54 protein-coding genes and 1 tRNA gene (2 of these 55 only partly in view) are annotated in these 55,349 nt (G+C 64.9%); 27 read left to right on the forward strand and 28 right to left on the reverse strand.

Going from position 1 to position 55,349, the window contains the following annotated elements:
• Positions 1-87, reverse strand: partial view of a nucleoside hydrolase gene (locus C8N43_RS15240; RefSeq protein ID WP_107846620.1) — the 5' portion only. It extends 846 nt beyond the left edge of the window; only the first 87 of its 933 coding nucleotides appear in the window; it begins with the start codon at positions 85-87; its stop codon lies beyond the left edge, outside the window.
• Positions 84-1,391 (reverse strand): HlyC/CorC family transporter, encoded by a 1,308-nt coding sequence (locus C8N43_RS15245; RefSeq protein ID WP_107846621.1) that lies wholly within the window; start codon positions 1,389-1,391, stop codon positions 84-86. The genes C8N43_RS15240 and C8N43_RS15245 overlap by 4 nt, the downstream gene beginning before the upstream one ends.
• A gap of 80 nt (positions 1,392-1,471) precedes the next feature.
• Between C8N43_RS15245 and C8N43_RS15250 the strand changes: the two genes are divergently transcribed.
• On the forward strand, positions 1,472-2,269 hold the full coding sequence (locus C8N43_RS15250) for a metallophosphoesterase family protein (protein WP_107846622.1): 798 nt from the start codon (positions 1,472-1,474) through the stop codon (positions 2,267-2,269).
• Positions 2,270-2,591: 322 nt separating this feature from the next.
• On the opposite strand, the gene C8N43_RS15255 is transcribed toward C8N43_RS15250, so the two are convergent.
• A complete protein-coding gene (locus C8N43_RS15255; protein WP_107847280.1) occupies positions 2,592-3,518 on the reverse strand; it encodes a site-specific tyrosine recombinase XerD in 927 nt (308 codons plus the stop codon).
• Between the two features lie 23 nt (positions 3,519-3,541).
• Positions 3,542-5,101 (reverse strand): hypothetical protein, encoded by a 1,560-nt coding sequence (locus tag C8N43_RS15260; RefSeq protein WP_146174235.1) that lies wholly within the window; start codon positions 5,099-5,101, stop codon positions 3,542-3,544.
• A gap of 262 nt (positions 5,102-5,363) precedes the next feature.
• Here C8N43_RS15260 and C8N43_RS15265 point away from each other — a divergent pair, with 262 nt between their 5' ends.
• Positions 5,364-5,921: a shikimate kinase gene (locus tag C8N43_RS15265; RefSeq protein WP_107846624.1), complete on the forward strand. Its 558-nt coding sequence runs from the start codon at positions 5,364-5,366 to the stop codon at positions 5,919-5,921.
• A complete protein-coding gene (gene aroB / locus C8N43_RS15270) occupies positions 5,918-7,027 on the forward strand; it encodes a 3-dehydroquinate synthase (RefSeq protein ID WP_107846625.1) in 1,110 nt (369 codons plus the stop codon). The genes C8N43_RS15265 and aroB overlap by 4 nt, the downstream gene beginning before the upstream one ends.
• A gap of 110 nt (positions 7,028-7,137) precedes the next feature.
• Here aroB and C8N43_RS15275 read toward each other — a convergent pair whose 3' ends face one another.
• The gene (locus C8N43_RS15275; RefSeq protein ID WP_107846626.1) at positions 7,138-7,752 is read right to left on the reverse strand and encodes a lytic transglycosylase domain-containing protein; all 615 of its coding nucleotides are present in this window, start codon (positions 7,750-7,752) and stop codon (positions 7,138-7,140) included.
• Between the two features lie 181 nt (positions 7,753-7,933).
• Between C8N43_RS15275 and ssb the strand changes: the two genes are divergently transcribed.
• Both ssb and C8N43_RS15285 read left to right on the forward strand, forming a co-directional pair.
• Positions 7,934-8,443: a single-stranded DNA-binding protein gene (gene ssb, locus C8N43_RS15280; protein WP_107846627.1), complete on the forward strand. Its 510-nt coding sequence runs from the start codon at positions 7,934-7,936 to the stop codon at positions 8,441-8,443.
• Positions 8,444-8,501: 58 nt separating this feature from the next.
• Complete coding sequence (locus tag C8N43_RS15285; protein WP_107846628.1) at positions 8,502-9,191, forward strand: TraB/GumN family protein; 690 nt, start codon at positions 8,502-8,504, stop codon at positions 9,189-9,191.
• 41 nt (positions 9,192-9,232) lie between these two features.
• On the opposite strand, the gene C8N43_RS15290 is transcribed toward C8N43_RS15285, so the two are convergent.
• A complete protein-coding gene (locus C8N43_RS15290) occupies positions 9,233-9,523 on the reverse strand; it encodes a PilZ domain-containing protein (RefSeq protein WP_107846629.1) in 291 nt (96 codons plus the stop codon).
• Between the two features lie 87 nt (positions 9,524-9,610).
• Complete coding sequence (locus C8N43_RS15295) at positions 9,611-10,975, reverse strand: DEAD/DEAH box helicase (RefSeq protein WP_107846630.1); 1,365 nt, start codon at positions 10,973-10,975, stop codon at positions 9,611-9,613.
• Between the two features lie 253 nt (positions 10,976-11,228).
• Between C8N43_RS15295 and C8N43_RS15300 the strand changes: the two genes are divergently transcribed.
• From C8N43_RS15300 to C8N43_RS19655, 3 genes are all read left to right on the forward strand, one after another.
• Positions 11,229-11,636 carry a Fur family transcriptional regulator gene (locus C8N43_RS15300; protein ID WP_107846631.1) on the forward strand — a complete coding sequence of 136 codons (408 nt, stop codon included), beginning with the start codon at positions 11,229-11,231 and terminating at the stop codon, positions 11,634-11,636.
• Positions 11,633-12,172, forward strand: a complete 540-nt coding sequence (locus tag C8N43_RS15305) for a tetratricopeptide repeat protein (protein ID WP_107846632.1) — start codon at positions 11,633-11,635, stop codon at positions 12,170-12,172. Before C8N43_RS15300 ends, C8N43_RS15305 begins: the two co-directional genes overlap by 4 nt.
• A 275-nt stretch (positions 12,173-12,447) precedes the next feature.
• A complete protein-coding gene (locus C8N43_RS19655) occupies positions 12,448-14,202 on the forward strand; it encodes a hypothetical protein (protein WP_158269993.1) in 1,755 nt (584 codons plus the stop codon).
• 88 nt (positions 14,203-14,290) lie between these two features.
• On the opposite strand, the gene C8N43_RS15315 is transcribed toward C8N43_RS19655, so the two are convergent.
• Positions 14,291-15,598, reverse strand: a complete 1,308-nt coding sequence (locus tag C8N43_RS15315) for a short-chain fatty acid transporter (protein WP_107846633.1) — start codon at positions 15,596-15,598, stop codon at positions 14,291-14,293.
• Positions 15,599-15,822: 224 nt separating this feature from the next.
• Between C8N43_RS15315 and eno the strand changes: the two genes are divergently transcribed.
• Together eno and C8N43_RS15325 are read left to right on the forward strand one after the other, a co-directional pair.
• Complete coding sequence (gene eno, locus C8N43_RS15320; protein ID WP_107846634.1) at positions 15,823-17,100, forward strand: phosphopyruvate hydratase; 1,278 nt, start codon at positions 15,823-15,825, stop codon at positions 17,098-17,100.
• 7 nt (positions 17,101-17,107) lie between these two features.
• On the forward strand, positions 17,108-18,118 hold the full coding sequence (locus C8N43_RS15325; RefSeq protein WP_107846635.1) for a hypothetical protein: 1,011 nt from the start codon (positions 17,108-17,110) through the stop codon (positions 18,116-18,118).
• On the opposite strand, the gene C8N43_RS15330 is transcribed toward C8N43_RS15325, so the two are convergent.
• Together C8N43_RS15330 and C8N43_RS15335 are read right to left on the reverse strand one after the other, a co-directional pair.
• Positions 18,115-19,068 carry a DNA topoisomerase IB gene (locus C8N43_RS15330; RefSeq protein ID WP_107846636.1) on the reverse strand — a complete coding sequence of 318 codons (954 nt, stop codon included), beginning with the start codon at positions 19,066-19,068 and terminating at the stop codon, positions 18,115-18,117. The two genes, C8N43_RS15325 and C8N43_RS15330, sit on opposite strands and share 4 nt — an antisense overlap.
• Positions 19,065-19,280, reverse strand: a complete 216-nt coding sequence (locus C8N43_RS15335) for a hypervirulence associated TUDOR domain-containing protein (RefSeq protein ID WP_107846637.1) — start codon at positions 19,278-19,280, stop codon at positions 19,065-19,067. The genes C8N43_RS15330 and C8N43_RS15335 overlap by 4 nt, the downstream gene beginning before the upstream one ends.
• Before the next feature lie 66 nt (positions 19,281-19,346).
• Here C8N43_RS15335 and C8N43_RS15340 point away from each other — a divergent pair, with 66 nt between their 5' ends.
• Positions 19,347-19,769 carry a cupin domain-containing protein gene (locus C8N43_RS15340; protein ID WP_107846638.1) on the forward strand — a complete coding sequence of 141 codons (423 nt, stop codon included), beginning with the start codon at positions 19,347-19,349 and terminating at the stop codon, positions 19,767-19,769.
• Here the strand turns inward: C8N43_RS15340 and C8N43_RS15345 are convergent.
• Positions 19,766-20,839, reverse strand: coding sequence for an anhydro-N-acetylmuramic acid kinase (locus tag C8N43_RS15345; protein ID WP_425437098.1), 1,074 nt, complete (start codon positions 20,837-20,839; stop codon positions 19,766-19,768). The genes C8N43_RS15340 and C8N43_RS15345 overlap by 4 nt on opposite strands.
• Before the next feature lie 104 nt (positions 20,840-20,943).
• Here C8N43_RS15345 and tyrS point away from each other — a divergent pair, with 104 nt between their 5' ends.
• Entirely contained in the window at positions 20,944-22,194 is a 1,251-nt protein-coding gene (gene tyrS, locus C8N43_RS15350; protein ID WP_107846640.1) for a tyrosine--tRNA ligase, read from the forward strand.
• A 149-nt stretch (positions 22,195-22,343) separates the two neighbouring features.
• Here the strand turns inward: tyrS and C8N43_RS15355 are convergent, their stop codons facing one another.
• Both C8N43_RS15355 and C8N43_RS15360 read right to left on the reverse strand, forming a co-directional pair.
• A complete protein-coding gene (locus C8N43_RS15355; protein WP_107846641.1) occupies positions 22,344-24,644 on the reverse strand; it encodes an NADP-dependent malic enzyme in 2,301 nt (766 codons plus the stop codon).
• A 77-nt stretch (positions 24,645-24,721) separates the two neighbouring features.
• Positions 24,722-25,489, reverse strand: coding sequence for an NAD kinase (locus tag C8N43_RS15360; RefSeq protein WP_107846642.1), 768 nt, complete (start codon positions 25,487-25,489; stop codon positions 24,722-24,724).
• Positions 25,490-25,669: 180 nt separating this feature from the next.
• Between C8N43_RS15360 and glyA the strand changes: the two genes are divergently transcribed.
• From glyA to C8N43_RS15375, 3 genes are all read left to right on the forward strand, one after another.
• Entirely contained in the window at positions 25,670-26,965 is a 1,296-nt protein-coding gene (gene glyA / locus C8N43_RS15365) for a serine hydroxymethyltransferase (protein WP_107846643.1), read from the forward strand.
• Between the two features lie 12 nt (positions 26,966-26,977).
• On the forward strand, positions 26,978-27,718 hold the full coding sequence (locus tag C8N43_RS15370) for a helix-turn-helix domain-containing protein (protein ID WP_107846644.1): 741 nt from the start codon (positions 26,978-26,980) through the stop codon (positions 27,716-27,718).
• Between the two features lie 67 nt (positions 27,719-27,785).
• Entirely contained in the window at positions 27,786-28,166 is a 381-nt protein-coding gene (locus C8N43_RS15375; protein WP_107846645.1) for a VOC family protein, read from the forward strand.
• 35 nt (positions 28,167-28,201) lie between these two features.
• On the opposite strand, the gene C8N43_RS15380 is transcribed toward C8N43_RS15375, so the two are convergent.
• A complete protein-coding gene (locus C8N43_RS15380) occupies positions 28,202-28,843 on the reverse strand; it encodes a TetR/AcrR family transcriptional regulator (protein ID WP_107846646.1) in 642 nt (213 codons plus the stop codon).
• A gap of 110 nt (positions 28,844-28,953) precedes the next feature.
• On the opposite strand from C8N43_RS15380, the gene C8N43_RS15385 reads away from it, so the two are divergent.
• The 6 genes from C8N43_RS15385 to C8N43_RS15410 all read left to right on the forward strand — a co-directional run bounded on the left by C8N43_RS15385 (position 28,954) and on the right by C8N43_RS15410 (position 34,242).
• A complete protein-coding gene (locus tag C8N43_RS15385) occupies positions 28,954-29,256 on the forward strand; it encodes a hypothetical protein (RefSeq protein WP_107846647.1) in 303 nt (100 codons plus the stop codon).
• 72 nt (positions 29,257-29,328) lie between these two features.
• Positions 29,329-30,612 (forward strand): homoserine dehydrogenase, encoded by a 1,284-nt coding sequence (locus tag C8N43_RS15390; protein WP_107846648.1) that lies wholly within the window; start codon positions 29,329-29,331, stop codon positions 30,610-30,612.
• Between the two features lie 5 nt (positions 30,613-30,617).
• Positions 30,618-31,331 (forward strand): ceramidase domain-containing protein, encoded by a 714-nt coding sequence (locus C8N43_RS15395; protein WP_107846649.1) that lies wholly within the window; start codon positions 30,618-30,620, stop codon positions 31,329-31,331.
• An 11-nt stretch (positions 31,332-31,342) separates the two neighbouring features.
• Positions 31,343-32,314, forward strand: a complete 972-nt coding sequence (glpX, locus tag C8N43_RS15400; protein ID WP_107846650.1) for a class II fructose-bisphosphatase — start codon at positions 31,343-31,345, stop codon at positions 32,312-32,314.
• Positions 32,311-34,059 (forward strand): single-stranded-DNA-specific exonuclease RecJ, encoded by a 1,749-nt coding sequence (recJ, locus tag C8N43_RS15405; protein WP_107846651.1) that lies wholly within the window; start codon positions 32,311-32,313, stop codon positions 34,057-34,059. The genes glpX and recJ overlap by 4 nt, the downstream gene beginning before the upstream one ends.
• A 108-nt stretch (positions 34,060-34,167) precedes the next feature.
• Positions 34,168-34,242, forward strand: a tRNA-Glu gene (locus C8N43_RS15410).
• Positions 34,243-34,285: 43 nt separating this feature from the next.
• Here C8N43_RS15410 and C8N43_RS15415 read toward each other — a convergent pair.
• The 6 genes from C8N43_RS15415 to C8N43_RS15440 form a co-directional block, all read right to left on the reverse strand.
• The gene (locus tag C8N43_RS15415; RefSeq protein WP_107846652.1) at positions 34,286-35,314 is read right to left on the reverse strand and encodes a GGDEF domain-containing protein; all 1,029 of its coding nucleotides are present in this window, start codon (positions 35,312-35,314) and stop codon (positions 34,286-34,288) included.
• The gene (locus tag C8N43_RS15420; RefSeq protein WP_107846653.1) at positions 35,311-35,913 is read right to left on the reverse strand and encodes a heme NO-binding domain-containing protein; all 603 of its coding nucleotides are present in this window, start codon (positions 35,911-35,913) and stop codon (positions 35,311-35,313) included. Before C8N43_RS15420 ends, C8N43_RS15415 begins: the two co-directional genes overlap by 4 nt.
• A gap of 105 nt (positions 35,914-36,018) precedes the next feature.
• Positions 36,019-37,575, reverse strand: coding sequence for a trimethylamine methyltransferase family protein (locus C8N43_RS15425; RefSeq protein ID WP_107846654.1), 1,557 nt, complete (start codon positions 37,573-37,575; stop codon positions 36,019-36,021).
• A gap of 122 nt (positions 37,576-37,697) precedes the next feature.
• Complete coding sequence (locus C8N43_RS15430; protein WP_107846655.1) at positions 37,698-38,099, reverse strand: response regulator; 402 nt, start codon at positions 38,097-38,099, stop codon at positions 37,698-37,700.
• Positions 38,080-39,285 carry a sensor histidine kinase gene (locus tag C8N43_RS15435; protein WP_107846656.1) on the reverse strand — a complete coding sequence of 402 codons (1,206 nt, stop codon included), beginning with the start codon at positions 39,283-39,285 and terminating at the stop codon, positions 38,080-38,082. Before C8N43_RS15435 ends, C8N43_RS15430 begins: the two co-directional genes overlap by 20 nt.
• 77 nt (positions 39,286-39,362) lie before the next feature.
• Positions 39,363-40,061, reverse strand: coding sequence for an HAD family hydrolase (locus C8N43_RS15440; protein WP_107846657.1), 699 nt, complete (start codon positions 40,059-40,061; stop codon positions 39,363-39,365).
• 51 nt (positions 40,062-40,112) lie between these two features.
• On the opposite strand from C8N43_RS15440, the gene C8N43_RS15445 reads away from it, so the two are divergent.
• From C8N43_RS15445 to C8N43_RS15455, 3 genes are read left to right on the forward strand one after another with little or no spacing between them, the layout of a single operon-like run.
• Positions 40,113-40,571 carry a MarR family winged helix-turn-helix transcriptional regulator gene (locus tag C8N43_RS15445; protein WP_107846658.1) on the forward strand — a complete coding sequence of 153 codons (459 nt, stop codon included), beginning with the start codon at positions 40,113-40,115 and terminating at the stop codon, positions 40,569-40,571.
• On the forward strand, positions 40,572-43,754 hold the full coding sequence (locus tag C8N43_RS15450) for a 2Fe-2S iron-sulfur cluster-binding protein (protein ID WP_107846659.1): 3,183 nt from the start codon (positions 40,572-40,574) through the stop codon (positions 43,752-43,754).
• Complete coding sequence (locus C8N43_RS15455) at positions 43,751-44,284, forward strand: SRPBCC family protein (RefSeq protein WP_107846660.1); 534 nt, start codon at positions 43,751-43,753, stop codon at positions 44,282-44,284. The genes C8N43_RS15450 and C8N43_RS15455 overlap by 4 nt, the downstream gene beginning before the upstream one ends.
• Here the strand turns inward: C8N43_RS15455 and C8N43_RS15460 are convergent.
• The 3 genes from C8N43_RS15460 to C8N43_RS15470 are packed head-to-tail and all read right to left on the reverse strand — an operon-like array spanning position 44,281 to position 46,315.
• Positions 44,281-45,075: a metal ABC transporter permease gene (locus tag C8N43_RS15460; RefSeq protein WP_107846661.1), complete on the reverse strand. Its 795-nt coding sequence runs from the start codon at positions 45,073-45,075 to the stop codon at positions 44,281-44,283. The two genes, C8N43_RS15455 and C8N43_RS15460, sit on opposite strands and share 4 nt — an antisense overlap.
• Positions 45,072-45,839: a metal ABC transporter ATP-binding protein gene (locus tag C8N43_RS15465; RefSeq protein ID WP_107846662.1), complete on the reverse strand. Its 768-nt coding sequence runs from the start codon at positions 45,837-45,839 to the stop codon at positions 45,072-45,074. The genes C8N43_RS15460 and C8N43_RS15465 overlap by 4 nt, the downstream gene beginning before the upstream one ends.
• A complete protein-coding gene (locus C8N43_RS15470; RefSeq protein WP_107846663.1) occupies positions 45,836-46,315 on the reverse strand; it encodes a Fur family transcriptional regulator in 480 nt (159 codons plus the stop codon). The genes C8N43_RS15465 and C8N43_RS15470 overlap by 4 nt, the downstream gene beginning before the upstream one ends.
• Positions 46,316-46,382: 67 nt before the next feature.
• On the opposite strand from C8N43_RS15470, the gene C8N43_RS15475 reads away from it, so the two are divergent.
• On the forward strand, positions 46,383-47,384 hold the full coding sequence (locus C8N43_RS15475; protein ID WP_107846664.1) for a zinc ABC transporter substrate-binding protein: 1,002 nt from the start codon (positions 46,383-46,385) through the stop codon (positions 47,382-47,384).
• A gap of 68 nt (positions 47,385-47,452) precedes the next feature.
• On the opposite strand, the gene C8N43_RS15480 is transcribed toward C8N43_RS15475, so the two are convergent.
• On the reverse strand, positions 47,453-49,717 hold the full coding sequence (locus tag C8N43_RS15480) for an adenosylcobalamin-dependent ribonucleoside-diphosphate reductase (RefSeq protein WP_107846665.1): 2,265 nt from the start codon (positions 49,715-49,717) through the stop codon (positions 47,453-47,455).
• 81 nt (positions 49,718-49,798) lie between these two features.
• On the opposite strand from C8N43_RS15480, the gene C8N43_RS15485 reads away from it, so the two are divergent.
• On the forward strand, positions 49,799-50,227 hold the full coding sequence (locus C8N43_RS15485) for a DUF1489 family protein (RefSeq protein ID WP_107846666.1): 429 nt from the start codon (positions 49,799-49,801) through the stop codon (positions 50,225-50,227).
• Here C8N43_RS15485 and hisG read toward each other — a convergent pair.
• From hisG to hisS, 3 genes are read right to left on the reverse strand one after another with little or no spacing between them, the layout of a single operon-like run.
• Positions 50,204-50,902 carry an ATP phosphoribosyltransferase gene (gene hisG / locus C8N43_RS15490; protein WP_107846667.1) on the reverse strand — a complete coding sequence of 233 codons (699 nt, stop codon included), beginning with the start codon at positions 50,900-50,902 and terminating at the stop codon, positions 50,204-50,206. The two genes, C8N43_RS15485 and hisG, sit on opposite strands and share 24 nt — an antisense overlap.
• Entirely contained in the window at positions 50,899-51,939 is a 1,041-nt protein-coding gene (locus C8N43_RS15495; RefSeq protein ID WP_107846668.1) for an ATP phosphoribosyltransferase regulatory subunit, read from the reverse strand. The genes hisG and C8N43_RS15495 overlap by 4 nt, the downstream gene beginning before the upstream one ends.
• Positions 51,940-53,409, reverse strand: coding sequence for a histidine--tRNA ligase (gene hisS, locus C8N43_RS15500; protein WP_107846669.1), 1,470 nt, complete (start codon positions 53,407-53,409; stop codon positions 51,940-51,942).
• 87 nt (positions 53,410-53,496) lie between these two features.
• Here hisS and C8N43_RS15505 point away from each other — a divergent pair, with 87 nt between their 5' ends.
• A complete protein-coding gene (locus C8N43_RS15505) occupies positions 53,497-53,691 on the forward strand; it encodes a SlyX family protein (protein ID WP_107846670.1) in 195 nt (64 codons plus the stop codon).
• Between the two features lie 198 nt (positions 53,692-53,889).
• On the opposite strand, the gene dnaE is transcribed toward C8N43_RS15505, so the two are convergent.
• A protein-coding gene (gene dnaE, locus C8N43_RS15510) for a DNA polymerase III subunit alpha (RefSeq protein WP_107846671.1) crosses the window boundary here: on the reverse strand, positions 53,890-55,349 show its 3' portion. 2,038 nt of this gene lie beyond the right edge of the window; 1,460 of the gene's 3,498 nt are visible here — the last part of the coding sequence; its start codon lies beyond the right edge, outside the window — the gene reads right to left on this strand; its stop codon occupies positions 53,890-53,892.

The raw sequence follows: 55,349 nt of genomic DNA on the forward strand, positions 1-55,349 counted from the left end.
CAGCTCGGGCGAGGCCAGCGCCAGAAGGATCGCCACCGCGTCATCCTGCCCCGGGTCGGTGTCGATAATGATCTTGCGCGCGCTCACAGCGGGCGCACTTTCAGCTTGGTCAGGCGGTTTTGCTGCCGCTCCACCACCTCGAACCGAAACCCGTGGAAGGAGAACACCTGCCCCACCGTCGGGATCGACTGCGCCTCGTGGATCACCAGCCCTGCGACGGTGTTGGCCTCGTCATCAGGAAGCGACCAGTCGGCCATGCGGTTGAGGTCCCGGATCGTCATCGCCCCGTCAATGCGGTAGCTGCCGTCACTCTCGGGGCGCAGGGCATCCACCTCGGCCACGTCGAATTCGTCGGTGATCTCGCCCACGATCTCCTCGAGGATATCCTCCAGCGTGATCAGACCCTGCAGCGCCCCGTACTCGTCCACAACGAGGGCAAAATGCGTGTGCAGCTTCAAGAACTGCCGCATCTGGTCATCAAGCGCGGTGGTTTCCGGCACGAAATACGGCTTGCGCACCACGTCCATGATGTCGAACCCGCTCAGATCACCCTGGATGCCGTCGGGGCCGCGCAGGGTCTTGTCCACGGCGCGCAGCAGGTCCTTGGCGTGCATGACACCCACGATATTCTCCTGCTCGCCCTCGAAAACCGGCAGGCGGGTGAACCGGCTGTTCAGGCACTGGCTCAGCACCGCCTCGGGCGGATCGGCGACATTGATCATCTCGATCTCGGAGCGGTGGAGCATGATCTCCTCCACATCCCGGTCCGCAAGGTCGAGCGCGCCCAGCAGCCGGTCGCGCTGCTCCTTTTGCACGACGCCTTCCTCGTGGCCCAGCGCCAGCGCGCCCGCAATTTCCTCGTGCACCGACAGGATCTGGCTGTCGGGGTCGATATCGACGCCAAAGACCCGCAGCATGCCGCGCACCAGCGCGCGCACCGCTGTCACGACCGGCGCAAACACCAGCACCACGACGGAAATCGGGGCCGAAACAAGCGCCGCCGCCCGCTCCGAATTGGTGATCGCGTAGGTCTTGGGCAGCACTTCGGCGAAGATCAGCACCAGCAGGGTCATGACCAAGGTGGCCAGCGCGACGCCGCTCTCGCCGAACGCCTTGGTGAACAGCGACGTCGCCAACGAGGCCGCGAGGATGTTGACCAGGTTGTTGCCCAGCAGCACCGATCCGATCAGCCGCTCATTGTCCTCGGTGATCCGCAACGCCCGTTGCGCCCCGCTCGAGCCCTTGTCCGCCTGGCTGCGCAGCTTGCCGCGCGAGGCCGCAGTCAGCGCTGTCTCGGAGCCGGAGAAAAAGCCCGAGAAGGCCAAAAGCACCAGGATGCCCCCCGCGGTCAGCCAGAATGCGCTGTCATAAATCGTCGAGGGGTCGTCCATCTGGGTTCTCAAGCCTTTGTTTGACAGGTTAAAGGGAGGTTATGGGGCTCCATGCCCCCTGCTTCAAGGGAAACCGCCAAATGACTGCACCCCGCATCCGCGATCTCGGGCCCCTGAGCGGCACCATCCTGCTCTTCGGCGGTGCCTATTCCAACCTGCAGGCTCTCGATGCGCTGCTCGGCTTGGGCGTCCCACCCGAGCGCGCGATCTTCACCGGCGACGTGGTGGCCTACGGCGCGGATGCGCTGGCCTGTGCCGAACGGCTGGCCGATTACGGCTGCCCCGCGATCCTGGGCAATTGCGAGGCGCAGCTCTTAGCAGGCGCGTCCGAGTGCGGCTGCGGGTTCGAAAGCGGCACCGCCTGCGACATCGCCGCAAAGACGTGGTTCGAGCATGCCAGCAACCAGATCGGTCCCCGCGCGCAGCGGTTCTGGGCCGACACGCCCGACTGGCTGACCTTCACCCACGGGGCCAAACGCTACGCGGTGATCCATGGCGGCGCGCGCGACATCGCGCGGTTCATCTGGCCCTCGGACCCCGACGAGATGTTCGAGGCGGAATTCACCACGATCGAGGCCCAGACCGGCCCCATCGACGGCGTTATCGCAGGCCATTGCGGCATCGCGTTTGAGCGCCGCATCGGCGCGCGCCACTGGATCAATGCGGGCGTGATCGGCATGCCGCCCCATGACGGCCGCCCGGAGGCCCGCTATGCGACCCTCGCGGACGATGGGATACGCTTTCACAGCCTCAGCTACGATTTCAAAGCTGCCGCCCGCGCGATGGAGGTCGCAGGCCTTACCCAAGGCTACGAGACCGCGCTGCGCACCGGCCTCTGGCCGTCCGAGGACGTGCTGCCCCGTCCGTTGCGCAGGTAGCGCCCCGCCGCACGCAGCCCTAACGCAACCTTAACGCGGCCCGCATTAAACCCCTCCGCGGACGTCCACCCGCCCCGTCACACCAAACGGGGCACACCCAGAGCAGATCAGGTGCCGAAGACAGCCCCCACACGTATCGGGCCAAGGCACCGCCTGCCGCGCAAAAGGCCCGGGGGAGGTAAACCCCCGGTGGTCAGTCTCGACCACAAGCCCACCCGAGAAGCCACTCCTCTTTCTTTGTTCCACAAATACGGCGGGGGTCTGGGGGCGGAGCCCCCAGCGGATCGACGCGGGCGCAGCCCGCGGCGACACTCACCGGTGCTCAGCGGTCGTCTTTTGCGAGCGGGTGATGCTCCAGCACCAACTCCTTCAACCGCTCATCCAGAACATGGGTGTAAATCTCGGTGGTCGAGATATCGGCATGGCCCAACAGGGTCTGGATCGCCCGCAGATCGGCCCCGTTCGCCAGCAGATGGGTCGCGAAAGCGTGGCGCAAGGTGTGGGGTGTGACCTTCGACGGGTCGACCCCGCCCGCCACGGCCAGCTCCTTGATCAGCATGTAGAAGCGATGCCGCGTCAGATGTCCCGCCTTGCCCCGCGACGGGAACAGGAATTTCGAGGCAGGCTTCCCTTTCTCTTGCGCCGCCGCGTCCAGCGCATCGCGGGTCTCGATCCAGACCGCGAGCGCGTCGCGCGCGGACGCCGCCAGGGGCACCATCCGCTCCTTGCCGCCCTTGCCGCGCACCAGCAGCATGCGCGGATCGCCGCGCGCGGCGGACACCGGCAGGGTCACCAGCTCTGACACCCGCATCCCCGTGGCATAGAGCAGCTCCATCAGGCAGGTGTTGCGCAGCCGGTCGTCAAGACTGCGCGCAGAGCTCTGCGCGGCGCCAAGCAGCCGGTCCACCTCCTCGACGCTCAGGGTCTTGGGCAGGGATTTCTTGCGCCCCGGTCCCTTGATCTGGATCGCCGGGTTGTCCTCGCGCCAGCCCTCCTCATAGGCGAACCGGTAGAGCTGCTTGATCGCCGAGAGCCGCCGCGCGCGGGTCGATTGCGCCAGCCCCTGGGCGTCGCAATGAATGAGATAGGCTTCCACATCGGCGCGTTGCAGCGTCTCGAAACGCAAGCCCTGGTCCTGCGCCCAACCTGCCACGTCGATCAGGTCGCGGCCGTAGGCCAGCCGCGTGTTCTCGGAGGCATCGAGCTCGGCCGCCTGCGCATCGAGAAACGTCTCGATCCAGCGCGCCATCCCAGGCGCAAGCCCCACGGCGCTCACGCGCGCGTCCCGGTAATCAGCACGAAAAGCGCGAGGCGGCGGGCGGCGTCATTGAAGCCTAGATGCAGCAGGGTGCGCAGCCCGTCTGACAGCGCCTTGGGGTCCGCGTCCGCCCCGTCCTCCAGCCGCTTGATCGCGTGCAGGCTCGCAAGCCCCAGATTGCCCGCCTCGATCAGCGCGCGGTCCTCATCGGCGGGTCCGGGCGTGGTGAAGGCCGCCGCAATGGCGGCGCGCGTGGCCCCTTGATCGTCGCGCAGCGCCGCGCCGAGCGCCTGCGCATCCCCGGTGGCCACAGCGCCGTGCAGATCGAATTCCTCCGGCAGCCCGGACTGTGCGGCCTGCTCGTAGACCGGCGAGAGCAGCATCAGCCGCGTCGCATCCTGCCCCGCCGCGCCCGGCAGTTGCAGCCCGATCAGCGCTTCGCCGAAAAGGCTCGCCAAGGCAGGCTCCAGCCCCGCCCGGCGCATGGCGCGCACAGCGTCCCGCAAGCGCGCGGCGATGGCGGCGGTGTCCGCCCCGGCAAGCGCCGCTTCCAGGCCCTGTACTGCGGCGGCCCGGTCCCACACCCCGCCAGAGGCCGCAGGCTTGCGCTCGGAATAGATCGCCAGCAGGCGCGCGGGCGAGATCGCTCCGCTGCGCGCCAGACGTTCGGCGGCGCTGATCCGGGCCTTCCAGCCGACCGTGTCGGACAGTTGCGTAAACGAAAACGCATTGGGCAGGCTCGCGGGGTTCAGCGGCTCGCCAATCGCCTCGTGCATGCGGAAGTTCAAGGGCGTGATCCGCGCGGGCAGCGGCAGCGGCGGCTCGCCCTCGAAAAGCTCCGGGTCGAGGAAGCGGGCGATCAGCGCATCCTCGCGCTCGGAAATCACGCCAAGGGTCTTGGCGGTGTTCAGCGTCAGTGCCGCGCGCTCCCACGCGCCCGCCCGCGCCATGCAGAAGATGCGCGCGGGATAGGTCGGCGACAGGTTCGGCTTGGCCAGCATGTCGCGGCAGGCGTCATCGGTCTCGCCCACCAGCAGGCTGACATCGAACCAGCGCCGAAACAGCGCGGGCGAGGTCGGTCCGGCCCGCTCCAAAAGCGCGCGGGCCTGCTCCAGCGCGCCGAGGCTCAGAAGCATGTCGACCCGCGCCTGGAACAGCACGGCCTCCGCGGAGGTATCGAGCGGCGGGTCCAGCTCCGCCAGCAGGATCATCCGCACCAGATCGGACAGGGGCGGCGGCAGGTCGGGGCGCAGATCCATCAGCGCCGCCGCCAGATCGGCGCTGCGGGTGGTGCCCCAGAAGCGTGCGGGCAGCCCGGTCACGCCGACGGGCCGCAGCCCCACCGCGTCGCGGCTTGGGGCGCCCAGCGTGGTCTGGATGACGGGCTCGGGCACCGCGCTTGTCGCCACATCATCGGCGGGCTTGACCCCGTCGATCACCGGGGGGGCCACCACGACGGGCGTGGCGACTACATCCGACAGCCAGTCAATCGCGGAAAGCGGCTCTTCGGACAGGGCCGGGCCGGCAAGGGAAAGGGCTAAAAAGGAGGAGAGAGCGACGCGTCTAGTTGACATCCAGGGTTACCGGTTGGTTCACCTCAACCCGGTTCGGGGTCAGGTCTCCGAGGTAGGCATAACCGATAATGCCTACGATTCCCACCACGATGAGAAAAACCAAAGCTTTGAAAAGCCTAAACACGCTGCCTCTGCCTTATTCGTTATGCGTCGGGCTCCGGTCGACCTGGTGCCGCTCTTTACGCCCTTGCTGCGATTCATATATGGAATTTTGGGCGAGTTCACGCCATTGAGGCAAGAAATTAGTAAATTGAGCGAGAGAATGCCGTCACCCGCCCAGACCTTGATCAAACCGGTCGTGCTTGTGGGCATGATGGGGGCCGGAAAGACCGCGATCGGCGGTGCCATGGCCCGCGCATTGGGGGTGCCGTTTCTCGACAGTGACGAAGCGCTGGTGGAGGCCGCCAATTGCTCCATCGCGGAGATATTCGAGCGTGACGGCGAGGAATTTTTCCGCGCCCGCGAAAGCGAGGTGATCGCGCGGCTGCTTGACGGGGCTCCGGCGGTTTTGTCCACGGGCGGCGGCGCGTATCTGAGCGCCGACAACCGCGCCATGATCGCCAAGCGGGCCACGACGGTCTGGCTGAAGGCCGATCTGGCACTTTTGTGGGAGCGGGTGCGCCACAAGACGACCCGGCCACTGCTGCGCACGGGCGACCCCTATGCCACGCTCAAGGACATCTACGAGGCCCGCACGCCAATCTATGCCAAGGCCGATCTGGCGGTGGAGGCCCATGCCAGCTACTCCATCGACCAGATGGCCGCCCGGGTGATCGATGCGCTGGCGGGCGCGAACCTATTGAAGGACAAAGCCTCGTGACCGAACGCAACGTGCATGTGCCGCTGGGCGAGCGGAGCTACAACATCGACATCGGCGCGGGGCTTTTGGCCGAGGCAGGCGCGCGTATCGCGCCGATGCTGTCGCGCCCGCGCGTGGCGGTAATCACCGACGAGACCGTCGCGCGGCTGCATCTCGACAGCCTGCGTGCCGGGCTGGCCGCGGCGGGCATCGAGATGACCCATATGGCCCTGCCCGCGGGCGAGGCCACCAAGAGCTGGCCCTATCTGAGCCAATCGGTGGAATGGCTGCTTGACCAGCAGATCGAGCGCGGCGACATGGTGATCGCCTTCGGCGGCGGGGTGATCGGCGATCTGGTGGGCTTTGCCGCCGCGATCCTGCGCCGCGGCGTGCGCTTCGTGCAGATCCCAACCTCGCTGCTGGCGCAGGTCGACAGCTCTGTGGGTGGCAAGACTGCGATCAACGCGCCGCAGGGCAAGAACCTGATAGGGGCCTTCCACCAACCGTCCCTGGTGCTGATCGACGTCTCCGTGCTGGGCACCCTGACCGAGCGCGACTTCCTCGCAGGCTACGGCGAGGTGGTGAAATACGGCCTGCTGGGGGATGCGTCCTTCTTCGAATGGCTCGAGCAGAACGCCGCCGCCATGGCCGCGGGTGATGTCGACAAGCGGATCGAGGCGGTGCGCTGGTCGTGCCAGATGAAATCCGACATCGTCGCCCGCGACGAGACCGAACAGGGCGACCGCGCGCTTTTGAACCTCGGCCACACGTTCGGGCACGCGCTGGAGGCCGCGACGGGCTATTCCGACCGGCTGCTCCACGGCGAGGGCGTCGCCATCGGCTGCGCGCTGGCCTTTGAGGTCTCGCAGCGGCTGGGGCTGTGCAGCCAGGAGGCGCCGAGCCGCGTGCGCGCCCATCTCAAGGCGATGGGCATGAAAACCGACCTGCGCGACATTCCGGGCGATCTGCCCGATGCGGACGGGCTGATCACTCTGATGGGTCAGGACAAGAAGGTGACCCAAGGCACGCTGAACTTCATCATGGCCCGCGGCATCGGCGAGGCCTTTGTCACGTCGGATGTGGATATTGATGTGGTGCGCACGGTTCTGACGGACGCGCTGGCCTGATCCAAATGCGCGGCTGCGCCGCTCGCGATCTATTTGCGTTCTTTGAGAGACGCTGTCTCTCAGCCACGCGGGCAAACTCTCTGGAGTATTTCAGACCAAATGGAGAGCTGTCAGCTGCCCAGGATCTTGCGCACGTAATTGCGCGTCTCGCGGTAAGGCGGGATGCCGCCATGCTTTTCGACCGCGCCGGGGCCGGCATTATAGGCGGCCAGTGCGAGGCGCCACGAGCCGAACTTACGGTACATCTGTTTGAGATAACGCGCGCCGCCTTCGAGGTTCTGTTTCGGATCGCGCGGGTTCACCCGCAGCTTGCGCGCGGTGGCGGGCATCAGCTGCGCCAGACCGATGGCACCCGCGTGCGACACGGCTCCGGGGCGCCACGCGCTTTCCTGCTGCACGAGTGCGAGGAACAGATCCTGCGGAATGCCGTGGCGGCGGGCGGCGGCCTTGGCGTCGTCGAGATAGACGCTGCGCTGCGAGCCGCGGTAGCGCGGGATGGCGGTGCTGGAACGATCGAGCGACGCGACCTTGCTTTTCGGTCTGAGCTTGCCGGAGGCTTTGTACTGCGATGACAGGCGCCCATCGAGCAGCCGGGCCTGCGAGTTGAACACCTTGGAGCGCGAGCTGGTCGAGCCGGATGACACCAGCCCTTCGGCCAAGGTCACGCTTGGCGTGGCAGGCACCATAAGCGCCGCGGCCAACACCCATCCCAATCGGTTTCGCATCTCTTTCAGCCCCAGCTGGTCGTGATCTCGTCTCGGTTGTGGCGGCAATATAGCCGCTTTGGCCGATTGCGCCAGCCCCCCGTGTCGAGCAGAGACACTACACAGTGTGGTTGTACATCTGCCGTTAACCAAATACCGCTGATATAACGCAGTCAGACACAAGATTCGGGGGAGGCCCGCCATGGCCGGTTCAGTCAACAAAGTCATTCTCATCGGCAATCTCGGGCGCGACCCGGAAGTGCGCACGTTCCAGAACGGCGGCAAGGTGTGCAATCTGCGCATCGCCACCTCCGAGAACTGGAAGGACCGCAACACCGGGGAGCGGCGCGAGCGCACCGAGTGGCACTCGGTCGCCATCTTCTCGGAGCCGCTGGCCCGCGTGGCCGAGCAGTATCTCAAGAAGGGCTCGAAAGTGTATATCGAGGGCCAGCTGGAGACCCGCAAATGGCAGGACCAGTCCGGCCAGGATCGCTACTCTACGGAAGTGGTGCTGCGGCCCTACACCTCGACCCTGACCATGCTGGACGGTCGCGGCGAAGGTGGCGGCGGCGGCGGTGACAGCTACGGCGGTGGCGGTGGAGGCGGCTATGACAGCGGCCCCTCGGGCGGCGGCGGATATGGTGGTGGCAGCGGCGGTGGCGGCAGCCAGCCGGGCCCGTCCAGCGACATCGACGACGAAATCCCGTTCTAAGTCTCAAGGCCCCTCCCGAAGGGGCCTTATTTCATCGGGCGGTCGCGACTGAGCAACGATGCAGATTCTGGAAAGCTCGAGTTTTGGTGTGCGCAGCGCGATCTGGACCCTCGCCAGTCCCGATGCGGCCCGCACGGTCATGCTGTGCCCCATGGTTCATGTTGCGGAGCGCGGCTTCTATGACGCCGTCGCCGAGCGGCTGGACGGGTGCGACACGATCCTGCTCGAAGGTGTCGGCGGGCGGACCGCGGCGCGCCTGTCACGCGGATATGGACAGTTGGCCCGCGCGCCACGCCTAGGTCTGGTGTCGCAGCGGGAGATGCCGCTCGAGGCCGTGCGGGACCGGATCATCCGGCTTGAGGCGGACGCGGATTTCGACGCCCAGTGGCGCGGGCTGCCATGGGCCATACGATCCTTTCTGCCCATCGTAAGCCATGGGTACTTCACCTACCTGCGCCATTTCGGAACGCGGGCCATGCTGGCGCGGCATCTCGAGGTAGAGCTGCTCGCGGCGCGGGGCGATATTCTGGATGAGACGTTCAAGGACGTGGACACGGTAATCCTGGATCGGCGCGATGCGCATTTGTGCGCGGCGCTGGACGAGCATCTCGCGCAACCCGCCGGGCCGCGCGGGTGTATCGGGGTGGTCTATGGCGCGGCGCATATCCCGGCGGTGATCCGTCACCTGATCAAGGGCCATGGCTACACCCCGGCGCAGGGCGACTGGCTCACGGTCTTCTCGCTGTAGCTGGCCCTCGGGCAAGGGACCGCGTGTTTGGGCCGTCCCTCTTACGCTGCCTGACTGCGCGAGAGCCTGCGGATCCGCGCGACCATCTTGTCGGAGATCGGTGTGTCGAACTTCACCCCGGCCGTGTAGCGGTGCCGCCACATGATCAGGGCGGGGATGCTGTGGTGCAGGAAGGTCAGGTCCACCGCGGTGCCCGGCTCCAGATGCGGGACGCCGTAGATGCCCGCCCCATCCTCATGCACGTTGACAATGACCACCCTGTGGGCCTCGCCGTCGGTGCGCATGGTGACTGAAAACCGGGCCGGAGCGCGGGGTTTGCGCCAGTTTTTCATGGGCGGGGCCTTTGTCTTGCTCAGCTTTCGGCCCTGCCTAGCAGCCCCGGATTAACGCTTCGCTAAAGCCCGCGCCCGCGCGTGGGTCTAGGCCGCCTTCGGCCCTTGCCCCCGACGCCGCCGTGTGCGCTTGCGCTTGGGCGGCCCGGACGGCGCATCGCCCCCTCCCACAGCCTTCGGCTTGCCCTGGCCGCGGCGCCCGCCACCGGGGCGTCCGCCACCGCGGCCACCGCCACCGCCGCCACGCGCCGGTTTCTTCTCTTCCTCGGACGGCGCCCAGCGGCGCCCGCCTGCCACGGGAATGGTGATCTTGAGCATCTTTTCGATGTCTTTCAGCTCGCCCATCTCGTCGGGGGCGCAGAAGGCAATCGCCTCGCCCTCGCGGCCCGCACGCGCGGTCCGCCCGATCCGGTGCACATAGCTTTCGGGCACGTTCGGCAAGTCGTAATTGTAGACGAAGCCCACGCCGGGAATATCGATGCCGCGCGCGGCCACATCGGTCGCCACAAGGATCTTCAGCGTGCCCGCCTTGAACTGCGCCAGCGAGCGGTCGCGATGGTTTTGCGACTTGTTGCCGTGGATCGAGCCCGCGGCGAAGCCCTTCTTATCGAGAAGCTTCATCAGCTTCTCGGCGCCGTGCTTGGTGCGGCAGAAGACCAAGGCAAGATCGTCGCGGTGCTTGTCCATCAGCTCGATCAGCAGGTCGTTCTTGGCGGCCTTGGCGATGTAATGCACGCTTTGGGTGATCTTGTCGGCGGTCTTTCCGGGGGCGGCCACCTGCACGCGGCGCGGGTGGTCGAGGTACGTCGCGGCCAGCTCTTCCATCAGCTTGGGCATCGTGGCCGAGAACAGCAGCGTCTGGCGCTTCTCGGGCAGCAGCTTGGCGATCTGGCGCAAGGCATGGATGAAGCCCATGTCGAGCATCTGGTCGGCCTCGTCCAGGACGAGATACTGCGCCTCCGACAGGGTCAGGGCCTTCTGCTCGATCAGATCGATCAGGCGGCCGGGGGTGGCCACGAGGATGTCCATGCCGCGCTCGGCGGCCTTCTTTTGCGGGTTAATGCTGACGCCGCCCACGACCATGTTAATCTTCAGATGGCCGCCGCCCTGAAACATCTTCAGGTTGTCGCAAATCTGCTTGGCGAGCTCCCGGGTGGGGGCGAGGATCAGGGCGCGCACGGTGCGCGGGGCGGGCTTGGTGCCAAGCCCCATCAGGTTGTGGATCATCGGCAGCCCGAAGGCCGCGGTCTTGCCGGTGCCGGTCTGGGCCAGCCCCATGACATCGCGGCCGGTCAGCACGATCGGGATCGCCTCGGTCTGGATGGGGGTCGGTTCGGTGATGCCGTTATCGGCGAGTTTCTGGGCAATCTTGGGCGAGATGCCCAAGGCTTCAAACTTGTTCAAAACATGTCCTCTCGTGACATGGGGGGCCCGATGGCCGCTTGGGGCCATGGGGGCGCGTTACAATGGTCGCGGGGGCGTCTCCCCCGCCGGACCCATTCGCGTGAATATCGGGAACGTGGATGTGCCTGCACCGGTGCAAAGCCCATTCTCAGGGCTCACGCGGCACCTCGTTTGGGCGCGGGCTTCCTGAGGCAAATGCGCCGTCACCCGGCATAAGTCAAGCGGACGCGGCAATTTTAGGTGGAGCCGCGCCGCCCACGCGCCTAAAATGACGCAACGAGACGACAAGGGCAGACGCAGCATGGGCAAATCGATCATCAGCCGCTCGGCGGAGCAGGGTTTGCGCATGACGGGCCAGCGCCGGGTGATCGCCCAGGTGCTGGAGGATGCCGACGACCACCCCGATGTGGAAGAGCTGCACCTGCGCGCCACCGCGGTGGACCCCGGCATCTCCATCGCGACGGTCTACCGCACGGTCAAACTGTTCGAGGAGGCAGGGCTGCTGGAGCGCCACGAGTTCGGCGACGGGCGCGCCCGCTACGAAGATGCCGAGCGCGACCACCACGACCACCTGATCGACATGCAGACGGGCGAGGTGATCGAGTTCGTCGACCCCGAAATCGAGGCGTTGCAGGAGAAAATAGCCGAACGGTTAGGCTACCGGCTGAAGGGCCACCGGCTGGAGCTATACGGCGTGAAAAAGACATGACCGCGCGGCCGTCCGAGGAGCTGATCATGTCCATCGTCACCCCGCTGCAATCGGGGCGGCTGGAAGAGGCGCTCGGGGCGGCGCGCACGGTCGAGGCCGCGTATCCCGACTTCCCCATCACGCAGAACCTGATCGGCATCATCTTGCAGGTGATGGGCCAGCTTGAGGACGCGCTTGAGCCCTTTCAGCGCGCCGTGGCGCAGCGCCCGGACTATGTCGAGGCGCAGAATAATCTTGGCGTGTTGCTACACCGCATGGACCGCCACACCGAGGCCGCGACACATTTTCTGGCCGCCATCGACCAGCGCCCGGATTATGCCGAGGCGCTGAACAACCTCGCGCTTCTGATGCGCGACATGAAGCGTGAGGCGGACGCGATGGTGCTGCTGAGCCGGGCTATCGACGTCTCCCCCGGCTACACACAGGCGCTCATCAACAAGGCCGATCTGCTGGAAAAGCTCGGGCGGATGGACGAAGCGGCCCTGTGCCGCCAACGCGCGCGCCTCGCCGGGCCCGCGGCGAAGTTCTCGCCCTAGGGTCAGGCTTAACGCTTGTGGCATGGGGCCACGCGAATCGCAGCCAGCCGCGCAACAGCACGGGTCGTTGACCAAAACTGTCCACAGAATGCCGGTTAAGAAGCTGTTTTCCAATAAAATTTTAAACGAATTGCGGCGCCACGCTTAGGGTTTTCAACCCCTTAGCGGGGTCTGTCAAATGCGCGACAAATGCCCCCGACCGCGCCGCGCCGCGGTAACGCTTTACTGGTAAACCGGCCCCTACTGTCCCGCCTTGGGTGAACAAGGGGACAGGTATGTCTACGCTGTTGAACATAGACGCGCCGGACGTGGTGGACCGCTCGCACGAGATCGGCCAGACGAGCTTTGGGGTGAAATACACGGCCTTTCGCAAGTTCTCCCGCTTCGAAGACCAGATGGAAGATCATGACATCGGCATGATCCACTGGCCCGGCGGCAACCTTTCCGAGCGCGACGATGGCCGCTACGGGTTCGAACATAAAGGCCTGTTCAAACCCGTTGCCAACAAGCCCGATCTGGCAGAGGTTTTTGAGTACGCCTTTGAGCATGACATCGCCGTCGCCATCACCTTGCCCACGGCGCGTTATCAGGACGACCCGCAGGCGCTGGTCGAGGGCGCGCGCGCCTTTCTCGAAGATCTGCATTCCGGTGAATTTGGCACCCTCCCCGACACGCTGATCATCGAGATCGGCAACGAGTTCTACGACGTGTTCGAAGGCGGATCAGAGGTGGTGAAGGCCGCCGATTACGCGCAGGTGGTCAACGCCTATTCCGACGTCATTGCCGAGGTCGAAGCGCGCTATGACGTGGACCCCGAACAGGTGGAATACTCGGTCCAGACCGGCAAGACGCCGGCGGCCAGCGAAATGATCCTGAACTCCCTGTCGGACACCAGCCTGATCAACAGCGACTACCTTTCGCATCACCGCTACCCGTTCGAGGCGCGGGGCGCGGACAACCGGGTCGAGGACATTGGCGAAATCCTTGACGCCTACGACGCAGCCCGGGCGGAGCTGGGCCAAGACGACACCAAGCTGTTCGTGTCCGAGTACAACACCGCCAGCATCACCCGCGGCGAGGCGGCAACGCGCTATGCAGAAAGCGAAAACGGGTTGAGCCGGTCGCAGCTCGATGTTCAGGGGCGCTCGGACCTGAGTTTCGAGCGCTACTACCAGCAACAGCTCGAAATCCGCGACTACGGGATGGATCAGGCCGAGAATATCTTGCAGATTTTCTCTGAATACCAAGGGCTTGGGGCGGAGGCGATGACCAGCTACGCATGGGATTCCGTCCATGCCGGGCGCCACAGCTTCGAGGGCACGGATGGCGAAAGCTACATATTCGTCGGCGGCGCCGTGCAGGACATGATGGCCGAAAGCCTGATCGGCACCCGCGTGCTGGATTGGTACGAGGACAATGACCACAGCAAGCACGGCACGGACGAGGTGTCGGTCTTCGGCTTCGACAGCCCCGACAAGCTGGTGATCTTCCTGACCGCGCCCGAGGACGAGGATGCGGAGATGCTCTACGACATCCCGCTCGACGATCTTGGCCCCGTGCAATCGGTCTGGGGCGAAAGCCTGACCGGCGCGCCTCCGGACAACTGGCAGGAGCTGTTCGGCGTGCAGGACGTACAGGGCGTCGACCAGAGCGCCGAGGCGGAGACCTTTTCCGTCGCCGCGCGCGAGGCATTTGCACCGGAAGTCGAAGAGGGCTTCGTGACGGTCAGCTTCTCCGAGCCGGGCGAAGTGGTGCGGCTTGTCTTCGCGCGCAGCGACGCGGGCGAGGCGGAGATCGAGGAATGGGCGGGGAACGCGTCGACCCAGATCGAAGAGGTTGTCGCGCCGCCCGTGCCGCCTGCCCCCGTGCCGGAGCCCGTCGAGGTCACGCCGCCCAACGTCGAGGAGGATCCAGCCGACATCTTCGATCCGCCCGTCACCGTGCCCCCGGACGAGGTGGAGACCGACGAGGACGACAGTTTCGGAAGCTTCTTCGCGTCGATCTTCGGCTTTTCCGTCGGTATGGGATAGCGACGTCGTCAGGACCACCCATGAGAACCTCGCACCGGGCCGGGGACCGCCCGCAGGGCACCGAATACGTCGCACCTATGTCGCTGGGCTAGAGGAACGTCAGCCCCAAGACGATGATCGCGCCGCCGATCAGCAAATGCACGACGCAAAAACCCATGATGTCCTTGGCCTTCAGCCCCGCGATGCCCAGCAGCGGCAGCGCCCAGAAGGGCTGGATCATGTTCGTCCACGCGTCCCCCCACGCTACCGCCATCGCGGCTCGGGCGGGATCAAAGCCAAGCTCTGCCGCTGCGGGCAAGATGACAGGGGCCTGCACCGCCCATTGGCCGCCGCCCGAGGGCACGAAGAAGTTTACCAATCCGGCGGACAGGAAGGCCCACATGGCGAATGTCGTCTCCGTCGCGACCGAAACCATCGCGGCAGAGATCGAAGCCGCGAGCCCGCTTTCGACCATCACGCCCATGATGCCCGCATAGAACGGGAACTGGATCACGATGCCGGCGCCGCCCTTGATGCCCTCCTCGAGACTGGCCAGCAGGTTGCGCGGCGTGCCGTGTAGCAGGATGGCAAGGGTCAGGAACAGGAAGTTCACCACGTTCAGGCTAAGGCCCCCGCCCCCGAAGAAATGCGCGCCAAGCCAGATCAGGCCGATGGCGCCGATGAGCAGTGACAGGACCGGCGAGGTCTCGAGCTTGTCGGCGGGCCGGTCGGTCGAGCCTTTCGCCTCGTCCTCTTCGGCCAGCAGCGCCGGGTCGATCAGCACCTGCTCGCTCTCGGATGGCAGCATCGCGCGGTTGACCAGCGGGACGACCACGAACAGGGCCGCGACGATGATCAGGTTGAAGCTTGCAAAGATGGTCTCGGACGTGACGATCACACCGACCTGATCGGCGAACGGATGCCCCTCCGTGGCGATGGACAGCGGCACGGAGCCGGAAATGCCGCCGTGCCAGATCATGAACCCGGAATAGGCCGAGGCGATCAGCAGGCGGTAGTCCACCCGTACAAGCCGCGCGATTTCCTTGGCAAAGAGCGCGCCCACGACCAGCCCAAACCCCCAGTTGAGCCAACTTGCCGCAAGCGAGACCAACGAGACCAGCAAGATCGCGTTGCCGGGCGTGCTCGCTACGGTTGCGAGGCGGGCGAGGATGCCGCGCACCAAGGGCGTCGAGGCCATCATGAAGCCCGCGACCAGCACCAACAGCATCTGCATGGAGAACTGCAAAAGCGCCCAAAAGCCGTTGCCCCACATGTCCACCACCGCCAGCGGCGACACCCCTTGGGTGGCGACTGCGGCGCCCATCACGATCAGGGTGAGGGACAGGACCAGCACGAAGGGATCGGGCAAATAGCGGTCTACGACGCGGGTCAGCGGGCGGGACAGGAAACGGATCATCAACCTCTCTCTTTCCGGCGCGGTTTGGCTGCGCCTGTTGAAGGCGCAAGGCGGCGGTCGGGCAAAAGGTTCCAAGAAACTCCCGGGCCATTGGGACGCATCCGGACCAGATGAGGGGCCGTTCCAGCGGATTCGTTAGCGCTAACACGGCCAACTTGCGCCCCGCGCCCAGCGCGCCTATACCCTGCCCCAACGTCATATCAGCCGACAAAAGGACATCCCCCATGAGCACCATCATCGACATTCACGCGCGCGAAATCCTCGACAGCCGGGGCAACCCGACGGTGGAAGTGGACGTGACTTTGGAAGATGGCACCATGGGCCGTGCGGCGGTTCCCTCGGGGGCCTCGACCGGGGCCTATGAGGCCAACGAGAAGCGCGATGGCGACAAGGCGCGCTACCTCGGCAAGGGCGTGCTGGAAGCCGTGGCTGCGGTCAATGGCGAGCTGGCTGAAAACCTGCTGGGCGAAGATGCGACCGATCAGGTGGGCATCGACGAGTTGATGATCGAGCTGGACGGCACCGACAACAAGGCGCGGCTGGGCGCGAATGCGATCCTTGGCGTGTCGCTCGCCACCGCCAAGGCGGCGGCCGAGTACACGACCCAGCCGCTGTATCGCTACGTGGGTGGCACCAGCGCGCGGGTGCTTCCAGTGCCGATGATGAACATCATCAATGGCGGCGAGCATGCCGACAACCCGATCGACATCCAGGAATTCATGATCATGCCGGTCAGCGCGGACAATATCCGCGAGGCGGTGCGCATGGGGGCGGAAGTGTTCCACGTGCTGAAGAAAGAGCTCAGCGCGGGCGGCTATTCCACCGGCATCGGCGACGAGGGTGGCTTCGCGCCGAACATCTCGTCCTCGCGCGAAGCGCTCGATTTCATCCTGAAGGCGGTCGAGAAGGCGGGATACACGCCGGGCGAGGACATCTACCTGGCGCTCGATTGCGCCGCGACCGAGTATTACAAGGACGGCAAATACGACATGAAAGGCGAGGGCAAAGTGCTGTCCTCGGACGAGAATGTCGCCTATCTGGCGGGCCTTGTGGCCGACTACCCGATCATCTCGATCGAGGACGGCATGGGCGAGGATGACTGGGACGGCTGGGCCGCGCTGACGGGCGAGCTGGGCGACAAGATCCAACTGGTGGGCGACGATCTGTTCGTCACCAACCCCAAGCGTCTGGCCGAAGGCATCAAGAAGGGCTCGGCCAACTCGATGCTGGTGAAAGTGAACCAGATCGGCACCCTGACCGAGACCTTGCGCGCCGTGGACATGGCGCACCGGGCGGGCTTCACGAATGTGATGTCCCACCGGTCGGGTGAGACGGAGGACGCGACGATTGCGGACCTCGCGGTCGCCACGAATTGCGGACAGATCAAGACCGGCTCGCTGTCGCGCTCGGACCGGCTGGCAAAGTACAACCAGCTGATCCGCATTGACGAGACGCTGGGCGAAAGCGCGGTCTACGCGGGCACCTCGATCCTCAAAGGGTAGCCGGTCGGTGAAGACGGTGCTTTGGATCATCGGCGGGGTGCTGCTGGCAGGCGGCCTTGCCGTGGTCTGGCTGGGATGGGTCTTGTCGGGCGCGCCAAGCCTGATGCCGGCGCCCGCAAAGACTCCCGCGCCCGAAGGGTTTGTTGCCAGCGACTACCCCCCGATCACCGAACTTTCGGCGCCTGAGGGCGTTCGTCTGATAGATCTGAGCGCGTTCGGCGAGTATTTCGAACACTACTTTCTGCCCGATGAGCGGGTCACCTATTTCCGCGTTTTTGCGGGCGACGAGATGTCGACAACGGTGTTTGTTGACGCGCAGGGACGGCTGATGGGGCAGATCAAGCTGCTGCCGAATGACTTTCCCATGGGGCCGCATTTCGTCGATCCCGACGGCTCGCACACGGTCACCGCGACGGAGGTCGGGCCTTACGTGCCGCATGTGCTGCTCGACGGTGAGGCGACGCAGGCGCGCCTGCAAGAGCTGCACGCGCAGGCCACGCGCTACCGCCGTTTCAGCTACACGGACATGCCGCGCGACCGGCCGGAATTTGATGCGAAGCTTGCGACCCATGTCTTCGAAATAGACGGCGTCTGGCACAAGATCGTGGAAGATGGCGCCACGTCATTGGACTGGAAAGGCGCCCCGTTCGAGCAGCTGGACGTACAATATGATATCTCGCGCAGCCTTGATCCGGCGGATGCCACGCGGTTCATGGATGGGGCCTACACGCTGCGGCTCACGCATTTCGACCAGCAGACTTATTTGGGGAAAAAGGGCGCCCCGATGGGAAGCACCACGGGCGTGGGTCGTGGCGCGCAATGGCGGGGCGACGGGTTTTATACGCTTGTGGCGGGCGACGCGGAGCTGCGGTTCTCGCTTGTCGGAGACACGGAATTCCTGTCGAACCCCAGCCGGACTTACCTGACGATGTCCGGCAAACCGGATCTCGACATGGTCGTACTGCGACATCAGGTCTATGGCCGACCGACCGCGGCCTATGTGGTTGCGCGGGACTAGGTCAGGAAGGCCAGAAGCTGCGTCTCGGACGTGCGCAGGTCGCGGATCGGGTCGGCCTCTGGCAGGTCCGGCTGTGTGCCCGCCAGCGCAATCACATCGGGGTGGATGTAGCTGTTGCGCGCAATCGTCGGCGTGTTTTTCAGCCGGTCGGCGGCGGCCTCTGACATCGCCTTGATGGTGGCGTCGCCCGCGCTTGCGACCTCGAACGCCGCGACTGTTCCGGCCCAGGTGCGAAAGGTTTTCGCGGTCGTCTCCTCCTCCCCGCTGATCTCGCGCAGATAGTCGTTGAGCGTGCCGGAATTGATGCTGGCGGGCGCGCCGCTTTCGGTCCAGCTGAGCAGGGTTGCACCGGGCAGATCGGCTGCCGCGTGAAGCGCGCGCGCCAGCGTACGGTCCGACAGCGAGCGGCGCACGCGCTTGCCGCCCTTCGCGGTGTAGTCGAGCTTGATGGAATTGCCGCTGAGTTTGAGATGCTTGCGTGTCAGCGTCAGCGCGCCGTAGCTGCCGTTTTCCCGTGCATATTCCGGGTTGCCGACCCGCAGCGCCATCCGGTCCATCAGCGCGGCGGCGGCGGCCAACGCAAAACGCTGCGTGCCCTCGTCTTCGCCAAGGTCCTTGCGGATGCGGCGGCGCATACGCGGAAGAGCCGCCCCGAAAAGCGGCAAGGCATCGAATTTGGCGCGCGCCTGCTGCTCGGACCACAGCTCGTGGTAGCGATACTGCTTGCGGGCGCGCGTGTCTTTGCCGGTGGCCTGAAGGTGGCCGTTTTCCAGCGGCGAGATCCAGACGTCTTCGTAGGCGGGCGGGACCGCCAGCGCCTCCAGCCGTTTGCGCTCTGGCCCTCTGGCAATGGTCGTCCCGTCCGGTCCGCGATAGGTGAAGCCGCGCCCGTGGCGCAGCCGCGCGATCCCCGGCTGGTCATCGCCGTAATAGACCAGCCCCGCGCTCACGCCGCGCGCACCTCGGAGGACAGCTTCAGCACACCATCGCCGTCGTCCTGCTCGATATAAAGCGCCGGGTCATCGTCAGAGCCGTTGCGGGTCACTTCTGTCCCCTTGAGCGTGCGGGTGATCTTCTGGGTGTAGGTCTTCTCGACCGTGCCCTGCGCGGTGCCGTCGCCCCAGTCCCACTCAACCTTGTCACCTTGCGTGTAATTTGCCATGTCGTGGTCTCCTTTGGCAGGGAAACGTCGCTGGTGCCTGCTGGGTTCCTCCGATAAGCTCACCCGATGGATGCCGATGACCTGATTACCCGCCTGTCGCTTGAGCCGCACCGCGAAGGCGGCTGGTATCGCCAGACCTGGGTGGCCGAGGGCGAGGGCCGCCCCACGGGCACCTGCATCTACTTCCTGCTCAAGGAGGGCGAGCGGTCCCATTGGCACCGGGTCGACGCGGGCGAGATCTGGCACTTCTACGCGGGCAGCCCGCTGGTCCTGTCGCTGTCGGACACCGATGCGGGCCCCGCGCGCGACCTGCTGCTTGGCCCCGACTTCACCGCGGGCGAGGTACCGCAAATCGTGGTGGAGCGCGACCAATGGCAATGCGCCGCAGCCCCCCATGGCTGGGCGCTGGTGGGCTGCACGGTCTCGCCCGGCTTCCGCTTTGAAGGGTTCGAGTTGGCCCCGGACGACTTCGACATCCCGCGCGGCTAAGGCTGACTGATCACCCCACCGCCGACATTCGCCGCCACCCCGGTGGTCGACGGGCAGCTCGTCGGCAGACCGCGCGCCACCCGCACCGCCAGATAGGCAAAGGCCTGCGCCTCAAGCATGTCGCCATCAAGCCCATGATCGTCGATATCATCGACCGCGCACGCCAGAAGCGCGCGCAGGCGCGCCATCAGATGCGGATTGCGCCGCCCGCCGCCGCAGACCATTAACCGCGACGGGGGTCTCGGCGCATGTTCCATGCCGCGCGCGACGGAGGCCGCGCAGAGCTCGGTCAGGGTTGCGGCCGCGTCCGCATCCCCCAGATGCGCGACCTTGGAGGACAGGTCCGGGAAATCATCCCGGTCCAGCGATTTGGGGGGTATCTTCAGAAAATAGCGATGGCTCAGAAAGTCTTCGACCACATCCGCATCGACCTTGCCCTGAGCTGCCAGCGCCCCGTCACGATCGAAAATCTGGCCGCGCCGGGCCTGCATCAGGTCATTGAGCGGCGCATTTGCGGGGCCGGTATCGAACGCCAGCAGCGCGCCCTCCGCCTCGGGCGCCGCGATCTCCGGGTCGACAAAGGTCAGATTGCCCACCCCACCCAGATTGAGGAACGCAACCGGCCCCGTCAGCCCCAGATAGCGCGCGCAGGCATGGTGAAAAAACGGCGCGAGCGGCGCGCCCTGCCCGCCCAACTGCACATCCGCCGAACGAAAATCCCATACGACCGGCAGCTGCAGCAGCTCCGCCATCAACGCCCCGTCCCCCGCCTGATGCGTGCCCTGCACGCCGGGGTCATGGGCCATCGTCTGGCCGTGGAATCCCACAATCTGCGGGGCGTCCTCTACGCGCGTGATCATCCGGCTGAGTAGCGCGGCATGGGCGGCCTCCACCACTTCGGATGCCTGCGCGACCTGCGCGTCGCCCGGCCACTGGCCAAGGGCCGCTGCGATCTGCGCGCGCTCTGCTTTGGAATAGGGCCGGTAGTCCGACGGGCCAAAGGCGGTGATCGTCTCGCCATCGGTGCGCAGCATGGCCGCATCCACCCCGTCGAGCGAGGTGCCCGACATGGCCCCCAACGCCCAGATCGCCCCGCTGATTTTCAAATGCTTCCCCTCTGCCGCCCGCGCCCGTATAAGGCCGAGACATCGATCTCCAAGGGCACGATACTGCAATGACCTACCATGCCAAATCCGAATTTCTGACCGTGATGATGGAGCGTGGCTTTCTGGCCGACTGCACCGATTATCAGGGGCTGGATGAGGCGCTGATGGCGGGCGTCGTACCCGCCTATATCGGCTATGACGCGACCGCGAAGTCGCTGCATGTGGGCCATTTGATGAACATCATGGTGCTGCGCTGGTTCCAGAAATGCGGGGGCAAGCCGATCACCCTGATGGGTGGCGGCACCACGAAGGTGGGCGATCCCAGCTTCCGCGCCGATGAGCGCCCGTTGCTCGACGAGGCCGCGATCCAGGCCAATATCGACGGAATGCAACAGGTCTTCGCGAAATACCTGTCCTACGGCGAGTCCGCGACCGACGCGATCATGCTCAACAATGCCGAATGGCTGGACGGGCTGAACTACCTCGAATTCCTGCGCGACATCGGGCGGCACTTTTCGGTCAACCGGATGCTGAGCTTCGAGAGCGTCAAGTCGCGGCTGGACCGCGAGCAGAGCCTCAGCTTTCTCGAGTTCAACTATATGATCCTGCAGGCTTATGACTTCCTGGAGCTCAACCGCCGCTACGGCTGCCTGCTGCAGATGGGCGGCTCGGACCAGTGGGGTAATATCGTGAACGGGATCGACCTGACCCGCCGCGTGCTGGACCACGAAATCTACGGCCTGACGACCCCGCTTTTGACCACCAGCGACGGGCGCAAGATGGGCAAGAGCCAAGGCGGCGCGATCTGGCTGAACGGCGACATGCTCAGCCCCTATGAGTTCTGGCAGTTCTGGCGCAACACGACCGACGCCGATACCGGGAAGTTCCTGAAGCTGTTCACCGAGCTGCCCCTCGAGGAATGCGACCGGCTCGGCGCGCTGGAAGGCCAGGAGATCAACGCGGCCAAGGTGATCCTCGCCAATGAGGTCACAACGCTTTTGCACGGGGCCGAGGCAGCGCAGGCCGCCGAGGCCACCGCGCGCGAGGTGTTCGAGAAAGGCGGCACGGGTGACGACTTGCCCACGCTTGCGCTCACCGCCGACGAGCTGGGCGAGGGCATCTCCATCGTACAACTCATCGTGCGCTCCGGCCTCGCGGGCTCCGGCAAGGAGGCCAAACGCCTGATCGCCGAGAACGGTGCCAAGATGAACGACGCGGCGCTTACCGATGCCGGGCTGTTCATCACCCCCGACCAGCTGGCTGAGCCGATCAAACTGTCAGCGGGCAAGAAACGCCACGCGCTCGTCACTCTCAGCTGATTTCTTTGTTCAAGAAATACGGCGGAGGGGCCCAAGCCGTCTCGTAATCTGTCCGGTGGACAGATTAAGGCTCGGGCGGGCGGAGCCCCGTTGGGGGCAGCGCCCCCAAGAAAGCATCGCGCGCGGCGCAGCCGCTCCTTTGGATCACCTCACCCGTAGGTCGCGACCGGGGTGCCGGCGATGGCGGACATGTTCAGCAAGCCCCGCGCGGTGATCGAGGGCGTCACGATATGGGCCTTGTTGCCCATCCCCATCAGGATCGGCCCGACCTCAAGCCCGCCCGCCTTCATCTTCAGGATGTTGCGCACGCCGGAGGCCGCGTCGGAATTGGCGAAGACCAGCACATTGGCAGGCCCCTCAAAACGGGCATCGGGCATGATCCGCGCCCGCAGCTCCTGGTCGAGCGCCGCGTCGGCGTGCATTTCGCCCTCATAGGCAAACTCCACCGGTGAGCGGTCGAGGATGTCGAGCGCCGCGCGCATCCGCCGCCCGGAATCGCAATCGAGGTTGCCGAATTGCGAATGTGAACAGAGCGCGATTTTCGGCTCCACCCCGAAGCGCTTCACATGGCGCGCGGCGGAAATCACCGTCTCGGCAATCTGCTCCGGCGTGGGCTCCGGGTGGACATGGGTGTCGGCGACAAACAGCGGTCCGTCCTCGAGGATCATCAGCGACAGCGCGCCCACAGGATGCAGCCCGTCCTTCTGGCTGCCGAGCACCTGCGTCACGTAGTTCAGATGCCACAGGTATTGTCCGAACGTGCCGCAGATGAGGCTGTCGGCCTCTTCACGGTGCACCATCACGGCGCCGATGGCGGTGGTGTTCGTGCGCATGATCGCGCGGGCGAGGTCCGGCGTGACGCCCTGACGGGACATGATCGCATGATAGGTCTGCCAATAGTCGCGATAGCGCGGGTCGTCATTGGGGTTCACCAGCTCGAAATCGCGGCCCGGCTTGATCGACAGACCCGCGCGTTCGGCGCGGCGCTCGATCACCTCGGGGCGACCGATCAGGATCGGCTTGTCGGTCGTGTCCTCCAGCATCGCGTTGGCCGCGCGCAGCACGCGCTCGCTCTCGCCTTCAGTGAAGACGATGCGGCGGGATGCGGTGCTGGCGGCCTCGAACACGGGCCGCATGATGAGCGCGGACTTGAAGACCGAGCCGTCAAGCTCCGCCTTGTAGCTGGGCAGGTCCTCCAGCGGGCGGGTCGCGACACCGCTTTCCATCGCAGCCTTCGCGACGGAGGAGGCGACGACGCCGATCAGGCGCGGGTCGAAAGGTTTGGGGATCAGGTAGTCAGCGCCGAAGGTCAGCTGTTCACCTTGATAGGCGGCGGCGGCCTCGGCCGAGGTCGTCGCGCGGGCGAGCGCTGCGATGCCTTCGACGCAGCCAATCTTCATCTCGTCATTGATCGTGGTCGCGCCCACATCGAGCGCGCCGCGGAAGATGAAGGGGAAGCACAAGACGTTGTTGACCTGATTGGGATAGTCACTGCGCCCGGTGGCGATGATCGCGTCCGGCGCGACCGCGCGGGCGGCGTCGGGCATGATTTCCGGGTTCGGGTTGGCCAGCGCGAAAATGATCGGCGTCTTGGCCATCTTCTTAACCATGTCGGGCTTCAAGACACCCGGACCGGACAGGCCCAGGAACAGGTCCGCGCCCTTGATCACGTCACCCAACGCGCGCAGGTCGGAGGCTTGGGCGTATTCCGCCTTCTGCGGTGTCATCTCTTCCTCGCGACCCTCGTAGACCAACCCCGCGATGTCGCACAGCCAGACATTTTCGCGCCGCACGCCAAGCTTCAGCAGCATGTTCAGACAGGCGATGCCCGCCGCACCGCCCCCGGTGGATACGATCTTGATATCTTCGAACTTCTTGCCAGCGACCCGAAGCGCGTTGGTCGCGGCGGCGCCCACAACGATGGCGGTGCCGTGCTGGTCGTCGTGGAAGACGGGGATGTTCATTTTCTCGCGGCAGATTTGTTCAACGATGAAACAATCGGGCGCCTTGATGTCTTCGAGGTTGATCGCACCGAAAGTTGGGCCAAGCGCGCAGACGATTTCGGCGAGCTTTTCGGGGTCTTTTTCGTCCAGCTCGATATCGAAACAGTCGATATTCGCGAATTTCTTGAACAGGACAGCCTTGCCTTCCATCACCGGCTTGGAGGCCAAAGCGCCTATATTTCCAAGGCCCAACACCGCGGAGCCGTTGGTGACGACCCCCACAAGATTGCCGCGCGAGGTGTAATCGCGGGCGTGATCGGGGTCTTCCTTGATCTCGAGACAGGCTTCGGCCACGCCGGGGGAATAGGCGCGCGCCAGATCGCGACCATTGGCCAACGGCTTGGTCGCGCGGATCTCAAGCTTGCCGGGCTTGGGGAACTGGTGGTAGTCGAGCGCCGCCTGACGAACCGATTTCAGGCGTTCTTCTTCGAAGTTCTCGTCCGACATATTATCCTCCCAGATAAATAGTTTAACGTTAAACTATATTTTTTCTCAGCGTGCTTTAACGTCTTGCCACCCCAAGGTCACGCGAATTGTTCGCGGATCAGACGCTCTTCCAATCCGTGGCCGGGGTCAAACAGGATGCGGTGCACGACCGCAGGCTCTGTCGTGATTTCGACCGAGACGACATTGCCCGCAGAACGGCCATCGGCGTCGGCCATGACGGGCCTTTTGCGCGGTTGAAGCACCTCGAACCGGACCTTGGATTTCTTGGGCAGCAATGCGCCGCGCCAGCGCCGGGGGCGAAAGGCCGACATCGCCGTTAAGGTTAACACTTCGGAGCCGATCGGCACGATCGGGCCGTGGGCGGAATAGTTGTAGGCGGTCGACCCGGCAGGCGTGGCGACCAGCGCGCCGTCGCAGACCAGCTCTTCGAGCCGCTCGCGCCCGTCGACATAGATGCGCAGTTTGGCGGCCTGTGAGCCCGCGCGCAGCAGCGAAACTTCGTTGATCGCAAGCGCCTCATGCACGGTCCCGTCTTCGCGGATCGCCTTCATGCGCAGTGGATTGATGTCCTCTTCTTCCGCCTCGGCAAGACGTTCGAGCAGGCCGGGTTCGTGGTATTCGTTCATCAGGAAGCCCACGGTGCCGCAATTCATCCCGTAAACGGGCGTGTCGAGATGCTGGGTCCCGTGCAGCGTCTGCAGCATGAACCCGTCGCCGCCAAGCGCCACGATCACATCCGCCTCGCCGGGATCGACGGTGCCGTAGCTGGCGACCAGAGCGGCAATAGCCTCGCGGGCGACGTCGGTGTCGGACGCCATGAAGGCGATCTTTGTGCGGTCCGGCATTGCGATCTTTCCAATGTTTCCAAGACATTCGCGTGGGCGTATCCGAAACACAAGCCCATGATCGGCAACGCCGCGCCGCAAATCGCGCAGACAGCGGCGCTTTGCACCCTTCCGATCCGCGCTATTTCGGCGTAGAAGGCCCCGAAAATGCAGCTGCCCCATAGGGAAGGAGACCCTGCCATGAACGCCCCTCACCGTGATGACGGCTTTTTCACCGAAAGCCTTGAGACCCGCGACGCCGAGCTGTTTGGCGCCATCACCAAGGAGCTGGGCCGCCAGCGTGACGAGATCGAGCTGATCGCATCGGAGAACATCGTCAGCCGCGCCGTGATGGAGGCGCAGGGCTCGGTGATGACCAACAAATACGCCGAAGGCTACCCGGGCCGGCGCTATTATGGTGGCTGCCAATATGTTGATATTGCAGAGAACCTTGCGATTGATCGCGCCAAAGAGTTGTTTGGCTGCGGCTTCGTCAATGTGCAGCCGAACTCCGGCTCGCAGGCCAACCAGGGTGTGTTTCAGGCGCTGTTGAAGCCCGGCGACACCATTCTGGGCATGTCGCTGGATGCGGGCGGGCACCTGACCCATGGTGCCGCGCCGAACCAGTCGGGCAAGTGGTTCAACGCCATCCAATACGGCGTGAAGCGTGACACGCTGGAGCTGGATTACGAGCAGGTCGAGGCGCTGGCGCTGGAGCACAAGCCGCAGATGATTATCGCCGGTGGCTCTGCCATTCCGCGCATCATCAACTTCGCGAAAATGCGCGAGATCGCCGACAAGGTTGACGCCTACCTGCTGGTGGACATGGCCCATTTCGCGGGACTGGTGGCGGCAGGCCTTTACCCCTCGCCCTTCCCCCATGCGCATGCGGCGACGACGACGACCCACAAGACCCTGCGCGGCCCGCGCGGCGGCATGATCCTGACCGATGACGAGGCGCTGGCGAAGAAGTTCAACTCCGCCATCTTCCCCGGCATTCAGGGCGGCCCGCTGATGCATGTGATCGCGGGCAAGGCCGCGGCCTTTGGCGAGGCGCTGCGGCCCGAATTCAAGGACTACCAGAAACAGGTGATCACCAATGCGCAAGCCATGGCCGATCAGCTGATGAAGGGCGGACTGGATATCGTGACTGGCGGCACAGACACCCATGTGATGCTGGTGGATCTGCGCCCCAAGGGCGTCAAAGGCAACGCGACCGAGAAGGCTTTGGGCCGCGCGCATATCACGTGCAACAAGAACGGCATCCCGTTTGATGACGAGAAGCCGATGATCACCTCGGGCATCCGTCTGGGCTCGCCCGCGGGCACGACGCGCGGCTTCATGGAGGCCGAGTTCCGGCAGGTCGCCGACCTGATTGTGGAGGTCGTGGACGGCCTTGCGGCCAATGGCGAGGACGGAAACGCGTCCGTCGAAGACGCGGTGAAGGCCAAGGTGCTGGACCTGTGCGGGAAGTTCCCGATCTATCCGGGGCTCTAGCGCGGACAGCGCATGTACGACCCCAAGGGAAACGGAAAAGACAAGGCGGTTCAGACAGTTACGTTTAACGAGGCTGAACCGCCCGCGCATTTGCGCGGGATCGTGCACCGGTTTCTTGAGCTAAAGACGCATGATCCGCTGGCGGAGCCCTACCGGTTCCATGCCCTGCCCGACGCCTGTACTTACGTGATCTTCGATCAACTGTCCCCGGAGGTGACCGGTGTCGCGAAGCTGCGCGCGCAGTCGGAGGAGTTCGATCTGGGGCACGCGTTTCACTTCGTCAACATCCGCTTTCTGCCCGGGGTGTGGCAGGCCAGCGATGAGCCGATCACGCATGGGCAACTGACGGATCCTTACACGGGTGGCCTACCATTGCGCGCGGTCGGGCGCGATCTGGCGGGGCGCGAATTCGCGACGCAACAAGACATCCTGTCCGCCCTGGTCGAGACCTGGCTTGAGACCGGTTTGGTCGCGCCGAACCCCGTGACCGAGCAGATTTTCCGCCATCTCGACGATATCGTCTCCGTCGCCGACATGGCGGAGGTGTCGAACCTGTCGGCGCGCCAGCTGCAGCGGGTTCTGAAGCGCACCACCGGCTTCGCGCCCCATGATTTTCTGAAGGTGTTGCGGCTGCAGCAGTCGCTCAACGGGGAGGACACGTGGTCCTACGCCGATCAGTCGCATTTTATCCATTCCTTCCGCCGGGCCACCGGCTACACGCCGGGAAAATACGCCCGAAAGTTCGATGTCTGAAATCTACAATACCGCCGCGATGTCGCTCGCTAGAACGGGGTCATAACGACAACGCGAGGAATTGAAGATGACCAAGATGAACGCAGTAGGATGGTTCGACATTTACGTGGATGATTTGGACCGGGCCGTGGCCTTTTACGAAACCGTGCTCGGCGCGTCGCTGGAGCCGATGGGCGACCCCACGGGCGAGGCGCAGATGATGAGCTTCCCCGCCGAGATGAGCGCTTACGGGGCCGCGGGCGCGCTGACCAAATCGCCCCATGCGGGGCCCGGCGTGGGGGGCACGATCATCTACTTCATGGCGGAAGATTGCGCGGTGCCCGAGGCCCGGGTGAGCGCGGCGGGCGGCTCTGTCATGCGGGAGAAATTCTCCATCGGGGAGTTTGGCTTCGTGTCGCTGTGCATGGACAGCGAGGGCAACATGTTCGGGATCAACTCGCTGAAATAAAAAAGGAAAACTGCACCAAGCAGGGCCTGCGGGGGTTACTCCGCAGGCTCTTCCTGTGTGGCTTTTCTCATTTTGCGCTCTTTCCAGCGCGGCATGCGCACGGCCTTGCCGGCCATGTCGGAATAGATCGCCTCGACCCGGCCCAGCGTCAGGCGCCCGTCGGGCTTGTACCAACTGGTGACGCCATTGAGCATCGAGATCAGCGCGAGTGTGGTCAGCTTGGTGTCGTCGACATCGAAGAGGCCCTCGTCCTGGCCCGCGATCAGGATCGCCTCGAGCGCGTTCTCGTATTCGCGCCGCATCTCTTCGAGCGCCTTGAAATTGTCGGGCTCGAGATTGCGCAGCTCCATGTAGGAAATGAACACCTGCTCGGGCCGCTCAAGGTGGAAACGGATGTGGAAGCGCGTGAAGGCCTCGAGCTGCATGACGGGACCTTCGGGCTTTTCAACCGCGGCCCATCCGTCAAGCACGTCCTGCATGTGATCGCGCAACAGATCGAAGAGCAGGGACTGCTTGTCGGGCGTGTAGAGGTAGAGCGCGCCCGCCTGCACGCCGACCTCCGCCGCGATCTGGCGCATCGACACCGCGGCAAAGCCGTGGGCTGCGAAAAGCTTCAGGGCAGCCGCCCGGACGCGGGGGCCAGTGATGTCGGAGTGGGAGCCGGTTTTACGTGCCATGGGCGAAGCGTATCTGAACGCGCGTTCAAATCAAGCCTCTATGTCGGGATGGACGCCGCCCGCGCCCCCGCCTATTGTGCCGGTGCAACAAGTTTTGAACGGACGGCCCCATGCGCTGCACCCTTTTATTGGCCGCTTGCCTGGCCTTGTCGTCCGCCTGTACCGCCAATCTGCCCGCCATAGACGACACGATCTCAGAAGGGGCCCAGCGCGCCGACTACCCCGAACTTGAGCCCCTACCGAACCTGCTGGCACGCAGTGAGGCAGGCAGCAGCATCGAGGTGCAGACCGAAGCGCTGCAGGCCCGCGTGAGCCGCCTGAAGGCCCGCGCACGGGCGCTGAAAGGACGCACGATCATCGACGGGGCCACGCGGCTGCGGCTGCTGGAGGCCACCAAAGGCAAGCCCGCCTGAGCAAGCCGCGTTGCACCGCGCCGGGATACGCGCTAACGAGCGCGCGACACCTTGAAATGACGGAGCGCCCCCATGTCTGACCCCCTTCGCCTTGGCATTGCAGGACTGGGCACCGTGGGCGTGGGCGTGGTGCGGATCATCCGCCAGAAAGCCGCGCAGCTGGAAGCGCGCACGGGCCGCAAAATCGTGATCTCGGCCGTCTCTGCCCGCTCGCAGAAAGACCGCGGCGTGCCGCTGGGCGACTATGCATGGGAAGACGATCCGGTGGCGCTGGCGGTGCGCGACGACGTGGATGTCTTTGTCGAGTTGATGGGCGGCGCGACCGGCCCCGCCAAGGACGCGACCGAGGCCGCGCTGCGCGCGGGCAAGGACGTGGTCACCGCCAACAAGGCAATGCTCGCCGAACATGGCCAACCGCTTGCGCTTTTGGCTGAGGGCGAAGGCCGCGTGCTGCGCTTTGAGGCCGCCGTTGCGGGCGGCATCCCGGTGGTCAAGGCGCTGACGGAGGGGCTTGCCGGAAACGACATCACCCGGGTGATGGGCGTGATGAACGGCTCGTGCAACTACATCCTGACGCGCATGGAGCATGCCGGGCTGACCTACGAGGAAGCCTTTGCAGAGGCCGACGGGCTTGGCTATCTGGAAGCCGATCCAGAGCTGGACGTGGGCGGCATCGACGCCGCACATAAGCTGGCGCTGCTGGCGGCGATCTCGTTCGGGACGCAGGTGAAGTTCGACGCGGTGCAGCTGGAAGGCATAGGCCAGGTCACCATCGAAGACATCCGCCAGGCCGCCGATATGGGCTACAAGATCAAGCTTTTGGGCATCGCGCAGATGACCGCGCGGGGGCTGGTGCAGTCGATGACGCCGTGCCTGGTGCCTGCGACCTCGCCCCTTGGGCAGCTTGAAGGCGGCACCAACATGGTGGTGCTGGAAGGCGATCACGTGGGCCAGATCGTGCTGCGTGGCGCGGGCGCGGGCGAAGGCCCGACCGCAAGCGCGGTGCTGTCGGATGTGATCGACATCGCGCGCGGCCTGCGGCTTTCAACCTTCGGCCAGCCCGCCGAGACGCTGAAGACCACGCCTGCGGCCAATGCGGGCACGCCCGCGCCGTTCTATCTGCGTATGACGCTGCAGGACAAACCGGGCGCGCTGGCCAAGGTCGCGACCTGCCTTGGCGATGCGGGCGTGTCGATCCACCGGATGCGCCAATACGACCATGTCGATGACCGCGCGCCGGTGCTGATCGTGACCCACACGACCTCGCGCGACGCGCTCGACGCGGCGCTGGCGGCCCTGCCCGGCACGGGCGTGCTGGCCTCCGAGCCCGTGGCGCTGAGGATCGAAGAGGTCTGAGCCCGATGGACTGGACTGCCCCCGTCGATATCTATTGCGAGCGGATGGGGCCGGAGTTTTGGGCGGAGCCGTGGAATGCGGTCACCAATGCCTCGTTCATTCTGGCGGCGCTTTGGGGCGCGTGGGCAATGCGTGCCTTTGGGGTGCGCAGCGTGCCCATCACGATCCTGACCGTGCTGGCGTTCTGCATCGGGATCGGCTCGTTCCTGTTTCACACCTTCGCGCAAGCCTGGTCGGGGGCTGCCGACGTGATCCCGATCTGGCTGTTCGTGCTGATCTACATCCTGACCTGCGTGAACGTGGTGGGCGGCGTATCCTGGCCGCGGGTGCTGTTGGGCTTTGCGGGCGTGGTGGCGATCATCGTCGCGGCGGTGTCGCTGGTGGAGTTCCCCGCCCTGCCCGCCGCGCCCGACTGGATGAACGGATCGGAGCAGTATCTACCCGCCGTCGCAGCCATGATGTTCTTCTCGGCCCTGACGCTGATCCGCGGGCATCCACTGCGCTGGTGGTTCACGGGCGCTACGGCGCTGTTCTTCCTGTCGCTCACGTTCAGAACCCTCGACGTGCATGTTTGCGACGGCCTGCCGCTCGGGACGCATTTCCTGTGGCACACGCTCAACGGCGCGGTGATCGCACTGCTGCTGCAGGCCCTGATCCGGCATCACGCACGCTTGATGCCCGGCGGCGGGGCGGCTACACCCACGACCACACATTTGTAAGGAAGACCTTCATGTCCAACACCCCCGACCTGTTTCAGGACCGCATGCTGTCATTGGGCCTGGCCCGCGTTTCGGAGGCGGCGGCGCTGGCCTCGGCCAAGCTGATCGGGCGGGGCGACGAGAAGGCCGCCGATCAGGCCGCCGTCAACGCCATGCGCGAGCAGTTGAACCTGCTCGACATTGCGGGCGTCGTGGTCATCGGCGAGGGTGAGCGGGACGAAGCTCCGATGCTCTACATCGGCGAAGAAGTCGGCTCCGGCAACGGTCCGGGCGTGGACATCGCGCTGGACCCGCTGGAAGGCACGACGCTGACCGCCAAGGACATGCCAAACGCACTAACCGTGATTGCCATGGGCCCGCGCGGCTCAATGCTGCACGCGCCGGACGTCTACATGGACAAGCTGGCCATCGGGCCGGGCTTCGCCGAGGACGTCGTGACGCTGGATATGTCGCCGAAAGAACGCGTCGCTGCCTTGGCAAAGGCGAAGGGCTGCAAGACCGACAACATCACCGTCTGCGTGCTGGAACGCCCGCGCCATGAGCAGGTGATCGAAGACATCCGCTCCACCGGGGCGGCGATCCGCCTGATCACGGACGGCGACGTCGCGGGCGTGATGCACTGCGCCGAGGCCGCGACGACTGGCATCGACATGTACATGGGCGAAGGGGGCGCGCCGGAGGGCGTGCTGGCCGCCGCCGCGCTGAAATGCATGGGCGGGCAGATGTATGGCCGCCTGCTGTTCCGCAATGACGACGAGAAAGGCCGCGCCGCCAAGGCCGGGATCACCGATCTGGACCGCATCTACACGCGCGACGACATGGTGACGCGCAACGTGATCTTTGCGGCGACCGGGGTCACCGATGGCTCGATCCTGAAGGGCATTCGCCGCGAGGTGGGCTACTTGACGGCGGAGACGATCCTGATGCGCTCGAAAACCGGGTCGGTGCGGCGCATGATTTACCGCAACCCCGACCACGGATGAGCGACGCCTTCCTCGGCGTTGAAAGCTCGCTGACGGGCCGCCGGTGGGTGGGCCTGTCGGTCGAGCAGGAGCGTCTGGCCGAGGCGATGTCCCAGCAGACCGACCTGCCGCGCCCGCTTTGCGCGACCTTGGCGCGGCTGGGCGTGCCGCCGGAGGGCGCGGAGGCGTATCTGACGCCATCCTTGCGCGACCTGCTGCCAGATCCGTCCGTCTTGCGGGACATGGATGTGGCCTGCGCCCGGGTTGTTGCCGCCGTCGAGCGGCGCGAGCGGATTGCGATTTTTGCCGACTATGACGTGGATGGTGGGTCATCCGCGGCGCTATTGATCGTATGGCTGCGCGAGATGGGGCTGGCGGCGACGCTCTATATCCCCGACCGGATTGATGAGGGGTACGGCCCAAATGCACCCGCGATATCGGAGCTTGCCGCGGGGCATGATCTGATCATCTGTGTCGATTGCGGGACGCTGTCCCATGATGCGCTGGCCGCGGCGAAAGACGCGGATGTGGTGGTCCTCGATCACCACTTGGGCGGCGAGACCCTGCCGCCGGCGCTAGCCGTGGTGAACCCGAACCGCCAGGACGAGGATGGAGCGCTCGCCCATCTCTGCGCGGCGGGGGTCGTATTCTTGCTATTGGTGGCCGTGAATCGGGCTCTGCGCCCGAGCCGCGCGGTGCCGGACCTGATGGCGATGCTGGACCTTGTGGCCCTTGCGACGGTGGCGGATGTCGCGCCTTTGATAGGGGTCAACCGGGCGCTGGTACGCCAGGGTCTAAAAGTCATGGGCCAGAGGCGGCGCATGGGCTTGCGCGTCTTGTCGGATGTGGCCCGGATGGATACGGCGCCGACATCGTACCATTTGGGCTTTTTGCTCGGCCCGCGGATCAATGCAGGTGGACGCATTGGGGCTGCGGATTTGGGCGCGCGGTTGTTGTCGACCGATCAGGAACACGAGGCGCAGGCTTTGGCCGAGCGGCTGGATGCGCTCAATACCGAGCGGCGCGAGATCGAGGCGGCGGTGCGCGAAGCGGCCTTGGCGCAGGCCGAAGAGCGCGGCCTGGACGCGCCTTTGGTGTGGGCCGCGGGCGAAGGCTGGCATCCGGGGGTCGTCGGCATCGTTGCCGCACGGCTGAAAGAAGCGTCGAACCGGCCTGCCGTAGTGATCGGGCTGGACGGGGACGAGGGCAAAGGCTCGGCCCGGTCGGTGTCCGGGATCGACCTGGGTGCGCAGATCCAAAAGCTCGCAGCCGAGGGCCATCTGATCAAAGGCGGCGGCCACAAGATGGCAGCGGGCCTGACCGTGGCGCGCGACAAGCTGGAGCCCGCGATGGCCCGGCTGACCGAGATGATGGAAAAGCAAGGTGCTGGGCGGTTGGGCCCCTCCGACCTGCGCCTCGACGGGATAATGATGGCGGGCGCCGCGAGTGTCGAGCTGGTCGATTTGATCGAACAGGCCGGGCCTTACGGTGCGGGCGCGCCCGGCCCGCGCTTCGTGTTTCCCGATCAGAAAGTGCTGTTTACGAAGCCCGTTGGAGATGGACATCTGAAACTGAGCTTCGGGGATGGTGGACCGGCTCGGCTTGACGCGATCTCATTTGGTGCGTTTCGGTCCGATCTCGGGCCCGCGCTGGAGGCCCATGCCGGTCGCCGGTTTCACCTTGCAGGTCGGGTGGAGATCAACACCTGGCGGGGTCAGAGGTCGTTGCAATTGCGCCTTGAAGACGCAGCCCTCGCGGCGGGCTGACCGGCGGCAGAGATCGCGGACAATTCTGGGCATTTTCCGCACCCCGGTCGCATTTTTCTGCTTGCCAGCGCGGGCGCGCTCTCCTAAATAGCCCCTCACGATCCCGGTGCTCCCTTCGTCTATCGGTTAGGACGCCAGGTTTTCAACCTGGAAAGAGGGGTTCGATTCCCCTAGGGAGTACCACCTTTCCCCACCCCCGCGAATTCGTAGACCGCATCCTGCGCGGTCAATGCGCGTTTTGGCCGTCCGGGCTGAAGACCGTATGGCAGGCGCGACCTTGATCCTTTGACGCATAGAGCGCGCGGTCCGCGTCGCTGAGCATCTGATCGGCGGCGGGCGCCTCGTAAAAGCTCGACAGGGTCGTGCCGATGCTTGCGGAAATCCGGCATTCCTGCCCCTCGAAATCAATCGGCCTTTCCAGTCGCGAGATCATGCGCATCGCGATTCCTTCAAGGATCGCGAGATCGACGCAGCCCTTGAAGACAAGCACGAACTCATCGCCGCCTACCCGTGCGACGAGGTCATCGCTGCGGGTCTCGTCATTGAGAACCTCGGCAACCCGTTGCAGCACGAAATCCCCGGCCGCGTGCCCGTATGTGTCGTTGACCTGCTTGAAGTAGTCGAGGTCGAGATGCATCAGGCCGAAGGGCATGCCCGAAAGCTCCAACTGCTGCAAAACGGCATCCATGCCGCGGCGGTTCTGCAATCCGGTCAGCGTATCTGTGTAGGCCTGCTCTTCCGCGGCGCTGCGCGCCTGTTCGAGCCGCTTGTTGAGGCGCTTGGATTCCTCCAGCGCGACCGACTTGGCCTCAATCAGGTAAAGCATGTCCACCGTCGGATCGGAGGAGGCAAAATCAGCGCTGGTGAGGTCGAAATGCTCGACCGCGTCGACCACATTGGCCCCAAGGGACAGGTTCAACAACGCGCCGTCACTCTTGGTGTCCGAGATGGGCACGAAGACCCCCTTGAACGTCAGCGGATACCCCACGCGGAAGCGCATGCGGACCTCTGAGGTGCGCGCTTTCAGAAGGTCGGCGAAACTGTGCACATGCAGGGGGCGGCGCAGCTCGAACACCTCCAGCAGGCGGAGGCCGACAAGTTCGTCTTCGGAGCGGACTTTCGCCATGGTCGGGCCGACGGACTGAATGTGGCCGGTGGATGAAATGCGCAGATGCATCGGCATCAACGCGTCCAGCGCCGCAGGGCTGAGCCCGGCGGGCGTGTCGGCTGAGTTGGTTTCCTGGTGCGTTGTCATTTTGCGGCATGTCCCATCGACAGATCAAAGCTTCGCCCGGCGGCAAAATCCGTCTCGAACAGCTCGACGGTGAGGTGTTCGAAGCTGCGGTCGTACCTGGTGGCGTGGCGCAGCTCCAGCATCACAAGGGCGCCGTAATCATCGGCCATCGCGCGCAGCACCCCTTGCAGCACGGCCCCGAATCCCTCCCGTTCGCTGAACACCCAAATCCCGAACGCACCATCCAGATGAGGCTCCACCTCGAGCCGAGGCAGATGCAGGTCGGGGAAGGCAAGCTTGGTCCGGTCCTGCAGATCATCAAGTGACAAGACGAAATCGACGAAACTGAACCCGCCGAAGCGCAGTAAGCGGCGCACGACATTCGTATTTGGATGGGTCACGAGATAGGAGCCGAGGTCTTCAAGCACGAGGGCGCGGTCACGCGACAATTGATCGGACAAGGAGTCCAGAACGGCATCGAACATCTCGTCGGAATAGGTCAGCATCGCCTCGAACTCGACGACATCGAGCCCGGCCTTGGCGACGGCCGCACGCCAAAGCGCGTCGCCGTAGGTGTCTTGCGCGAAGGTCTGCAACGCGCGGTGGACCAGCCCATACATCGCAAGTATCCCGAAATCCCATATCTCGGGCCTGCTTATGCCGCTCGTTTCTTAACAAAGCCGCAACGTCCCCGCGCAACGAAGCTGGCAATTTACGACAATTGTCTAGAAGTCGGTGGGGACCCCGCCCTCTGCCTTACGGCGCGCGACGAAATCGGAAAGCTCCTCGCGGCGTGCCTCGTCCATTGCGGGCGGCTCGAACTCGGCGATGATGCCCTTGTACATCTCGTGCGCGCGTTCGGCGGTCCAGACGCCGCCGCCAAGCTCCCACGCTTCGAAATTCGACCAATCCGAGATCAGCGGTGAATAGAACGCGTCCTCGTAGCGGTCCTGCGTGTGCTGACACCCGAAATAATGCCCGTCCGGGCCGACTTCCGCGATGGCCTCAACGGCGATGTCTTCGGGCGTCGTCGCATAGGTCGCGGGCTCCATATATCTTTGAATTTGCTGGATAACATCGCAGTCCATGATGAATTTCTCTGGGCTCGCAATCAGCCCGCCCTCCAGCCATCCGGCCGCGTGATAGACGATGTTGGTGCCCGATTGCACCGCCGCCCAGAGCGAATTGGACGTCTCCCACATGGCTTGGCCGTCGGGGACATTGGCCGCGCACACCCCGGACGAGCGGATCGGCAACTTGTAGAACCGTCCCATCTGGCCCGTCATCTGGGTCGCGCGCATGTATTCGGGGGTGCCGAATGCGGGCGCCCCGGTCTTCATGTCCACGTTGGAGGTGAAGGTGCCAATGGCGCAGGGGGCGCCCGGATTAACCACTTGCAGCAAGACGATCGCGGCGAGCCCTTCGGCCAAAGACAAGGTGACCGCGCCGGACATGGTGACCGGCGCCATGGCGCCGGCGAGCGTGAAGGGCGTGACGATCACAGGCTGGTTGCGCCGCGCGTGGATCATCGCACCCTCGAGCATCGGGAAGTCGTGCTTGAGTGGCGAGACCGAGTTGATGTTGGTGTACATATGCGGCTTGGCGTCGAATTCTTCCCGCGTCATGCCGCCCGCGATGCGCACCATCTCCATCACGTCCTCGACCCGTTCGCGGCCGAGGGAGTAGGCATGCACGACCTTGTCGGTGAGCACGAGCTTCTCATAGAGGCAGTCGAGATGGCGCTCGCGGGCGTGGATGTCGATGGGCTCCACCGGGTAGCCGCCCGCGAAATGGATGCAGTTGAAAAACTGGGTGAGCTTGATGAATTCGCGGTAAGTCTCGAAATCGCCCGAGCGCTTGCCACGCTTGAGATCCCACGCATTGGGCGGGGAGGAGACGTTGCCAAAAAGGATATGCTTGCCCCCCATGGTCAGGCGGCGATCCGGGTTGCGGGGGGTGATGTCGAACTGGGCGGGCGCGTGGGATAGCATCTCCATCACGAAATCCTCGTCCATCTTGACGTTGGTGCCATCAACCTTGCAGCCGGCCTTGGCCAAGATCTTGCAGGCCTCTGGGTTCAGAAATTCGATGCCGATCTCGCGCAGGATGCGCATGCAGCCCTGGTGGATCGCCTGAACCCCATCCTCATCAAGCGGCTCGGTGGGCCGGTCGGTGTTGATCGGCAGGCGCCACGGCATCTGCTCGGGCAGTCGCGAGGTGGTGCGCCGCGCGTTGCCAGCGCGCCCGCCGCCGCGCTTGCGTCTTGTGGTCTGGGTGGTCATGGTGATGCGCCCCGGGCTTGTGATCCGTTGACGAACCCTTGCATGGGCTAGAGGTCCGCGATGATCGCTTTCCGACGTGGCAACGTCGCTTTCAAGCAAGGGCGCCGGGCAGCTCCAATGGTTCAGGCTCTCAGCGCGGCGACGAGGCTTTCGAATTTCTCAGGCGTGAGGGGCTTTTCGAAGTAGTCCTTTACCACGTCGAACTCGGCGGCCCGGTCCTGGTCCCTGCGATCCATCGAGGTCGTCAGCATGATGACCACCGTTGGGTCAAACGCGGCCCCGAATTCTTCGGTCGCGGCCTCCAGCAGCTCGAACCCATCCATGCGGGGCATGTTCACATCGAGCAGGACCAGGTCCGTCGGGATCGCACCCGGCTTGCGGAAATAGGCGATGGCGTCGTCGGCCATGGAGAAGGTCCGCACCGATTTCGCAAGCCCCGTACGCTCGATAGCGCGTTTGTGCAGGCGGTTGTCGAGGGCGCTGTCATCGATCAGAATGACCTCATCAAGCGGCGTGGCGGACATCTGCGACCTCCGTTGGAAAAAAGATTGAAAAAGTGGCGCCGACGCCTTCGGAGGAAGACACCTCGATCATCCCGCCATGGGTCAGCGCCACCCGGCGGCAGAGCGCCAGTCCCAGGCCGGTTCCGGCGTAGTCTTCCGCCCGGTGCAGGCGTTTGAAGAGTTTGAAAATCCGCTCGTGATGTTCCGGGTCGATGCCCAACCCATTGTCCTGAACATGCAGCGTCACGCCCGGAGTGTCGCCAAGCGATTGGGTCACAAAGACCCTGATGCGCAAGGGATGATCGGGACTGCGGAACTTCAACGCGTTGCTGAGCAGATTGTTGGCCATCACGCTGATCAGGGCGGGGAAGCCGCTGATTTGTGGCAATGGCTCGATCTCAATCTCCGCGCGGGCCTTGAGGATATCGGCCTGCATATCGGACATGGCATTGACGAAGGCCTGGGTCAGGTCGACTTGCTCCCGCGGGCGTTCGCCGGAATCGATCGTGCGGGAATATTGTAAGATGTCATCGACCAGCGTCCGCATTCGGCCCAGGATCTTGTCGGCCTCGCACAGGCAGTCGCGCTGGTGATCGCTGAGCTGATCCTCCTCGTCCTCCTGCAGGTCCTTGACGAGCAGACTGAGCGTGTTGGCGGGCGCCTTGAGATCATGGGAGGCGGCATAGGCGAACTCGCGCAGCTCCTGATTGGCCGCTTCCAGCGCTTCGACCTGCTGGTCGAGCAGACGTTTGTGCGTCTCCAACTCTTCCTGCGCCGCGGCGCGCTCGCGGATCTCGTCTTCCTTCTCGGCCAGGGCCGCCATCAGCGCGTCGGGGCTGGGGATTTTCAACGCGTCGGGCAAAAGCTTCCACAAGGCCAACGCCGTGATGAACGAGACCACGCCCGTGAACAGCTTGATCACGCCCTGCAGCCCGTACCACGGGTAAAACAGCGTCAGGATGCTGATCAGATGCGACACGCCGCAGGCGGTGATGAATACCACGAACAGCATCGCGGGCTGGTACAGCCGCGGGTCTTTGCGCCGCCGCAAGAACACCAGCATGATGCCGGGAATGGCGAAATAGGAGGCCGCAATCAGCAAATCCGACCCGATATGGGTCCACAGCACCCGCCAATCCCAGGCGATGCAGAACCCGTGGGGCGTGTAGCCGCCATCGGAGAACAGATAATCGAGAATGGGCTGCATCACACCTCCGGCCGAGAGCCAGAATCATCTCTGGTCCCCTCATCGGGATGTTGTCGCGCGAAAGGTTTAGGTTTCCCTTAATCGCGGCTCAACCACGCGGGCAGCTCCGCCACCGAGGCCAGAACGACATCGGCGTGAGGCTCCAGCTCCGCTGCGGGGGCCGGGCCGGTCAGGACCCCCACCCGCACCATTCCGGCGGCCTTGCCCGCGTGCAGATCGTGGGTGCTGTCGCCGATCATGGCGACCTCGTCCGGAGCCAGGCCCAAAGGCTCCGAGAACGCCCACAACATCTCCGGCGCGGGCTTGCCGCCGTAGCCGGAATCGAAGCCGAGGATGCGGTCGAACCGCCCCTGCAGACCAAGGGCTGCAACATGAGCATGGGCAGAACTTTCGCTGTCATTCGTCGCCACGCCCAGCCTCAGGTCCAGCGCCTCGAGCTGGTCAAAAAGTGCCGCCAGATCACAGGGCGCGACCAAGGCCGCGCGCGCGGCCTTCTCATTTCCATGGGCCAGCAGCGCGTCCCGCTCCCAATGGGGTAGAAAGGGCAAGAGCAGGTCAATCGCCACATCCGCCGTGCCTGCGATGACCGGGCTCGCGGGGTCGAAAACCTCCGCTTCTATGTCGTAGCCGATGGCCTGTCCCATGCGCAGCGACAGCGCGGGGTCGCCGGCGGACAGCTCGCCCAGAAATCCGCGCGCCCAAGCCCCCCAAGTGGCGTCGAAATCGAGCAAGGTGCCGTCCTTGTCGAACAGCAAGCCCTTGATTTGGCGTCCCATCTGCGCGGTGCTCCCTTGACCCCTGGCATCAGCCCGGGAAGAGTGGCGCGTATGAGCCCAGAGAACAAGCGCTACGATCTGCATGCCTCCATCGGCTACCAGGCGACCCTGTCGGCCCGCGTCTACGAGCGGCGTCTGGAGGAGCGGTTGCGCAAGCTCGGCCTGACTCGGCTGGGCTGGTGCATTCTGCTGGCCGTGGGCGAGGAGAAGCTGGCAAGCCCCTCCGACATTGCGGCCTTCATCGGAATCGACCGCACGGCCACGTCCCGCGCCCTGAAGGGGCTGGAGGCCGATGGGCTGCTCACCCGGTCCGAGAGCCGCGGCGACCGGCGGCGCACGGAGGTGCATCTGACCCCGGACGGCACGCGGTTGCTGGGCGAAGCGATCGCCGTGGCGCAAGCCAATGCCGCGCATTTCCGCGCCAAGCTGTCGGACGAGGAGCGCGATCATCTTGCGCGCCTGATGGCCAAGATGCGCGCGGGCGAGGATACCGCCCTGAGCAATTTCTGAATGGGCAAGCTGCGCTCTTACCGCAATCGCCCGGTGCATCTGGGCCCCTACCCGCTGGAGCGGTTGGCGCGGAATGAGCGGCTTGATCTGACCCGCGTGCCGGAGCTGGCGCAGGTCAGCTTCCGCAGGCCGGGGGACCCATTGAGCATCGTGAATGCGATGCAGGATTATCAGGCCATGCTCGACGCCACCCGCGAAGGGCTGGTCAAGCGGGAGCGGGCCGAGATCCCGGATGATCCGGTCGAGCGGGCCCGGCATCTCAAGGCATTTGGCTATTATTGCGATGCCTCGATGGTCGGCACATGCGCGATCCCCGGCGAGGCGTGGCTGGCCGAGCCGATGGTGAACCCGGATGTGGACCGGCTGGCGGAGAAACTGCGCACGATGCAGCCCAAGACGCTGGCGGCGGGGATCGACGTGATCATGGCGGGCCTGCGCGAAAGCATGCGCGCGCCGCCACAGGCCTGTGATCACCATACTCATGCGCTGGTGTTCCTGTACGACATGCCCCGCGACCCCGGCCCCGGCGAGGCGGGATGCGACTGGATCGCGGATGCGCAGGATCAGCGGGCGTGCCTGCGGGGGATGGAGACGGCGGTGACGCTGGCCTCCTACATTCGCTCACTTGGCCATGACGCGCGAGCGCATTCGATGGCGGCGAGCGATGTACATCTGGGCAAGCTGGCGGTGGCGGCGGGGTTGCTGACGCCAGACGGGTGCAATCCCTTCCTTGGCGCGCGGTATGGGCTGGCGGTGGTCACGACTACGCTGGAGCTCGCGACCGACCGCCCACTGGCAGAGACCGCCGCACCGGGGCGCGAATGGACGCTGGGCACAGGCGCGCAGGCCAAGACAAAGCGCAACGCCGATCCCTTCGCCAGCCGCGCCTTCCGCGATGGCCCGCATCCGTTCGAAACGCTCAAGCGGGTCGACACGCCGACCACCTATATCGACGCGCCGAACGTGGCGCGGGTGCCGAAGCGTGCAAACCTGTTTGCGCGCGGGCTGTTCGGCGACATGGGCAAGGTGGTGCAGGAGGCCACAAAGAACGGCAATTATGTGCGTAAGTCCGCCGCCGCTTTTGCCTTCCGCCCCTCGCTGGGGGCCTTTGTGCTGCTGCAGGATGGCGAGGCGGATGAGGTGCATCCCTCAACCGACGATCCCGCGCGCAATGCCGACAACATCAAGGCCGCGCTCTATTGGCTGGGGGTCGACGCGGTGGGGCTAAGTGCCTGCCCAGACTGGACATATTACAGCCATGATGCCGCTGGTCAGCCGATCACACCTTACCACGAGAATGCCATTTCGATGATCATCGATCAGGGGCACGAGACGATGGAGGGCGCCTCGGGCGATGACTGGATTGCCTGCGCGCAATCGATGCGGGCCTATCTGCGCTTCTCCCTTCTGGGCGGGGTTCTGGCGCAGCATCTGCGCAATCTGGGCTACACCGCGCGGGTGCATTCGGTAATGGATGACGAGGTGCTGCATCCGCCGCTGCTGCTGCTGTCGGGCCTGGGCGAGGTGTCGCGCATTGGCGAGGTGATCCTGAACCCGTTTCTGGGGCCGCGGCTGAAATCGGGCGTGGTGACAACCAACATGCCGATGCGCCACGACAAGCCCATCGACTTCGGCCTGCAGAGCTTTTGCGCGGCGTGCAACAAATGCGCCCGCGAATGCCCCTCGGGTGCGATCACCGCCGGGCCGAAGCTGATGTTCAACGGCTACGAGATCTGGAAATCCGACAGCCAGAAATGCACCACCTACCGCGTTGCCCAGAAGAACGGCGCGATGTGCGGGCGATGCATGAAAACCTGCCCGTGGAACCTTGAAGGACTGTTTGCGGAAGCGCCCTTTCGCAAGCTGGCGATGACCGTGCCGAAAGCGGCCAAGGCCTTGGCGGCGCTCGATGATTTGGTTGGAAATGGCGAGATCAACCCGGTCAAAAAGTGGTGGTGGGATCTGGAGATGGTCGATGACGGGGCCTACCGCCCGTCCGAGCATCCGGTGAATGCGCGCGCGCTGCAAAAAGAACTGGACCTGCGCTACGAGGATCAGTCGCTGGCGGTCTACCCTGCCCCGCTTGCGCCGCCGCCCTATGCCTACCCCTACCCAATGGATCGCGAGGCCGGGATCGCGGCCTACAAGGCGATGATCCCGGCGGGCGAGCACCGCGCGCGACGGGCGCAAGGCCTTCCGCCCGAGCACGTCTACACCGCCGATCAGCAGGACAGCCCGGTAATGGGCGCGGTGGTCAGCAAGGTCGAACGGATGTCGGAGGCGGTGACCAAGTTCGAATTCTCCATGCCCGACGGGTCGGACATGCCGCCGGTCGAGGCGGGGGCGCATATCGACGTGGTCGTGGCGCCGGAATTCCTGCGGCAATACTCGCTGTCGGGCGACCCCGCGGATCGGTCGAAATACCAAATCGCGGTCCTGCGGGAGGACGCGGGCCGGGGCGGATCGAAGCTGATGCACCGGATTTTCGAGGAAGGGCGGCGGGTGCATATCTCCAAGCCGATCAACCACTTCCCGCTTATCGAGGATGCCTCGTTCAGCTACCTGATGGGCGGCGGCATCGGGGTCACGCCGATGATCGCGATGGCGCACCGGCTACATACAATCGGCGCGGAGTTCGCGCTACATTATTCCTGTTCGAGCCGCGCGGGCGCGGGTTTCCTAGACGACCTCGCCCGCGTGCCATGGGCGGATAAGGTGCGCCTGCACATGTCGGACGAGGGCACTCGCTGCGATCTGGCCGCGACGCTTGCGCACCGCGACGGCGCCCATGTCTACACCTGCGGGCCTGAGGTCTACATGCAGGCGGTGACGGACGCGGCGGAGGCGAACGGCTTCCCCGAAGAGGCGCGGCATCTGGAGTTCTTCTCGGTCCCCGAGCAGCCCGATTACGTCAACCACGACTTCACCCTGCGCCTGACGCGCTCTGGCCGCGATATCGCAGTGAGTGCGGACGAGGCCCCCACCGACGCACTGCTGCGCGCAGGGGTGCATGTGGATGTGAAATGCTCCGACGGGCTGTGCGGCGTGTGCAAATGTACGGTGATCGCGGGCGAGGTGGAGCATCGCGACTTCGTGCTGTCGAATGCGGATCGTGCCACGGCCATGATCCTGTGCCAATCGCGCGCCGCCGCGAAAGACGGCGTGGTGGAGATCGATCTGTGACGAAGTTTGCGGGCGACGTTGTCATTGCGCGGCCGGTCGACGAGGTCTTCGACCTTTACACGAATGCGCGCCTGACAGCAGAGCGGGCGGACACGCGCACGCTGGTGGAGTTTACCCATATCGGAGAGGACGGCCCCGGAACGCAGGCCGTCTGGACCTTCATCCACCCGGAGATGAAGACCGAGATGATCGAAACGGTCATCGAAATGGACCGCCCGCATCACATCGCGAGCCACCTGCAGATCACCCGCGTCCTGCCGCTGGCCCCGCATGAGGTGACGCCCGGCGTGAAGCCGATGCTCGCCTATGACATGAAGGACAATTACAGCCCGCTATACGGCCGATTACCCGTCGAGGGGGTGATGCGGTGCGGCTTCACTCCTGCCGACGGCGGCACGCGGCTGGAGCTGTTCACGGAGATGAAGCTCGGCGGCCTCAGCAGGCTGTTCGGCTGGACAAGCAAGCTTGCCAAGCGCCACCCGATGCAGGCGGAGCTGGACGCGTTTCGGGATTGGATCGAGGCCCGCTAGCCCCTTTGGACCGACAAAAGACTGGTCGCCGCGAACAGGCAGGCTGCGAGGCTGACCATCGTGGGGCCGGTCGGCGTGTCGAATTGGTAGGCCAGCCAGAGCCCCCCCAGAGCCGAGGCGCAGGCGAGCGCGATCGCCGCGCCGACCATCCGCTCTGGCGTGCGGGACAGGGGACGCGCGGCGGCGGCGGGGATGATCAGCAACGCGGCGATCAGCAGAACGCCCACGACCTTGATCGCCACCGCCACCACCACGGCGAGGGCGAGGGTCAGCACGAGTTGTTCGCGCCTTGGGTCGATGCCGCTGGCATGGGCCAGATCCGGGCTGAGCGTGGCCGTCAGCAGCGCCTGCCAGCGCCACGCCAGCAGGCCCAGCACCAGCAGCGCCCCGCCCCAGATCACCGCCAATTCGCCGCGGCCCACGGCAAGAATATCGCCAAACAGGTAGGCCATCAGGTCAATGCGCACCCCGTCGATGAAGCTGACCGCCACAAGACCGAAGGCCAGCGCGGAATGGGCCATCACGCCCAGCAAAGTGTCCATCGCGTAGCCCCGTCCGGTCAGGGTAGACACGGTCGTGGCCATCGCCAGTGCCACCACCAGCGCGCCGGTGAAGACCGAGATGTCAAAGCCAAGCGCCAGCGCCACCCCAAGGATCGAGGCATGGGCCGTTGCATCGCCGAAATACGCCATCCGCCGCCACACGACGAAGCAGCCGAGCGGGGCCGCCGCAAGTGCAACGCCGAGGCCCGCAAGTGCCGCGCGGGTCAGGAAGCTGTCGAGCAGGCTCATTGCGCGGCCTCGTGGTCATGGCTGTGGTCGTGATCGTGGGTGTGATCGTGCCCGTGGTCATGCCCGTGGTCGTGCTCATGCTGATACAGCGCCAGCGCGCCGCCCGTGCCACTGCCAAACAGCGCGCGGTATTCCGGGGCGGAGGCGACGACGGCGGGCTTGCCCTCGCAGCACACATGGCCGTTCAGGCAGATCACCCGGTCCGATGCGCTCATCACCACATGCAGCTCATGGCTGACCATCAGCACCGCGCAGCCGGTCTCGTCGCGCACGCGCTCGATCTGTTGGTAGAACGCGGCCGAGCCACGCTGATCCAGCCCCTGCGTCGCCTCATCGAGGATCAGCAGCTGCGGGGAGCCCAGCAGGGCGCGGGCCAAGAGCACCCGCTGATATTGCCCGCCCGAGAGCTGCGACATCTGCCGCTCGCCCAGCCCCGCGCAGCCGGCCTGCGCCAGGGCCGCGTCGGTCTCATCCTTGCCGACCCGGGCGGGAAGGCTCAGAAAACGCCGCGCCGTCATGGGAAGCGTAGCGTCGATCTGCAACTTCTGCGGCACGTAGCCCACGCGCAACTCCGGTGCGATGTCGATCCGGCCCGCCGCCGGGCGCACTGCGCCAATAATTGTGCGCAGCAGGGTCGACTTGCCCGAGCCGTTCGGGCCGACGATGGTGACGATCTCGCCCGCATCGACATGCAGGCCCACGCGGTCCAGCACCGTGGAGGCCCCGAAGCGCACGCTCAGGTCGCTGATCTGAACAAGGCTCACGCGGGCGTCCTCTTGCAGTTCGGGCACAGCCCTTCTGCCTCGAGCACGGTGCGCTCGATCTCGAAGCCCGTGTCGCGGGCGACTTGTCCCAAGCGGCCATCCTCCGGCGCGGTCAGCGTCTCGGCGACCGCATCGCATTCGCGGCAGATCAGGAAAGCAGGCGCGTGGGCGTCACCGGGGTGGGTGCAGGCGATGAAGCCATTCAGCCGCTCGATCTTGTGGGCGAAGCCATGCTGGGTGAGGAAGTCCAGCGCCCGGTAGGCGACCGGAGGCTGAGAGCCGAGCCCCTCCTCGCGCAGCACATCAAGGATCTCGTAGGCCCCGAGCGCGCGGTGCCGTTCCAGCAGGATTTCCAGCACCCGCCGCCGCACCGGGGTGAACCGCAGCCCCGCGGCGCGGCACACCTCGTCGGCGGTGGCGACGGCGCTGGCGATACAGCTGTCGTGGTCGTGGCGGGTAAAGCCCAGGGGCGGCATGGGGTCAGTCCTCTTTCAAAGCGGCAGGGCTTGATATGTTATTATATCACATTTAACAACCCACTTCATGTCATATACCCGATTCGCCCTCCCCGCCATCGCCCTTCTCGCAACGCCAGCCTGGGCCGAGCCCCCGAAGGTCGTCACCGATATCGCCCCTGTGCACTCGCTCGTGGCGCAGGTGATGGGCGACCTCGGCAGCCCGGAGCTACTGGTGTCCGCCAGCGACACACCGCATAGCTTCTCGATGCGCCCGTCGCAGGCGCAAGCGCTGGAGAACGCCGATCTCATCTTCTGGATCGGCCACGCGCTGACCCCCTGGCTGGAACAACCGCTAGACAACCTTGCGTCAAACGCGACAGCCGTCGAACTGCTGGAAGTCGAGGGCACAAAGACCATGCCCTTCCGCAACGAGGTGTTGTTTAACGCTGGCGCCGAGGACGATCACGACCACGACGAGGAGCATGCGGATCACCACGACGACCACGGCGATGAACACGCAGAGCATCATGATGATCATGGTGAGGAGCATGCCGACGAGCACGACGGCCACGACCATGACGGCGACGATCCCCATGCCTGGCTCGACCCGCAGAACGCCGCTGTCTGGCTGAGCACGATTGCGGATGCCTTGGCCGAAGCCGAGCCGGAGAATGCCGCGACATACCGCGCGAATGCGGACGCCGCCACGGCACAGCTCGACACGTTGCAGGCAGAGCTCGCGGAAACGCTCGCGCCCGCGAAAGACCAGCAATTCGTCGTCTTTCACGACGCCTACCACTATTTCGAGGACCGCTTCGGCCTGACGACCCTTGGCGCAATTTCGCTGGGCGACGCACAGGCGCCGAGCCCGCAGCGCCTGCAGACCCTGCGCGCCGAGCTGAGCGCGGTGGATTGCGTGTTTACCGAGCCGCAATTCAACCCCGATCTGGTCGCGACCTTGGTCGAGGGCACAGGGATCGGCTCCGCGACGCTCGACCCGCTGGGGGCCAACCTGACGCCCGGGCCCGGTCTCTACGCGGAGCTGATGCGTACAATGGCCGGGGAGATTTCCGGCTGCACGTCGTAGCTAGATGAGCGCTGTGCTTGGATGCGTCCGAGACAGCCGTTGTCCGAAAAATCTACGCCGCGAGGCGCTCATCCGCATTTCGAATGACCGCACGACCCACAAGTCATGCAGCCCTCGATCATGCGCATGTCGTATTGCCCACAGCTCGGGCAAGCGGGACCGCGCCCTTCGCCAAGATTGACGACGCGGGCCTGCGGATCTTCCTTCAGCCCCATCCCCTCGCCCGCGAGGAACCCCGTGGCGATCATGTGCTTCTCGATCACGCCGCCAATGGCCGCAAGGATCGAAGGGATGTACTTGCCCTGCATCCACGCCCCGCCGCGCGGGTCAAACACGGCCTTCAGCTCTTCAACCACGAAGGACACGTCGCCGCCGCGCCGGAACACCGCCGAGATCATCCGCGTCAGCGCCACGGTCCAGGCGAAATGCTCCATGTTCTTGGAGTTGATGAACACCTCGAACGGGCGGCGGTGGCCATTGAGCACAATGTCGTTGATGGTGATGTAGAGCGCATGCTCGCTGTCGGGCCATTTGACTTTGTAGGTCTGGCCTTCCAGTTCCGCCGGGCGGTCCAGCGGCTCTGACATATAGACGACCTCGCCACCCTCTTCGACTTGGGCAGGCTTGTCGGCTTCGGTGTCCGACACACTCAGTACCGATCCCGTTACCGCATTGGGACGGTAGGTTGTGCAGCCTTTGCAGCCGGTATCCCAAGCCTCCATATAGACATCCTTGAAGTCGCCGAAGCTGATGTCCTCGGGGCAGTTGATCGTCTTGGAGATGCTCGAGTCGACCCATTTCTGCGCCGCCGCCTGCATGCTTACATGATCGAGCGGTGCGAGCGTCTGGGCGTTGACGAAGTAATCCGGCAGCTCTTTGTCGCCGAACTTCTCACGCCACAGGTTGACGGCGTAGTCGACGACCTCTTCCTCTGTGCGCGAGCCGTCCTTTTGCAGCACCTTGCGGGTGTAGGCGTAGGCGAAGACCGGCTCGATGCCGCTGGACACGTTGCCCGCATAAAGCGAGATCGTCCCCGTCGGCGCGATCGAGGTCAGCAAGGCGTTGCGGATGCCGTGCGCGCGGATGGCGTCGCGGACATCTTCGTCCATCGCCTGCATCGTGCCGCTCGCCAGATAGGCGTCGGCGTCGAACAGCGGGAAGGCGCCTTTCTCCTTCGCCAATTGCACCGACGCCAGATACGCGGCGCGGGCGATGGCGTGCAACCACCGCTCGGTCAGACGCGCCGCCTCCTCGGACCCATAGCGCGCGCCGACCATCAGCAGTGCATCGGCCAGGCCGGTGACCCCAAGCCCGATGCGGCGTTTCGCGGCCGCCTCGCGCGCCTGCGCCTCCAGCGGGAACTTGGACGCATCGACCACATTGTCCATCATCCGAACGGCCACGGCGACCAATTCCGTCAGTTTCTCAACATCGAGGTCCGCGCCGTCTTCGAACGGCGCATCCACCAGCCGCGCCATGTTGATCGACCCCAGCAGGCACGCCCCATAGGGCGGCAGCGGCTGCTCGCCGCAAGGGTTCGTGGCCGCGATCTGCTCGACATAGGACAGGTTGTTGGCCTGATTGATCCGGTCGATGAAGATCACACCGGGCTCTGCATAATCATAGGTCCCGCGCATGATTGCGTTCCACAGATCGAGCGCGCGCACCGTCTTGTAGACCTTGCCCTCAAAAACCAGATCCCACGGCCCGTCGGCCTTGACGGCCTCCATGAACGGATCGGTGATCAGCACCGACAGGTTGAACATGCGCAGGCGGGCAGCATCCTGCTTGGCCTCGATGAAGGCCTCCACATCCGGGTGATCGCAACGCATCGTGGCCATCATCGCACCCCGGCGCGAGCCCGCCGACATGATCGTGCGGCACATCGCGTCCCACACATCCATAAAGCTCAAAGGCCCGCTTGCGTCCGCCGCCACGCCCTTCACATCCGCGCCCTTGGGCCGGATGGTCGAGAAATCGTAGCCGATGCCGCCGCCCTGCTGCATCGTCAGCGCAGCCTCTTTGAGCATCTCGAAAATGCCGCCCATATTGTCGGGGATCGTGCCCATGACGAAGCAGTTGAAAAGCGTCACCGACCGCTGGGTACCCGCGCCCGCGATGATCCGGCCCGCGGGCAGGTATTTGAAGTCCGACAGGGCGTCGTAGAACGTCTGTTCCCACTTGGCCGGTTCCGCCTCGACCGAGGCCAGATCCCGCGCGATCCGCCGCCACGTGTCTTCCACAGTCGCATCGATGGGCGTGCCATCGGCATCCTTGAAGCGGTACTTCATATCCCAGATTTGCTCGGCGATAGGGGCAGCGAAAGCAGTCATACTGGCGTCCTCAGGCGGTGAATCGGTTTGAAGTCAGCGGGCAGAGCTATACAATATATAGCAGATACGGGGGTGTCGAGCATGACATATGTGAATCTCATCAAGCTGAGCGTCGGCACCGAAAGTGTCGAGAGCCTGCAGGCCTGGCAAGACAGCCCGCGCCCCAAGGGCGCCGACGGTTTGCCGCGCCATGTCACCCGCATGTGGCCGAAGCGCGAGGCGGAGCTGGTCAATGGCGGCTCGATCTACTGGGTCATCAAGGGCGTCGTGCAGGCACGTCAGAAGATCATCCGGCTCGATGAATATGACCGCGGCGACGGCATCCGCCGTTGTGCACTGGTGTTCGATCCGAAGCTGATCCGCGTGGCCCCGGTGCTGAAGAAGCCCTTTCAAGGCTGGCGCTACCTCAAGCCAGAGGATTCGCCGCCCGACCTGACCGAGCGCCGCGCCAAGGAAGACGCCCTGCCGCCCGAGCTGTCCGCGGCCCTAGCCGATATCGGGATTCTCTAGCCCCAGCTTCTTCATCAGCGCGGCCAGATCGCAGCCCGCCCAATCGGCGGTCCGGCTGGCATAGAGCGTGGCCTGCGACGCCAGGATCGGGCCATCGGAGAGCATCCGCAAATGGTTCGCCTGCAATGTCGCGCCGGTCGAGGTGATGTCGGCCACCGCCTCCGCCGTCAGGTTCGCCACGGTGCCTTCGGTGGCGCCTTGGCTGTCGACCAGTTGGTAATCCGCCACGCCGCGCTCGCGCAGATATTCCCGCACCAGCCGGTGGTATTTCGTGGCGATCCGCAGCCGAAAGCCGTGCTTGCGCCGGAACGCCGCAGCCACCGCGTCGAGGTCATCGACGGTCGCCACATCGACCCAAAAATCCGGCACCGCAATGATCAGATCGGCATGGCCGAACCCCATATGCGCGATCTCGGCCACTTGGGCCTGCCACAGCGCCAGCTTCTCGCGCACCATGTCGATGCCGGTGACGCCCAGATGGATGCGGCCCGCGGCAAGCTCGCGCGGGACCTCGCCCGCCGACAGCAACACCAGCGCGACACCGTCGATGCCAGAGACCTCGGCCGCGTATTCCCGGTCCGACCCGGTGCGGGCCAGCGTGATGCCGCGATCGGCGAACCACGCGAACGTGTCCTCCATCAACCGACCCTTGGAGGGGATGCCCAGCTTGATCATGCCCCGGCCTCCAACAGCTCTGGCCGGATCACGCCGCCCACGGCGGGGATCTCCCGGCCCTGCCCCAGCACCCGGGTCAGCGCGTCATAGCGCCCGCCGGTTGCAATCGGCGGGCCGCTTTCGCCGTGAAAGCCGAAGACGAAGCCGTCGTAATATTCCATCGAGGTGCGCCCGTAGGAGCCTTCGAACGCCAGCGCATCCACATCGACGCCCCGCGCAGCGAGTGCGTCCAGCCGCGCTTCGAGCCGATCGAGCGCGGGCGTTATCGCAGGCAGGGTCTGCGCGATGTCGCGCAGCTTGGCCAGCGCCAGCGGCGCCATTTCGGCCACGTCCAAAATGGCCGACAGTGCTGCGACCTCGCCCGCGTCCAGCGGTGCGACCTGTGCGTCCTCCTTCAAGGCCGCGATCCTCTGAGACACATCCGAGGCGTCCCGCAGCCCGATCTCAGGCGCGCCGGTTTCCACATCCAAAGCCGCCAACCGCGCGCTCGGCACCGGCTTGCCGAACCGTTCCAGCAAGGCGCGAAAGCGGCGCGGCCGCCAAAGATGGCGCAACAGCGCCGCACGCCGCCGCTCGGACGTCGATAGGCCTTCGACCGCCGCGCGCAAGATGCCGATATCGCCCGTGGCCGCGCGCAGCCCGCGCCCATCCAGTGCTTGTGCAAACAGCGCGAAAACCTCCGCATCCGCCGCCGCCGGATCGGCGCGGTCGAACACCTCGTAGCCCACTTGCAGATATTCCGAGGCGCGGCCGGTTCCCGCCTCTTGGCTACGAAACACGAGGCCCTGATAGGTGTAGCGCGCGGGCTCGGCCCCGTGGGCCATATGCTGCTGAACCACCGGGACGGTGAAGTCGGGCCGCAGCATCTGCTCGCCCAACACAGGGTCCGAGGTCACGTAGGCGCGCGCCCGAATATCCTCGCCGTAGAGATCAAGCAGTGTTTCGGCGGGCTGCAGGACCGATGTCTCGACCGAGACCGCGCCCGCGTCGCGAAACAGCGCCGACAGGCGCGCCGCCTCTGTCATTGCCGGTGACATCTAGGCCAGCATCTTCTTGATCTCGGCCACCAGATCGGCGCGCGCGACTTCACGCTGCGCGGGCTGGCCTTTCCACTCTTCAAGCGATGCCGTCTTGGCGATCTCCGCCCCCAGCACGAGGTCCTTCAGTTGCAAGACGCCGCGCGCCGCCTCGTCCGAGCCTTCGATAACCGCCACCGGCGCGTTACGCTTGTCTGCGTATTTCAGCTGGTTGCCGAAGTTCTTGGGGTTGCCCAGATAGACCTCCGCCCGGATACCGGCCGTGCGCAGCTCGCCCACGATGGTTTGGTATTCGGCCATGCGGTCGCGGTCCATGACAGTGACGATCACGGGACCGACGGTCTGATTGTCCATGCGGCCCTTCGCGTGCAGCGCCGCCAGCAGCCGGTCGACGCCGATGGAGACGCCGGTCGCGGGCACTTCTTGCCCGGTGAACCGCTTGACCAGATCGTCGTAGCGCCCGCCACCTGCAACCGAGCCAAACTGCCGCGGGCGGCCTTTCTCGTCCTTGATCTCGAAGGTCAGCTCGGCCTCGTAGACGGGGCCGGTGTAGTAGCCCAGGCCGCGAACCACGCTTGGGTCGATCTCGATCCGGTCAGAATTGTAGCCTTGGGCAGCCATTAATTCGGCGATGGTTTCCAGCTCTTGCACGCCAGCCGCGCCGATGGCCGAGCCAGTGACCAGCTCATTGAGCCGCGCCACAGTGGCGGCCCCGGTATCGCGCTTTGCGGACATGAAGCCCATGACGATCTCGGCCTGCGCGTCGCCAAGCCCCGCGCCTTTGGTGAAGTCGCCACTCTCGTCCTCGCGGCCCGCGCCCAGCAGCGCGCGCACGCCTTCCTCACCCAGACGGTCGAGCTTGTCTATGGCGCGCAGCACGATGCCGCGCTCGGTATCTTTGTCGGCGCCCGCAAGCCCGGCCACTTCCAGTACGCCGTTCAACACCTTACGGTTGTTCACGCGCACAATGTAGTCGCCGCGCGGGATGCCCACGCGTTCCAGCGTGTCGGATAGCATCGCGCAAATCTCGGCGTCGGCCGCCACCGACGGCGCGCCAACGGTGTCTGCGTCGCATTGATAGAACTGACGGAAGCGGCCGGGTCCGGGCTTCTCGTTGCGCCACACTGGACCCATCGCGTAGCGGCGATAGGGCGTGGGCAGATCATTGCGGAACTGCGCATAAACGCGGGCGAGCGGTGCGGTCAGATCGTATCTCAGTGCCAACCAATCCTCGTCTTCCTGCCAGGCGAAGACGCCCTCGTTCGGGCGGTCCACGTCGGGCAGAAATTTTCCCAGCGCCTCGACCGTCTCCACCGCCGAGCTTTCCAGCGCCTCGAACCCGTAGAGCTGATAGACCTCTGAAATCTCGTCCAGCATCGCCTTGCGCTGCGCGACCTCCGCGCCGAAATAGTCGCGGAACCCTTTCGGGGTCTCGGCCTTTGGGCGGGGCTGCTTTTTCACTTTGGCCATGGCGGGGTGGTCCTGACGTTCACTGTTGCGCCTGCCTTTACCGCGCGGCCCTTGCGGGGGCAAGCGATGGGGCCTATCTGGCTGGCTATGGAAGAGCTTGAAGAGAAAATTGCACATCTGACCCGCGCGCTGGACGATCTATCCGATGTGGTCGCCCGGCAGGATCGCGAGATCACCCGGCTGACCGGGATCGTCGATGCGCTGGTGAGCCGTGCGCGTGACGCAGATCAGGATGCAGGTGGCGGCGTAGTGCTGGGCGATGAGCGGCCGCCCCACTACTGACAGCGCCAATGGCAGGACGGGCCCGCCCTGCCTAACACGAATAGGCACGGGGCCGGTCTTTCTCCGTTCACGGCCATCGGCTCGGCAGCCTGTACCGCAGGCCTTTCTAATCACCATTTCCTTTCTTTTTTCTTAAAATACGGCTGTTGCTCCGGATAATTTCGCGTGCGCCATCCGTATTTGGGGAACAAAGAAAGACTAGACCTCTTCCACCATGACGACCCCGCCGAGCGATTTGATGGCGCCTTTCACTTGCGGGTTGATCGCGAAGCGGTCACCCAAGGCGACCTCGACCTCGCCCGGCAGGCCTTCGGCCATCAGGCAGAGCGACACCGGGCCGCGCCCCTTGATCTTGGGGTCCTGGCCAGAACGTTCCAGCACCGACGCGATCGAGGCAATGGCGCTGTCATCTTCTACGAAAATCTTCAGCCCGAGCGCGCCCGCGTCCGCCACTGCGCCGTCAATCGGTTGCGCGCCGCGGCACAAGAGCTTCAATTGTTCTGATTCCAGCGTCGCCTCCACCGTCAGCACCACGTTATGCCCGGCCACCAGAGCGTCGCCGGATTGCTCGAGCGTGTCGGAGAAGACCGTGACCTCGAACTGCCCCGATGGATCGGAGCCTTGCACAAAGGCAAAGCGGTTGCCGCGGGCGGATTTGCGGTCCTGCCGTCCGGCGATATTGGCGGCGAGCTTGGCCACAAACGGGCCTTGCAGGGCGCGCTGCTCGATCTCGGACAGGGTCATCACACCCTTGCGCTTCAGCGACACCATGTAGTCGTCCAGCGGGTGGCCCGACAGGTAGAAGCCCACCGCTTTGAACTCTTCCATGAGACGTTCGGCGGGTAGCCAGTCTTCGACGGGCGACAGGCGCGGCTCCGGGAGGTCGTCGCCTGCCTCGCCAAAGAGCGAGACCTGGTTGGAATTGCGCTGCTCGAATATCGCGGCAGAGTAATTCACCAGCCCGTCCAGCGAGGCAAACACCCGGTGGCGGTTCGCATCGAGCTGATCGAACGCGCCGGACCGCGCGAGCATCTCCAGCGGGCGTTTGCCGACACGTTTCAGATCCACCCGGCGGGCGAGATCGAAGAGCGTCGCGAAGGGCTTGTCGCCACGGCCATCTGTGACCAGCTTCATCGCCTCGACGCCCACGTTCTTCAACGCGCCCAGCGCATAGACCACGCGGCCCTCATGCACGGTAAAAGTCGCCTCCGAGCGGTTCACGCAGGGCGGCACCGCCTCGATATCCATGCGCTTGGTGATCTCGTCGAAATACACCGCCAGCTTGTCGGTCAGATGCAGGTCGCAATTCATCACGCCCGCCATGAACTCGACCGGGTGGTTCGCTTTCAGCCACGCGGTCTGGTAGCTGACGACCGCGTAGGCTGCTGCGTGGGACTTGTTAAAACCGTAGTTGGCAAATTTCTCAAGCAGGTCAAAGACTTCGCGCGCCTTCTTCGCGTCGACGCCGTTCTCCTTCGCGCCCGCCTCGAATTTTGGGCGCTCGGCGTCCATGGCCTCTTTGATCTTCTTGCCCATGGCGCGGCGCAGCAAGTCGGCGCCGCCCAGCGAGTAGCCCGCCATGACCTGCGCGATTTCCATCACCTGTTCCTGGTAGACGATGATGCCTTGGGTCTCGGCCAGGATGTGGTCGATCAAAG

It is taken from the genome of Litoreibacter ponti (assembly GCF_003054285.1).
GTDB classification, from domain to species: Bacteria; Pseudomonadota; Alphaproteobacteria; order Rhodobacterales; family Rhodobacteraceae; genus Litoreibacter; species Litoreibacter ponti.

Excerpts from the sequence above, each read along its gene's own strand:
- C8N43_RS15245 (WP_107846621.1), bottom strand. The coding sequence starts at position 1,391 with ATGGACGACCCCTCGACGATTTATGACAGCGCATTCTGGCTGACCGCG.
- C8N43_RS15250 (WP_107846622.1), top strand. The coding sequence starts at position 1,472 with ATGACTGCACCCCGCATCCGCGATCTCGGGCCCCTGAGCGGCACCATC.
- C8N43_RS15255 (WP_107847280.1), bottom strand. The coding sequence starts at position 3,518 with ATGGCGCGCTGGATCGAGACGTTTCTCGATGCGCAGGCGGCCGAGCTC.
- C8N43_RS15260 (WP_146174235.1), bottom strand. The coding sequence starts at position 5,101 with ATGTCAACTAGACGCGTCGCTCTCTCCTCCTTTTTAGCCCTTTCCCTT.
- C8N43_RS15265 (WP_107846624.1), top strand. The coding sequence starts at position 5,364 with ATGCCGTCACCCGCCCAGACCTTGATCAAACCGGTCGTGCTTGTGGGC.
- C8N43_RS15275 (WP_107846626.1), bottom strand. The coding sequence starts at position 7,752 with ATGCGAAACCGATTGGGATGGGTGTTGGCCGCGGCGCTTATGGTGCCT.
- ssb (WP_107846627.1), top strand. The coding sequence starts at position 7,934 with ATGGCCGGTTCAGTCAACAAAGTCATTCTCATCGGCAATCTCGGGCGC.
- C8N43_RS15285 (WP_107846628.1), top strand. The coding sequence starts at position 8,502 with ATGCAGATTCTGGAAAGCTCGAGTTTTGGTGTGCGCAGCGCGATCTGG.
- C8N43_RS15290 (WP_107846629.1), bottom strand. The coding sequence starts at position 9,523 with ATGAAAAACTGGCGCAAACCCCGCGCTCCGGCCCGGTTTTCAGTCACC.
- C8N43_RS15295 (WP_107846630.1), bottom strand. The coding sequence starts at position 10,975 with ATGGCCCCAAGCGGCCATCGGGCCCCCCATGTCACGAGAGGACATGTT.
- C8N43_RS15300 (WP_107846631.1), top strand. The coding sequence starts at position 11,229 with ATGGGCAAATCGATCATCAGCCGCTCGGCGGAGCAGGGTTTGCGCATG.
- C8N43_RS15305 (WP_107846632.1), top strand. The coding sequence starts at position 11,633 with ATGACCGCGCGGCCGTCCGAGGAGCTGATCATGTCCATCGTCACCCCG.
- C8N43_RS19655 (WP_158269993.1), top strand. The coding sequence starts at position 12,448 with ATGTCTACGCTGTTGAACATAGACGCGCCGGACGTGGTGGACCGCTCG.
- C8N43_RS15315 (WP_107846633.1), bottom strand. The coding sequence starts at position 15,598 with ATGATCCGTTTCCTGTCCCGCCCGCTGACCCGCGTCGTAGACCGCTAT.
- eno (WP_107846634.1), top strand. The coding sequence starts at position 15,823 with ATGAGCACCATCATCGACATTCACGCGCGCGAAATCCTCGACAGCCGG.
- C8N43_RS15335 (WP_107846637.1), bottom strand. The coding sequence starts at position 19,280 with ATGGCAAATTACACGCAAGGTGACAAGGTTGAGTGGGACTGGGGCGAC.
- C8N43_RS15340 (WP_107846638.1), top strand. The coding sequence starts at position 19,347 with ATGGATGCCGATGACCTGATTACCCGCCTGTCGCTTGAGCCGCACCGC.
- C8N43_RS15345 (WP_425437098.1), bottom strand. The coding sequence starts at position 20,839 with ATGTCGGGCACCTCGCTCGACGGGGTGGATGCGGCCATGCTGCGCACC.
- tyrS (WP_107846640.1), top strand. The coding sequence starts at position 20,944 with ATGACCTACCATGCCAAATCCGAATTTCTGACCGTGATGATGGAGCGT.
- C8N43_RS15355 (WP_107846641.1), bottom strand. The coding sequence starts at position 24,644 with ATGTCGGACGAGAACTTCGAAGAAGAACGCCTGAAATCGGTTCGTCAG.
- C8N43_RS15360 (WP_107846642.1), bottom strand. The coding sequence starts at position 25,489 with ATGCCGGACCGCACAAAGATCGCCTTCATGGCGTCCGACACCGACGTC.
- glyA (WP_107846643.1), top strand. The coding sequence starts at position 25,670 with ATGAACGCCCCTCACCGTGATGACGGCTTTTTCACCGAAAGCCTTGAG.
- C8N43_RS15370 (WP_107846644.1), top strand. The coding sequence starts at position 26,978 with ATGTACGACCCCAAGGGAAACGGAAAAGACAAGGCGGTTCAGACAGTT.
- C8N43_RS15375 (WP_107846645.1), top strand. The coding sequence starts at position 27,786 with ATGACCAAGATGAACGCAGTAGGATGGTTCGACATTTACGTGGATGAT.
- C8N43_RS15380 (WP_107846646.1), bottom strand. The coding sequence starts at position 28,843 with ATGGCACGTAAAACCGGCTCCCACTCCGACATCACTGGCCCCCGCGTC.
- C8N43_RS15385 (WP_107846647.1), top strand. The coding sequence starts at position 28,954 with ATGCGCTGCACCCTTTTATTGGCCGCTTGCCTGGCCTTGTCGTCCGCC.
- C8N43_RS15390 (WP_107846648.1), top strand. The coding sequence starts at position 29,329 with ATGTCTGACCCCCTTCGCCTTGGCATTGCAGGACTGGGCACCGTGGGC.
- C8N43_RS15395 (WP_107846649.1), top strand. The coding sequence starts at position 30,618 with ATGGACTGGACTGCCCCCGTCGATATCTATTGCGAGCGGATGGGGCCG.
- glpX (WP_107846650.1), top strand. The coding sequence starts at position 31,343 with ATGTCCAACACCCCCGACCTGTTTCAGGACCGCATGCTGTCATTGGGC.
- recJ (WP_107846651.1), top strand. The coding sequence starts at position 32,311 with ATGAGCGACGCCTTCCTCGGCGTTGAAAGCTCGCTGACGGGCCGCCGG.
- C8N43_RS15415 (WP_107846652.1), bottom strand. The coding sequence starts at position 35,314 with ATGACAACGCACCAGGAAACCAACTCAGCCGACACGCCCGCCGGGCTC.
- C8N43_RS15420 (WP_107846653.1), bottom strand. The coding sequence starts at position 35,913 with ATGTATGGGCTGGTCCACCGCGCGTTGCAGACCTTCGCGCAAGACACC.
- C8N43_RS15425 (WP_107846654.1), bottom strand. The coding sequence starts at position 37,575 with ATGACCACCCAGACCACAAGACGCAAGCGCGGCGGCGGGCGCGCTGGC.
- C8N43_RS15430 (WP_107846655.1), bottom strand. The coding sequence starts at position 38,099 with ATGTCCGCCACGCCGCTTGATGAGGTCATTCTGATCGATGACAGCGCC.
- C8N43_RS15435 (WP_107846656.1), bottom strand. The coding sequence starts at position 39,285 with ATGCAGCCCATTCTCGATTATCTGTTCTCCGATGGCGGCTACACGCCC.
- C8N43_RS15440 (WP_107846657.1), bottom strand. The coding sequence starts at position 40,061 with ATGGGACGCCAAATCAAGGGCTTGCTGTTCGACAAGGACGGCACCTTG.
- C8N43_RS15445 (WP_107846658.1), top strand. The coding sequence starts at position 40,113 with ATGAGCCCAGAGAACAAGCGCTACGATCTGCATGCCTCCATCGGCTAC.
- C8N43_RS15450 (WP_107846659.1), top strand. The coding sequence starts at position 40,572 with ATGGGCAAGCTGCGCTCTTACCGCAATCGCCCGGTGCATCTGGGCCCC.
- C8N43_RS15460 (WP_107846661.1), bottom strand. The coding sequence starts at position 45,075 with ATGAGCCTGCTCGACAGCTTCCTGACCCGCGCGGCACTTGCGGGCCTC.
- C8N43_RS15470 (WP_107846663.1), bottom strand. The coding sequence starts at position 46,315 with ATGCCGCCCCTGGGCTTTACCCGCCACGACCACGACAGCTGTATCGCC.
- C8N43_RS15475 (WP_107846664.1), top strand. The coding sequence starts at position 46,383 with ATGTCATATACCCGATTCGCCCTCCCCGCCATCGCCCTTCTCGCAACG.
- C8N43_RS15480 (WP_107846665.1), bottom strand. The coding sequence starts at position 49,717 with ATGACTGCTTTCGCTGCCCCTATCGCCGAGCAAATCTGGGATATGAAG.
- C8N43_RS15485 (WP_107846666.1), top strand. The coding sequence starts at position 49,799 with ATGACATATGTGAATCTCATCAAGCTGAGCGTCGGCACCGAAAGTGTC.
- hisG (WP_107846667.1), bottom strand. The coding sequence starts at position 50,902 with ATGATCAAGCTGGGCATCCCCTCCAAGGGTCGGTTGATGGAGGACACG.
- C8N43_RS15495 (WP_107846668.1), bottom strand. The coding sequence starts at position 51,939 with ATGTCACCGGCAATGACAGAGGCGGCGCGCCTGTCGGCGCTGTTTCGC.
- hisS (WP_107846669.1), bottom strand. The coding sequence starts at position 53,409 with ATGGCCAAAGTGAAAAAGCAGCCCCGCCCAAAGGCCGAGACCCCGAAA.
- C8N43_RS15505 (WP_107846670.1), top strand. The coding sequence starts at position 53,497 with ATGGAAGAGCTTGAAGAGAAAATTGCACATCTGACCCGCGCGCTGGAC.